This is a genomic window from Microbacterium jejuense (genome assembly GCF_019511665.1).
Lineage (GTDB): Bacteria > Actinomycetota > Actinomycetes > Actinomycetales > Microbacteriaceae > Microbacterium > Microbacterium jejuense_A.
This window is the reverse complement of sequence record NZ_JAEUAW010000003.1, coordinates 1-55,823: the sequence shown is the minus strand read 5'-3', so window position 1 is coordinate 55,823 and position 55,823 is coordinate 1. Positions and strand designations below refer to the sequence as shown.

The following is a 55,823-nucleotide window of genomic DNA, read 5'->3' as shown; positions in this document are numbered from 1 at the left end:
CTCGTCCACCGAGCACTCGGCGTACGGCCCGACCCGCAACCCGTGGGACCTGGAGCGTATCCCAGGAGGCTCGGGCGGTGGTTCGGCCGCCGCCGTCGCGGCGTTCGAGGCACCCCTGGCGCTCGGCTCCGACACGGGCGGCTCGATCCGCCAGCCCGCGCACGTGACGGGCACGGTCGGGCTGAAGCCGACGTACGGCGCGGTGAGCCGCTACGGCGCCATCGCGCTCGCCTCGAGCCTCGACCAGGTCGGCCCGGTCACCCGCACGGTCCTCGACTCGGGCCTGCTGCACGACGTGATCGGCGGCCACGACCCGCACGATTCGACCTCGCTCGCTCACGAGTGGCCGTCGTTCGCCGCGGCGGCCCGCGAGGGCGCGACGGGAGAGGTGCTCAAGGGCCTCAAGGTCGGCGTCATCCGCGAGCTGCCCGACAGCGGGTTCCAGCAGGGTGTGTCGCAGTCGTTCCGCGCCGCGCTGGCCGCGATGGAGGCACAGGGCGCCGAGATCGTCGAGATCAGCGCGCCGCACTTCGAGTACGGGGTGGCGGCGTACTACCTGATCCTCCCGGCCGAGGCATCCAGCAACCTGGCGAAGTTCGACTCGGTCCGCTTCGGCTTGCGGGTCGACGTGCCCGGCGGCACCGTCGAGGACGTGATGGCGCGTACGCGCGACGCCGGATTCGGAGACGAGGTCAAGCGCCGCATCATCCTCGGCACCTACGCCCTGTCGGCCGGCTACTACGACGCGTACTACGGCTCGGCGCAGAAGGTGCGCACGCTCATCCAGCGCGACTTCGCGGAGGCGTTCGCGCAGGTCGACGTCATCGCGACGCCGTCGGCGCCGACCACCGCGTTCAAGCTCGGCGAGAAGATCGACGACCCGCTGCAGATGTACCTCAACGACGTCACGACCATCCCCGCGAACCTCGCGGGCGTTCCTGGCATCTCGATCCCGTCGGGCCTGGCCGCCGAGGACGGCCTGCCCGTCGGCATCCAGTTCCTCGCCCCGGCGTACGAGGACGCGCGGCTGTACCGCGTGGGCGCGGCCCTCGAGGCGCTGCTGGTCGACTCGTGGGGCGGTCCACTGCTCGACAGGGCGCCGACCCTCGGCGCGAACGGAGGTGCCCGCTGATGGCGAAGGACACGCTGATGGACTTCGACAAGGCGCTCGAGCTGTACGAGCCGGTGCTCGGGTTCGAAGTGCATGTCGAGCTCAACACCGAGACCAAGATGTTCTCGTCGGCGCCCAACCCTGCGCACCCGTCCCAGCACGACGCCGAGCCGAACACGCTCGTCGCTCCCGTCGACATGGGTCTTCCGGGCGCGCTGCCCGTGGTCAACGAGCAGGCGGTCCGCTCCTCGATCAGCCTGGGGCTCGCCCTCGGGTGTTCGATCGCGCCGTCCAGCCGCTTCGCGCGCAAGAACTACTTCTACCCGGATCTCGGCAAGAACTATCAGATCTCGCAGTACGACGAGCCGATCGCGTTCGAGGGGCAGGTCGAGATCGAGCTCGAGGACGGCACTCTCGTGCAGATCCCGATCGAGCGTGCGCACATGGAAGAGGATGCCGGCAAGCTGACCCACGTCGGCGGTGCGACCGGTCGCATCCAGGGCGCCGAGTACTCGCTCGTCGACTACAACCGCGCCGGTGTGCCGCTCGTCGAGATCGTCACCAAGCCGATCTTCGGCGCGGAGGCCAACGCCCCCAAGCTTGCGGCGGCGTACGTGCGCGCGATCCGCGACATCGTCATCGGCCTCGGCATCTCGGAGGCGCGGATGGAGCGCGGCAATCTCCGCTGCGATGCGAACGTGTCGCTGCGCCCGCGTGGCCAGGAGAAGCTCGGCACGCGCACCGAGACGAAGAACGTCAACTCGATGCGCTCCGTCGAGCGCGCCGTGCGCTACGAGATCCAGCGGCAGGCCGCGATCCTGGCGTCCGGCGGCACGATCATCCAGGAGACGCGGCACTGGCACGAAGACACCGGGACGACCTCGCCGGGCCGCCCGAAGTCTGACGCCGACGACTACCGCTACTTCCCGGAGCCCGATCTGCTGCCGGTCGCGCCCGCGCCCGAGCTGATCGAAGAGCTTCGTGCCGCCCTGCCCGAGCAGCCCGCGGCGCGGCGCCGCCGGCTCAAGGCCGAGTGGGGCTTCGCCGACATCGACTTCCAGGGCGTCGTCAACGGCGGGGTGCTGAACGAGGTCGAGGCCACGATCGCCGCGGGCGCGTCGCCCGCTGCCGCGCGCAAGTGGTGGACCGGCGAGGTCGCACGCATCGCGAACGCCGACGGACGCGAGCCGGCGGACCTCGTGGCGCCGGCCGATGTCGCCGCCCTCCAGGCGCTCGTCGACGCGGGCACGCTCACCGACAAGCTCGCCCGCCAGGTGCTGGAGGGTGTCATCGCCGGTGAGGGCTCACCGCAGGAGGTCGTGGATGCCCGAGGGCTCGCCGTCGTGTCGGACGACGGCGCCCTGATCGCCGCGATCGACGAGGCCCTCGCGGCTCAGCCGGACGTGCTCGAGAAGATCCGCGACGGCAAGGTGCAGGCCGCCGGCGCCGTGATCGGCGCGGTGATGAAGGCGATGAAGGGCCAGGCGGACGCGGCGCGCGTGCGCGAGCTCGTGCTGGAGCGCGCCGCCACCGCCTGACCGGCGACTCGCGCAGAACGTCGCACAGTGGGGCGGATCCTCCGGGACCGCCCACTGTGCGATGTCGGAGCTCCCTGAGAGGATCGATGCATGGGGCGTGGCGACGGCACCGGGCGGATCGTGTCGCCCGACGACGCCGACGACACCGGGACGGGCATCCTCCACGTCGACATGGACGCGTTCTACGCGTCCGTGGAGCAGCTCGACGATCCGACGCTTCGCGGCAAGGCCATCATCATCGGCGCCCCCGAGAGTCGCTCGGTGGTGTCGAGCGCCTCGTACGAGGCGCGGCGGTTCGGCGTGCGCTCGGCGATGCCGGTGAGTCAGGCGCTGCGGCTGTGCCCGCACGCGATCGTCGTCCCACCGCACTTCGAGCGGTACCTGGAGATGTCGGCGCGTGTGATGCGCATGTTCCGCGACGTGACGCCCCTGGTCGAGCCGCTGTCGATCGATGAGGCGTTCCTCGACGTGCGCGGCGCGCGACGGCTGTGGGGGAGCCCGGGCGCGATCGCCCGCATGCTCCGCGAGCGCGTCCTCGCCGAGACGGGCCTCACGTGCAGCATCGGGGTGGCGGCGACCAAGCACGTCGCCAAGATGGCGTCGACCGTCAGCAAGCCCGACGGACTGCTCATCGTGGCCGAGGCAGACACGGACGCGTTCCTCGCGCCGCGCTCGGTGCGCGCGCTGTGGGGCGTCGGTCCCAAGACCGCCGAATCACTCGAGCGGCGCGGCATCCACACCATCGCCGACGCGCGGGAGGCTCCGCGCGAGGTTCTCGATCGTGCGCTGGGGCCGGCGATGGGCGATCGGATCTGGCATCTCGCGCGCGGCATCGACGCCCGCGAGGTCGACACGTCGCGCGTGGAGAAGAGCATCGGTCACGAAGAGACCTTCCACGAAGACATCGGCGACGACGCGGTGCTGCGCTCCGAGCTGCGCCGGCTGGCAGACCGCGTCGGGGCGCGTCTGCGCAGCAACGGGTGGGAGGCGGCGACCGTGGCGATCAAGGTGCGCTACGCCGACTTCACGACCATCTCGAGGTCGCAGACCCTCGCCGAGCCCACGGCGGTCGGACAGCGGATCGGGGATGCCGCACACGAGCTGTTCGCCTCGATCGATCGCTCGCTTCCGGTCAGGCTCATCGGCGTCCGCGCCGAGAAGCTGCGCCCGTCGGGAACGGCCATGCCCGGGCTGTGGGACGACGACGAGGGCTGGCGGCGGCTGGAGGACGCCCTCGACGACGCGACGGCGCGGTTCGGTCGGGGCGCCGTCACGCGCGCCACCAATCTCGGCTCTCGCGGCGGCGGAACGCTCCCATCCAGTCCGCCCGCACCGCGCCTCGACGCCGGCTGACACGAAGACCGGGCCGCGCGACCGGTCGCCACGTCAACCATCGTCTGTGCCGAAGCACGAACGCCCGCTACGTTGGACGCATGCCCAACATCGCACTCGAACTCGGCAAGCAGTCCGCGGCCTTCGGCGTGAAGAGCGCATACGGCGAGCAGCAGGATGTCGACGGCGTCCGGCTCATCCCGGTCGCCGTGACCTGGTCCGGCTTCGGCGGCGGCTCCGACGAGGCCGGCAACGGCGGAGGCGGAGGAGGCGGTTACGCGATCCCGGTGGGGGCGTACATCCGCCGCGGCGACGACCTGCGCTTCGAGCCGAACATCATCGCCCTGCTCACCGTGGCGATCCCGTTCGTGTTCTTCGCCGGTCGCGCCCTCAGCCGTGTCATCCGCGCCCTCAAGAAGTGACGCCGACCCGGTCGCCGCGTCGCTCGCCCTGGCCGTCGGGCACCTGACGACGGCGATCGAGCAGGTCGCGGCATCCAATCCGGTCGTCCTCATCGACGGCCGCAGCGGAGCAGGCAAGAGCTCCCTCGCGCGGGCGCTGGTGTCGCGCTGGCCGCTGCGCGGGCGCGTGCAGCTCGTGGCGCTGGACTCCCTCTATCCCGGGTGGGACGGGCTCGATGACGGGGTGGAGCTCGCCCGCGAGCTGATCCTCACACCGCACGCGCGGGGCATCGTCGGGGTGTGGCAGCGGTGGGACTGGACGACGGGTGAGCCGGCCGAGGCGCATGCGGTCGATCCGTCGCTCCCGCTCATCGTCGAGGGTGCGGGGCTCCTGACGCCGGCGACGGCGCGGCTGGGCGATGTGCGGGTGTGGCTGGAATCCCCGGCGGCGTCGCGCAAGAACCGGGCGCTCGTCCGTGACGGCGACGCCTATCGCCCGCACTGGGACCGCTGGGCGCGCCAGGAGCAGCGCCACGTGGAGCGCGACGACCCGATGCGCCTGGCGACGCACCTGTTTCCGGTGCCGTGACCCGTCACGCCTGGCCGTCGTCGAACGACGCCACGAGCCCGTCGAGGCGGTAGCCGAGCCAGTCGTAGATGCCGAACCGCGGATTGTCGGGGTCGTGGTCCTCGGGCCGGGTGATGTCCAGGCGCTCTGCCATCACGAGGCGCACCGCCGCCAGGGTCCGCAGCCACGCGCGCACGGTCTCGGGCTCCAGCCGGATCTCGACCTGCTCGAGAAGGGCCGGATTGTCAGGATCATCCGGGATGCCGGCGGCCTCGGCCAGCGAGAACAGCACGATCTCGGCATCCGCCCGTCGGCGTGTGAGCAGATCCGTCTCGGTCAGCGTGCGGAACTCGCGCGCCGCCTCGTCGTCGTCGGGGTACGGTGTCGGCACGAGCCGCGCGAGCGCGGGATCTTCGTGCGCAGGCGTGGATCCGTCCACGAGGTCGGCGAACTGCGCGACGAGCGCCGACAGGTGGGCGGCCTCCAGGCGCGCCACCTCCAGCACGACCGTGCGTCCCGTCACGCCGGCTCCTGCCGCACGGTCGCCCACAGCCCGTAGTCGTGCATGGCCTGGGCATGCAGCTCCATGCGTTCCCGGGCGCCCTGCGAGACGACGGCGTGACCCTCGTTGTGGACCGCGAGCATGAGGCGCTCCGCCTCGGCGCGGGGAAGACCGAAGTACTCGCGGAACACGTGGGTCACGTAGCTCATCAGGTTGACGGGGTCGTCCCACACGACCGTCTGCCACGGTCGATCGGGATCGGGGTGGCGGTCGACGTCCACGTCCTCGTCGACGACCGGCGCGGCGAGCGGACTCATCAGGCCCATCCCAACTCGTGCAGACGGTCGTCGTCGATGCCGTAGAAGTGCGCGATCTCGTGGACGAGCGTCGTGTGGACTTCGTCCCGGAGCTCGTCCTCGTCGTCGCACACCGCGAGGTGCGGTTCCCGGTACACGAGGATCCGATCAGGCAGCTCGCCCGCGCCGTACCGGTCGCGCTCGGTGAGCGCCCAGCCGTCGTACAGCCCGAGCAGGTCGAGGCTCCCGTCCTCAGGGCGGTCCTCGACGACGAACACGACGTTGTCGAGCCCGGCGACCATGTCGTCGGGAAGTGCGTCCAGCTCGTCGATCACGAGGGACTCGAAGGTCGCGGCATCCATCTCCATCATGATGCCTCGCTTCTACGCGAATGGGGCGCGAAATTCGCGCCCCATTCGGTTGACATGGGGTGAGTAACGGGACTTGAACCCGCGACCCCCTGGACCACAACCAGGTGCTCTACCAACTGAGCTATACCCACCATGCTTCCCGCTCGCGCGGGCAACCAGACGATTCTCTCACACCTCAGGGGCAAACGATGACACCGCCGCGGCTGCGGCTGCGCGGGCCCCGTCGCTGGTGGGTCCCGGCTCGGGCACGAACACCGCCTGGCGGTAGTACGCGAGCTCGCGCACCGACTCGATGATGTCGGCGAGGGCGCGGTGTCCGCCGTCCTTCGCAGGCGCGTGGATGTACGCGCGCGGATACCAGCGGCGGGCCAGCTCTTTGATGCTCGACACGTCGACGTTGCGGTAGTGCAGCCAGTGATCCACGCGCGGCATGTACTTCGCGAGGAACATGCGGTCGGTGCCGATCGTGTTGCCCGCGAGCGGCGCCTTGCCCTCGAGCGGCACGAACCGCTGGATGTACTCGAGCACCTGGAACTCGGCGTCGGCGACCGTCACGCCGTGCGGGATCTCGTCGAGCAGCCCCGAGGAACGGTGCATGTTGGTGACGAACTCGTTCATGTGCGCCAGCGCGGACGCGTCCGGCTTGATCACGACGTGGAATCCGGGATCGAGCAGGCGGAGCTCGAAGTCCGTCACGACCACGGCGATCTCGACCAGTTCGTCGACCGCGAGGTCGAGCCCCGTCATCTCGCAGTCGATCCACACCAGGCGATCGTTGTCGGATGCCCCCACCATGTGCTCCATCCTCGTGACGGGGTCCGACATCGCGGACTCCGGATAAGGGGCTCGGCGTCGCCGCCGAGCCCCGGTGCCCCCCCGGGAGGATTCGAACCCCCGACCTGGCGGGTAGAAACCGCTCGCTCTGTCCCCTGAGCTACGGAGGGAAGGGTGCTCCCAGGTTACCCGGTCGCGCCGCGCCGTCGCGGACCCTGGTTTCGTGCGGCGTCGCGGCGTAGCGTCGGCGGCGGAGGCATCGAAAGGAGTTCACGATGAGCACCACGCAGACGCACCACCCGCTGTGGGTCGCCTTCGGCACCGGCGGCGTCGTCGGCAGCATCCGCAAGGGCGACGACGGCTACACGGTGACGATGGCCGGCGCCGATCAGGTCGCGGGCACGTACCCGTCGATGGAGATCGCCAAGAGCGCCCTCCATGCCCGGATGACGCCGGGGAGCGACTGGCCGCGGTTCGAGGAGCACTGACGCTCCGCCATCGCCGCGGCCGGCATGCCTTCAGGGTGCCGGCTCGGCGGTGGCTGCCGTCTGGCCGCCGTGGGACCTGTCCCGCGCGGGCGCGTCGCGTCGTGTGTCGAGCAGCGGCAGCGCGACATGCACCAGCGGACCGATGAGCGCTGCGAACAGCACGGTGCCGATGCCCACGGTGCCGCCCAGAAGCCACCCGACGGCGAGGACCGTGAGCTCGACCAGCGCGCGGCACAGCCAGATCGGCCATCCGAGCCGCGAGTTGAGGCCGGTCATCAGCCCGTCGCGCGGTCCGGGGCCGAAGCACGCGCCGATGTAGAGCCCGGAGGCGACGGCGACGACGAGGATGCCGCCGAGCAGCGTCGCCAGCTGCGCGAAGATCCCGTCGACCGGCGGCACGACGGCGAGCACGAGCTGCATGCTCGTGCCGACGAGCAGGATGTTCGCGATCGTCCCGATCCCCGGCTTCTGTCGGAGCGGGATCCACAGCAGCAGCACGAAGAAGCCGACGATGTTCGTGATCCACCCGATGCCGATGCCGGTGCGCAGCGACAGTCCCTGCGCGAACACGGTCCAGGGATCCACGCCGAGTCCGGCTTCGACCGTCAGCGCGCATCCCGCGCCGTAGAGGAACAGGCCGATCAGCAGCTGGGCGACGCGACGGGGCATAAAGCTATCCAATCTCATGATTGGCCCGTAGTCAGCAGTCCAATACGGCTACGCTGGCCCCATGGACTCCCGCGTCTCGGCTCGCGCGCTCGCTGTCTCACTCGGAGGCTGGCGCACTCGCGAACCGGCCTACGAGGCACTGGCCGACGGCATCCGCCTCCTGTGTCTCGACAACCGGATCGCCCCGCGCACGACACTGCCGGCCGAGCGCGAACTGGCCGCGGCTCTGCACGTCAGCCGCAGCACGGTGGCCGCCGCATACCGCAGCCTGCGCGACACCGGTCACATCGCCAGCCTGCGCGGATCGGGCAGCGTCACCCTGCCGGTCGGGCATCGCGATGTCGGGCGAGCGACCGCAGCCGAGGGCATGATCGACCTGCAGCAGGCCAGTCCGCCGGCCTGGCCGGGCCTCGCCGGCGTGATGGCGGAAGCCGGCGCGAACTCCGCGGCGCTGATCTCACGCGTCGGGTACGACGTGCTCGGCGGTGGCGAGCTGCGCGCGGCGATCGCGCGGCGGTACACCGAGCGGGGGATCCCGACCACGCCCGCCGAAGTGCTCGTGACCACGGGGGCGCAGAGCGCGATCCACCTGGTGTCGTCGGTGCTGCTGGGTCGCGGAGACCGCGTCGTCGTCGAGACGCCGACCTACCCCCACGCCGTCGATGCTCTCCGCCGTGCAGGGGGCCGGCTCGTCGGAGTGCCCGTGACGATCGATGCCGGCTGGGACATCGATCGCGCGGAGCAGGTGTTCGCGCGGACGCTGCCCGTCATGGCGTACCTCATGCCGGACTTCCAGAACCCGACCGGGCGCAGCATGACCGCCGCTGAGCGTGCGGCGATCCTCGCCGCGGGGGAGCGCGCCGGCACCGTGCTGGTGCTCGATGAGACGACGGCCGATCTCGACATCGATCGCGGTCCGCTCGACGCGGGGTTCGTCGACGCCGAGCCGGGCACCGTCGTGCGCATCGGCTCCCTCGGCAAGACCGTGTGGGGCGGGCTGCGCGTCGGATGGGTGCGCGCGGACGGAGACCTGATCCGGCGCCTGGTGGCCGCGCGTCCCGCCCACGACCTGGGCACGCCGGAGTTCGAGCAGGCCATCGCGGCGCGCCTGCTCGGCGACTTCGACGCGATCGTGGCGCAGCGCTCCGGACTGCTGCGGGCAGGCCGCGATGCGGTCGTGGCGGCGTTGCGGGCGCAGCTCCCGTCGTGGCGCATCCCGGACGTGCACGGGGGAGTGGCGCTGTGGATCGGACTCGACGCGCCGCTCAGCTCGGCTCTCGTCATGGAGGCGCGCTCTCGAGGCGTGCTGCTCACGGCGGGCTCGAGGTTCTCGATCGAGGGCGGCCACGATCGGCATCTGCGGGTGCCGTTCACGTCCCCGCCCGACGACATGGTGCGCGCGGCGACGGTCCTCGCGGAGTCGTGGTCCGCGGTCAGAGCCGGCGCGCCCGCCACGGTGGTCGAACACGCCGGTTCGGTCGTCTGATCCCGCGGTCAGCGAGCCCACCGGAGGCACTCGACCGCCTCGTCGGCGCTCCAGAAGTCGCCGAGGTCGCGGAACGCATGGGATGCCGCGTGGAACCGGCGTGCGCGGAAACGGGTGCCGCCGCGCTCGAGCACTGCCTGCAGATGGCCGATGACGACGCCCGCACGATCCCTGACGCGCCAGAGCCCCGGCGCGGCGCGATCGAGCCGGACCTGCGCGCGTGCGGAGAGCGAGGGCTGTTCGAGATCGATGGATTCGAGGATGTCGGTCATTGCTACTCCCTTCACTTAGAAGATATGTTCGACCTCCGACATCGCTCCGGAGTGGTCGACCTTCCTCCCCAGTCGCGGCGGAGCGCGGGTTCTCCCCAGATCGGCAGCGAGAACCTCTGCGCCGACCACGAGCCCGACAGGCTGTTGCCACCGCCGGCGTCCTCGGGCACGGGACGCCGGCGGTGACCAGGGGATCGACCCCGGTCTCGCGAAGAGAGGAACCGACATGAGCGATCTGTACGACAGCATCACCGTCACCGGCAACGTGGCCACCGAACCCGAATTCAAGCGCACGCAGAACGGGCTGGGCATCACCTCGTTCCGCGTCGCGAGCGGCCAGCGGCGGTTCGACCGCCAAACCGAGCGCTGGATTGACGCGGGCACCAACTGGTACACGGTGTCGGTGTTCCGCGGCCTCGCCGACCACGCGTTCGCATCGCTGCACAAGGGCGACCGCGTCATCCTGACCGGACGACTGCGGCAGCGGGAATGGGACAACGGCGAGAAGCGCGGCACCTCACTCGACATCGAGGCCGACGCCCTCGGCCACGACCTGCTGTGGGGCACCACGACCTTCGTCAAGGACGATCGGCGTCACAGCGCGGATCCCATCCCTCCGGATGCGTGGCGGGCCCCGGACGCGACGCGCGCGTGGGCCGCCCCCGGCGTGGAGGCCGAGCCCGCCGCCGATGCGGTCGAGCCGATGGCGCTCGAGCCGACGGGAGGCGAGCTCGTCGGGGCAGGGGCAGGGGCATCTGACGCGCCGTTCTGAGGCCCGATCCGGCCGAATGCTCCGCAGGGTGCCGGGCGCGCGCACGTAGACTTCTCGCGTGGCCCGACACCCTGCATCCGCGAACGGCACACCGAGCCCTCGGGGGCGCGCCGCGCTCACAGCGCTCGCCGCGGTCGTGATCGCGGTCGTCACGGCGTGCGCACCGATGGAGCCCGATCCGACCCCGTCCGCGTCAGGCGGCTCCGTCGGGCCGACGCCGAGCGCCGGCGCCACTGAGGGGGTCGACGCGGCACCGTCCCCCGCGCTCGTCCCCGACGGCACGGCGCAGGACAACCTCCCGTACTTCACGGCCATCACCGACTCGGTGTGGGCGACCGACTCGCGGGTATCGGGCCGTGCCTACATCGACGCCCTCGTCGCGGCCGGCTTCGACAAGTCGGCCATGCAGGTGACGAGCGACACCTCGACCGTGGGCAATCCGGCCGAGAGCATCCAGTTCTCGGTGCGCTGGGGAGATCAATGTCTCGTCGGACAGGTCGGTCCCGCGACCGGCGACCCGGTGACGGTCGTGGTGCCGGTGGTGGCCGAGGGCACGTGCCTCATCGGCCAGACCCGCCCGATCGACTGGTGAAGCGCCGCCCCGAGGCGCCGTCGCGCGCGGCCGGTAGGCTGGGACGCTGACGCCAGATCCAAGGAGAACAGAAACCCGATGGCTGAGTACATCTACTCGATGGTCCGTGCCCGTAAGGCGGTCGGCGAGAAGCTGATCCTCGACGACGTGACCATGGCGTTCCTCCCGGGCGCCAAGATCGGCATGGTCGGCCCGAACGGCGCCGGAAAGTCGACGATCCTCAAGATCATGGCCGGGCTCGACACTCCGTCGAACGGCGAGGCGAAGCTGTCGCCCGGATTCACCGTGGGCATCCTCATGCAGGAGCCGGAGCTCGATGACTCCAAGACCGTGCTCGAGAACATCCAGGAGGGCGTCGCGATCAAGGCGAAGCTCGACCGCTTCAACGAGATCTCGGGCCTGATGGCCGACCCCGACGCGGACTTCGACGCGCTGCTGGCCGAGATGGGCACCCTGCAGGAAGAGATCGACGCCGCGGACGCATGGGACCTGGACTCCCAGCTCGAGCAGGCGATGGACGCCCTGCGCACCCCTCCCGCCGACGCCTCGGTCGCGAACCTGTCGGGTGGTGAGCGCCGCCGCGTCGCCCTCGCGAAGCTGCTGCTGCAGAAGCCCGACCTGCTGCTCCTGGACGAGCCCACCAACCACCTCGACGCCGAGAGCGTCCTGTGGCTCGAACAGCACCTCCAGAAGTACGCGGGTGCCGTCATCGCGATCACGCACGACCGGTACTTCCTCGACAACGTCGCGGAGTGGATCGCAGAGGTCGACCGCGGCCGGCTCATCGGCTACGAGGGCAACTACTCGACCTACCTCGAGAAGAAGGCGGAGCGTCTCGCCATCCAGGGCAAGAAGGACGCGAAGCTGGCCAAGCGTCTCGCCGAGGAGCTCGACTGGGTGCGGTCGAACCAGAAGGGCCGCCAGGCCAAGTCGAAGGCTCGACTCGCCCGCTACGAGGAGATGGCCGCGGAGGCGGATCGCACCCGGAAGCTCGACTTCGAAGAGATCACGATCCCGCCCGGGCCGCGTCTGGGCAACGTCGTCATCGAGGCCAAGAAGCTCAAGAAGGGCTTCGACGGCCGCTCGCTCATCGACGGGCTGAGCTTCACGCTGCCCCCCAACGGCATCGTGGGCGTCATCGGCCCGAACGGCGTCGGCAAGACGACGCTCTTCAAGACGATCGTCGGACTGGAGCCCCTCGACGGCGGAGAGCTCAAGATCGGCGAGACGGTCAAGATCAGCTACGTCGATCAGTCCCGCGCGAACATCGACCCGAACAAGACGCTGTGGGAGGTCGTCTCGGACGGGCTCGACATCATCACCGTCGGCAAGACCGAGATCCCTTCGCGCGCGTACGTGTCGAAGTTCGGCTTCAAGGGCCCCGACCAGCAGAAGAAGGCCGGTGTGCTCTCCGGCGGTGAGCGCAACCGCCTCAACCTCGCGCTGACGCTGAAAGAGGGCGGCAACCTGCTGCTGCTCGACGAGCCGACGAACGACCTGGACGTCGAGACGCTGCAGTCGCTCGAGAACGCCCTGCTCGAGTTCCCCGGCTGCGCAGTCGTGATCACGCACGACCGGTGGTTCCTCGACCGCATCGCGACGCACATCCTCGCGTACGAGGGCACCGACGAGAACCCCGACCAGTGGTACTGGTTCGAGGGCAACTTCGAGGCGTACGAGGCCAACAAGATCGAGCGTCTCGGCGCCGACGCTGCTCGCCCGCACCGCACGACGTATCGCAAGCTCACGCGTGACTGACACGGCACGCGCGGAGGCCGCTCCCGAAGGGGGCGGCCTCCGGCTGCACATCCCCATCCACCTGCGGTGGGGCGACCTCGACGCGTTCAACCACGTCAACAACACGTCGATGCTCAAGCTGCTCGAAGAGGCCCGCGTGCGCGCGTTCTGGGTGCCCGCCCCGGGCGAGGACGCGCCGCCGACGGCCGTGCTCGACTCCAGCATCTTCAGCGGCGTGCTCACGCTGATCGCACGGCAAGAGATCGAGTACCTCGCTCCTGTGCCGTATCAGCGTCATCCCCTCGACGTGCAGATGTGGTTCGGCAAGATGGGCGGCTCGAGCATCGAGGTCTGCTACGAGGTCTACAGCCCCGCCGAGACAGCCGACCTGCAGCGCGTCCTCTACGCGCGCGCCATGACGGTCATCGTGAAGGTGGATGCCGCCACCGGGCGCCCGCTGCGCCTCACGGCCGAAGAGCGCCAGGCCTGGGCGCCCTTCGTCGGCGAGCCCATCGTCTACGCCCACCGGCGCTGAGCGGCCACGCGCCGCGCGTCAGCTCTGCTCAGGCCGGTCCTCCGGTACGCGCACCATGATCTCCTGCGCGACGCTCGCGAGCAGCGCACCGTCGGCGCTGTAGATGCGGCCGGTCGCGAGCCCGCGACCGCCGCGGGCGCTCGGGGACTCCTGGACGTACAGCATCCACTCGTCCACTCGCCCGAACCGATGCCACCACATGGCGTGGTCGAGGCTCGCGACCTTGAGGCCCGGGGTGGTCCAGGCGATGCCGTGCGCGCGCAGGATCGACTCCTGGATCGTGAGGTCCGTGAGGTACGCGAGTGCCGCGCGATGGATCCCCGGATCGTCCGGGATCGCCCGGCGCACCCGCATCCAGACCATCTGATCCGGCCGGCGCGGTCCCTCGACGGCCGTGTAGATCGGCGACGGGATGTGGCGCAGCTCGACCGGGCGGTCGGTGAAGAACCTCTTCGACATGGGGTGCAGGCCGTCCAGCCGCGCCTCGACATCGGGAAGATCGTCGGGATGCGGCACACCCGAGGGCATCGGCGCCTGGTGTTCGACGCCCGGATCCTCGTCCTGGAACGAGGCGATCATCGAGAAGATCGGCACGCCCTCCTGGAACGCCTGCGTCCGGCGGGTCGAGAACGAGCGGCCGTCGTGGATGCGGTCCACCGAGAAGGTGATGCCCTTCGCGGAGTCGCCCGGGCGCAGGAAGTAGCCGTGCATCGAGTGCACCTTGCGGTCCGCGGGGAGCGTGCGGGATGCCGCCACGATCGACTGCGCGAGCACCTGACCGCCGTACACCCGGCCGAGGGGCATCGACTGCGAGCGGCCGGTGAAGATGTCCTCCGTCGTGCGGGCGTCGGAGCCGCTGAGGTCGAGCACCGAGAGCATCGACGCGACCGCGTCGGACGGGGGATCGGTGGGGTGCTCTGCGTTCACGGGTCTCCTCGTCGTCGGTGCGCGGATAGGGGGCGGCGGGCCGCCCGTCGTTTCCGCTTGGTAGCTTAGGGGCGATGTCTCCGCGCCTGCTGTTCGCCGATCCCGCCTCCGCCGCGGATGCGCTCACCTTCGCCGGGCGGGCGGCCCGCTTCACGGACGAGGGTGTGCGACTGCAGGCATCGGGAGGCGTGCTGGCGATGACGGCGGCGCCGCTCGCACCTCGCGGCCTGGGCGACGCGACGCCGACGGTGCTGGCGATGCGTACGCTGGCGGCCGACCCCGAGCTGGTGTGCGACCTCATCGTCGACGCCTCCACGCTGACCGCGGTCGCCGACGATCCGCGGGCGGTGAGCCTGCCAGAGACCGCGCTGTCGGCCGCGTGGGCGGGGATCGCACCGCCGCGCGGCGGGTGGGAGTCGCGCGCCGGCATCGACGCGTCGACGCTGGCGGCGAAGGCGCAGGGCGGCATCGCCCGCGTCTCCGACACGGTGCCCACGGATGCCGGCGAGGATGTGGTCCGGGCGGTGCGCGCCGCCGTGTGGGGCGCACCCGATGACGACCTCGGCGGCCTGCCGCTGGGCGTGGCGTTCGCGGCCCTGAGCATGGGCTTCATCAGCGGCGCCGAGACGTCGCGCGTCTACGCGAACGGCCCGTGGACGCGGATCACGCTCGATCGGGGGCACATCGTGGTGCGGGGACCCCTGGTGTCGGGTCTCACGCCGGTGCGTCGCACGGGTCCCGCCGCGGCCTGACGGCCGACCGAGGCCCGGCCGGCCGCTTCACACGGCGGCCGCGGCAGCCCGGCCGGCGACGCGCCCCGAGAAGAGGCATCCACCCACGAACGTCCCCTCCAGCGCGCGGTAGCCGTGCACGCCGCCGCCGCCGAAGCCGCTCGCCTCGCCCGCCGCATACAGGCCCGGCACGGGCGCGCCGTCGGCGCCCAGGGCACGACCTGACAGGTCGGTCTCGATGCCGCCCAGCGACTTGCGGGTGAGCACGTGCAGCTTGACGGCGATGAGCGGGCCGGAGTCCTTCGCCAGGATGCGGTGCGGCGTCGCCGTGCGGATGATCCGGTCGCCGCGGAACGCGCGCGCCGATCGCAGCATCGCGATCTGCGCGTCCTTCGTGAAGTCGTTGTCGATCTCGCGATCGCGGGCCTCGATCTCGAACCGGACGCGTTCCGGGTCGAGCACCTCGCCGCCGGGAAGGGCCTGCATGCCCGCGATGAGATCGTCGAGCTTCTCTCGCACGACGAAGTCGGCGCCCTTGTCCATGAAGGCCTGGACCGGTCCGGCGGCGCCCTTGCCGAGCCTCGACTTCGCCAGCAGGCGGACGTCCTTGCCGGTGAGGTCGGGGTTCTGCTCGCTGCCCGAGAGCGTGAACTCCTTCTCGATGATCTTCTGCGAGAGCACGAACCACGAGTGGTCGTACCCGGTGGCCCGCAGGTGGGCGAGCGTGCCCAGCGTGTCGAAGCCCGGGAACAGCGGCACCGGCAGACGCGTGCCCGTGGCGTCGAGCCAGACCGAGGACGGACCGGGGAGGATCCGGATGCCGTGATCCGGCCACACCGGATCCCAGTTCTGGATCCCCTCGACGTAGTGCCACATGCGGTCGCCGTTGATCAGACGGGCGCCGGCGGCGGCGCTCACCGGCTGCATGGAGCCGTCGACGTAGGCGGGGACGCCCGTGATCATCGTCTGCGGGGGAGTGCCGAGGCGCTCCGGCCACCACTGGCGCACCAGGTCATGGTTGCCGCCGATGCCGCCCGACGCCACGATGGTCGCGTCGGCGGTGATCGCGAACGTGTCGACGACGTCACGCGAGCTCGCGACGCCGCGGGCGGTGCCGGAGGGTTCGAGCACGTCGCCGGAGGCGCCGGTGACGACGCCGCCCTCGACCGTGAGCGCCGTCACCCGATGCCGGGGCAGGATCGTGACGCGGCCGTCCGCCTCGGCGGCCTCGAGCTCGGCCTGGAAGGGAGCGACGAGGCCGGGACCCGTGCCCCACGTGATGTGGAAGCGCGGCACGGAGTTTCCGGGGCCCGTCGCGGTGTAGCCTCCGCGTTCGGCCCAGCCCACGATGGGGAAGAACCCCACGCCCTTCTCACGCAGCCACGCGCGCTTCTCGTGGTGCGCGAACTGCAGGTACGCCTCGGCCCAGCGACGAGGCCACAGGTCTTCGTCCCGGTCGAATGCCGCGTTGCCGAACCAGTCCTGACGTGCCAGCTCGAACGAGTCGTGGATGCCGAGACGGCGCTGCTCGGGAGAGTCGATGAAGAACAGGCCGCCGAACGACCACCACGCCTGACCGCCGAGGTTGGTCCGCGGCTCCTGGTCGACGATCATGACCTTCTTGCCGGCGGCGGCGGCTTCGGAGGCCGCGACGAGACCGGCCAGCCCCCATCCGATCACGAGCACGTCGGTGCGATGGGTGGCTGCGGGCATGTCGACTCCTTCGTCGGCCGGTCGTGGGGGATTCAGCGGGTGGTGTCGGGTGGCGAGGGCGGTGGCGCCGTGACCGGAAGGGATGCTGCCCCTCGCCCGCCGGCGGAAGGTCCGATGCCCGAGGGCTCGAACGTGTTCACCATGGCATACGCGGCGCGCTGCAGGTAATCCCACAGCGTCGCCTCGTGCAGCGGCGGCAGCTTGAGCTCGTCGACGGCCACGCGCATGTGGGCGAGCCAGCGGTCGCGGGCGTCGGGGTCGACGTGGAACGCGGCGTGGCGCATGCGAAGACGCGGGTGCCCGCGCTGCTCGCCGTACGTCGTGGGGCCGCCCCAGTACTGCTCGAGGAACGTCGTCAGCCGGTGCTTGGCGGGGCCGAGGTCTTCCTCGGGATACATCGGGCGCAGCACCTCGTCGTCGGCGACGCCGCGGTAGAAGCTGTCGACGAGGCGCACGAACGTGTCGTGGCCGCCGACCTCCTCGTAGAACGTGATCGGGGTCGCATCGGTCATGAGGTCGCTCCGGGAGTCGTGCCGGACGCGTCGTCCGGTGAGGTCTTCTTCTTGCTCGTGCGCTTGGGCTTCCACACTGCGCCCTCGGCGGCGGGCGCGACCGGGTTGGGGCGCGTCTTCGGCGGGTTCGCACCGCGCACCCGCTGGGCGCCCTCCAGGCCCGAGGGCATGACGGCCGTGAGGGACGGGAGGGAGATGCCCATCTCGTCGATCGCGTGCTTGAGGCGCATGCGCAGCTCGCGCGCCACGTCGTCCTTGGCGTTCGCGCGGGTCTTCATCACGAGACGGATGACGAGCGCGTCGCCCGAGATCGACTCCAGACCCCACACCTCGGGCTGCTCGATGATGCGCGTGCGCCACTTGGGGTCCTTGGCGAGCCCCTTTGCGGTGTCGAGCATGACCCGCTCGACCTCGTCGATGTCGGAGTCGACCGCGACCGAGAGATCGAGGATGACGCGCGACCATCCCTGCGACAGGTTGCCGATGCGCGTGATCTCACCGTTGCGGACGTACCACAGCGTGCCGTTGACATCGCGGACGTGCGTCACGCGCACGCTGACGTACTCGACGATGCCGGTGGCGAGCCCGAGGTCGACGACGTCGCCGATGCCGACCTGATCCTCGGCGACGATGAAGATGCCGTTGAGGACGTCCTTGACGATGTTCTGGGCGCCGAAGCCGAGGCCGGCGCCGACGGCGGCCGTGAGCAGCGTCAGCGAGCCCAGAGCAGTGGGAGCGAGGACGTTGATGATGAGCAGCAGCGCGATCACGACCACCGTCACGTTCACGATGTTGCTGAGGATCGAGCCCAGCGTGCGGGTGCGCTGCACGAGGCGGACCGAGGCCAGGGGCGAGCGCTCGAGGGCCTGCGTGTCGTCGACGTTCGCCTTGGACTTCGCGCCGTTGACGATGCGGTTCACCACCCGGTGGATCACCGCGCGCAGGATCCACACGAGGAGGAACGCGCCGATGATGATCCCGACGACGGCCAGCACATTCCAACCAGCCGACACGAAGAAGTCACCGACGCTCTGCCAGAACGACGCCGTCGCGATGGCCGGGGGATCTTCGAGGGGCACGGAGTTCATCGCCCCCAGCCTAACGATCGGGGCCTTGGAAAGACCTCAGCGCAGAGGCGGCAACGGGTCGTCGTCGCCGAGCAGCCGCAGGCGGTGGGCGAGGATGACCGCGTGCACGCGGTCGCGTGCCCCGACCTTCGCCAGCACGCGGCTCACGTGCGTCTTGACGGTCGACTCGCTGAGGAACAGCTGCTGCGAGATCTCGGCGTTGGTGTAGCCGCGACCCATCGCCAGGAACACCTCGCGTTCGCGGTCGGTGAGGTCGCCGGTCGGGTCCGGGATCGCCGGGCTCGGCGCCGGCTGCAGGGCCAGCCGGTCCAGCAGCACCCGCGTGACCCGCGGCGAGAGCGGAGTGTCGCCACGGTGGACGGCGCGGATCGCGGAGGTCAGCTCCGCTCGTTGCGCGTCCTTCAGCAGGAATCCGCTCGCGCCGGCCTCCAGAGCGCCGAAGGCGTACTCGTCGAGGTCGAACGTCGTGAGCACGAGCACCCGCGTCTCGGGGGCGGCACGCGCGATGAGGGCGGTCGCCGCGATCCCGTCGAGCACCGGCATCCTGACATCCATCAGCACCACGTCGGGCCGCAGCCGGGCGGCGAGGTCGGCGGCCTCCTGACCGTCGCCGGCCTCGCCCACGACGACCAGATCGTCTTCGGCCTCGAGCACGAGGCGGAAGCCCACGCGGATGAGCGCCTGGTCGTCGGCCAGGAGCACGCGGATGGGGGCGGCGTCGGTCATGGAGCGTCCTCTCTCGGCGGCGCGGCATCGGCTCTCGGCTCGGTGACCGGGATCGTCGCGGTGAGCCGCCAGCCTCCGGCGCCGTCGGGACCCGCCGACAGCGTCCCGCCGATGTGCGTCGTGCGTTCGGCGATGCCGCGGAGGCCGAAGCCGCCCGGGCCGTTGGATGGCTCGGCGCGGTCGTTGTGCACGGTGACGGTCGTGGCATCCGCATCGTGGTCGATGCGCACCTGGATCGCCGTCGCCGAGGGTGCGTGACGCATGGCGTTCGTGACGCCCTCCTGCACGATGCGTCCGATGGCGTACTGAGCGGTGTCGGCGAGCTCGGCGGCGCCCGTCACGACGAGCGTCGCGGGGTATCCGGCCCGCTGGGCCGCCGCGACGACGTCGTACGGCGACACCGGGGCCAGGGGCGCCAGCGGCGCGTCTGCGTCGCCGTCGCGCAGCACACCGAGCATGACGCGCATCTCTCTCAGGGCTTCGCGCGCAGTGGTGGCCGCGGCATCCATCGCTCCCCGCGCTCGATCGATGTCGGGCGTCGCCATCGCGCCCTCGGCGAGAGCGACCACGACGGTGAGCGAGTGCGACACCACGTCGTGCATCTCGCGGGCGATGCGGGCGCGTTCGTCGGCGGCCGCAAGCTGCGCCTGCTGATCGCGCTCCACGATGAGCTGCCGTGATCGGTCGATGACGGCTTCGAGGTAGCGCTTGCGGTTGCCGATGTTGACGCCCACCAGCGCGCCCACGAGAGCCACCACCGCGGCCGACAGCAGCGCGTTGAGCGCCCCGAGGACGTCGACAGTGCCCAGCAGCGCCTCGAAACCTCCGACGACGGCGATGGCGCCCATTCCGACGCCGTAGGCGATCCAGCACAGACGGCTGGAGGCGTACACGGCGACGGCGTACATCGAGAGGATCAGCAGCGGCGATCCCGCCGCCGACGGGTACGCCAGCATGACGAGCTGCAGCAGCACGGCGAGCGCGTACGGCACCAGCGGCCAGCGGCGGCGCAGCATGAGCGCGGCGGCGGCCGCGATCGCGATCACCATCGAGACGATGTGCACCGGCGCCCCGGGGTCGGCGTTGTCGGTGCCGACCGGGCCCGCCGTGGTGACGGCGATGGCGAGGCCGACGATGGCCACGAGGATGTCGGTGAACAGCGGATGCCGCGCCCAGAACCGGCGGATCACACCGGGAGGGCGCGGCAGCAGCAGCTCCGCATCCGCCGGAACGGGTGCGGAGCTGCCGCTGCGAGCCATGCGGTCGACTCTACGCGTCACGCGTGCGCAGGACGCCCCAGCCGATCACCAGGGGGACGACGGTCCAGCCGATGAGGGCGAGCAGCGCCGGCACGATGTCGTCGCCGCCCGGCGAGGTCAGCGTCGATGCCGCGTTCATCGGGAGGTACTGACCGAGGTCGACGATCCAGCGCCAGCCCTCTCCGGCCATGGCGAACATCTGCACCACGATCGGCAGCACGAAGAGCACGCCCACGGTCGCGGCGATCGCGCCGGCGCCGTTGCGGACGATGAACCCGAAGCCGAGTCCGATGAGCGTGAACACGACCATCGACAGCACGCCGTAGGCGAGCGGGACGATCGCGAGCGACGGCTCGGACCAGTCGATGCCCTCGGTCAGCAGGGGAGCGGTGGCCGCGATCGAGATCGCGTACGTGACGGCCGTGACGACCGCCATCAGCACCGCCACCACGGTGGCCTTGGCGGCCAGGACGGCGCCGCGACGGGGCTCCGCCGTGAGGCTCGAGCGGATCATCCCGGTGGAATACTCGCCGGTGATCACGATCGCGCCCAGGATTCCCGCCACGAGCATGGTGAACTGCGTGGGCATCAGGATCGCGCTGACGGCGGGGAAGCCCGGGCCGAAGCTCGACGAAGCGCCCGCGATCATCATCGAGATCGCCACCGAGAGCGCCGCGGCGACGCCGAGCGACCACCACGTCGAGCGGACCGAGGTGATCTTGATCCACTCGCTCCGCAGCAGGTGGCCGAAGCTCAGACGGTAGGGCGAGTCGGCGACGCGGGTGGGCACCGCCGGCACGGGAGCGGGGGTCTGCGTCACGGTGGTCATGCGATCTCCTTGGTCTTGTACTCGACCGCGCTCTCGGTGAGTGCGAGGTACGCCTGCTCGAGGGAGCCTGTCGTGGTCGTCAGTTCGTGGATCGGGATGCCGTGGGCCGCTGCCGTGTCGCCCACGACGTCTGCGGTCAGCCCTTCGATGTCGAGGCGGCCGGGGGTCGTGCTCGTGATGCGGACGTCCGGGCCCGCGACGAGCCCCGCGAGGTCGGCGGCGCGCGGGCTGCGAACGCGGGTGGTGTTGGTCGTCCACGCGCGCACGAGGTCGTCCAGCGCCGCGTCGGCGAGCACACGACCGCGCCCCAGCACCACGATGTGGTCGGCCGTCTGCGCCATCTCGCTCATGAGGTGGCTCGACAGCAGGACGGTGCGGCCCTCGTCCGCGGCGTGGCGCACGAACTCCCGCACCCAGCGCACGCCTTCCGGGTCGAGTCCGTTGACGGGCTCGTCCAGGATGAGCGTGTGCGGGTCGCCCAGCAGCGCCGACGCGATGCCGAGCCGCTGTCCCATCCCGAGCGAGAACTTCCCGGCACGCTTGCCGGCGACGGACTGAAGGCCGGTGATCTCGATCACCTCGTCGACACGGGAGCGCGGGATGCCGTGGGTCGCGGCCATCGCCCGCAGATGGTTGCGGGCGGTGCGGCCGGTGTGCACGGCCTTGGCGTCGAGGAGCACGCCCACCTCGGTCAGCGGCGCGCGCAGCGCGCGGTAGTCCCTGCCGGCGACGGTGGTGCGTCCCGACGTCGGACGGTCGAGTCCGACGATCATCCGCATCGTCGTGGACTTGCCGGCCCCGTTCGGGCCGAGGAAGCCGGTCACCTTGCCCGGCTGGACGGTGAACGAGACGCCGTCGACCGCCGTCTTGTCTCCGAACCTCTTGGTGAGCTGTTCTGCAACGATCATGCATCCGACGCTATGCGGCGGCCCCCGCCGCTCACATCGGCCCCCAGGATGACGCGCCGCTCTCGGCGTGGTACCGCGGTGCCGAATGCGAGGATGCCCCGGCCCTGCGCGTGGGCAGGACCGAGGCATCCCTCGATTCAGGAGTGCGGGCTACTGGGCGTCGCGGTCCTGGACGGCGAGCGCGCGCTCGACGCCGGCGAGGTTCTCGGCGACGAGGCGGCGCAGTGCGGGTGCGGCGTCGGCGTTCGCCTCGAGCCAGGCACGCGTGGCGTCGCGCAGCGCGACGTCGGCCAGCGGCGACGGGTACAGGCCCACGATCAGGTACTGCGCGATCTGGTAGGTGCGCGAGTTCCAGATCGGCAGCAGCGCGTCGAAGTACCGCGCCACGTAGTCGCCCAGCAGGTCGCGGCTGGCCGGGTGCACGAAGCCCGCCGCAGCGGAGCGCACGATGGTGTTGGGCTGGTCGTCGCGCTCGACGAGCGACGCCCATGCGGCGTCCTTCGCCTCGGCCGACGGCAATGCCGCCTTCGCCTGCGCGGCGAACTCGCCGCCCTTCGCGGTGTTGTCGGCTTCGAGCGCCGCGTCGATGTCGGCCGCGGTGACGACGCCGCCGGCGGCGAGCGACACGAGCAGCTGCCACGACAGGTCGGTGTCGACCTCGAGGCCGTCGAAGGTCTCGACGCCGTCGCGGACGGCACGCACCTTGCTCCACTGGTCGGCGGTCGCCGCAGCCGACGCGAACGCCGTCACGAACTGCAGCTGGCTGTCGCTGCCCGCCTCGGCCGACCGGGCGAGGTCCCACAGGGCATCGGCGACCTTGGCCCGCGTCGCGTCGCGCCTGTCGGGGGCGACGTACGAGTTCGCGGCGAGCTGCAGCTGGCCGAGCGTCGTGCGCACCGTGGTCGACTCGGTCTCGGCGCCGATGTTGCGCAGCACGAGGTCGACGTAGTCGGATGCGGATGCCTCGGCGTCGCGGGTCTGGTCCCACGCGGCGCCCCACACCAGCGAGCGCGCGAGCGGGTCGCTGATCTTGCCGAGGTGGTCGATGGCCGTCTGCAGGGACTGCGCGTCGAGCCGGATCTTCGCGTACGCGAGGTCTTCGTCGTTCAGCAGCACGAGCGCGGGCCGGGCGAGACCCTTGAGCTCGGGCACCTCGGTGAGGTCGCCGTCGACATCGAGCTCGACGTGGTGCACGCGCACGAGCGCGTCGCCCTGGAGGTCGTAGAACCCGACGCCGAGGCGGTGCGGACGGATCGTCGGGTAGTCGGCCGGCGCCGTCTGCACGATCGCGAAGCGCGTGATCGTGCCGTCGACGTCGGTGACGATCTCGGGTGCGAGGGTGTTCACGCCCGCGGTCTCGAGCCACTTCTTCGACCACGTCGACAGCTCACGGCCGCTCGTGACCTCCAGCTCCGACAGCAGGTCCGACAGCTCGGTGTTCGACCACTGGTGCTTCTTGAAGTACGCCGCGACGCCGCCGAAGAACGCCTCGATGCCGACCCACGCGGCGAGCTGCTTGAGCACCGAGCCGCCCTTGGCATAGGTGATGCCGTCGAAGTTCACCTGGACGTCTTCGAGGTCGTTGATCTGGGCGACGACCGGGTGGGTCGAGGGAAGCTGGTCCTGGCGGTAGGCCCAGGTCTTCTCCATCGCGTTGAAGGTCGTCCACGCCTCGGTCCACTCGGTGGCCTCGGCCGTGGCGATGGTCGACGCCCACTCGGCGAACGACTCGTTCAGCCACAGGTCGTTCCACCACTTCATGGTGACGAGGTCGCCGAACCACATGTGGGCGAGCTCGTGCAGGATGGTGACGACGCGGCGCTCCTTGACGGCGTCGGTGACCTTGGAGCGGAAGACGTAGGTCTCGGTGAACGTGACCGCGCCCGCGTTCTCCATGGCGCCCGCGTTGAACTCCGGCACGAAGAGCTGGTCGTACTTCGCGAACGGGTACGGGAAGTCGAACTTCTCCTCGAAGTACGCGAAGCCCTGACGCGTCTTGTCGAAGATGTAGTCCGCGTCGAGGAACTGCCACAGGCTCCTGCGGCCGTAGACGCCGAGCGGGATGACGCGACCCGAGGCGCTCGTGAGCTCTGAGAAGGTGGCCTCGTACGGGCCCGCGATGAGCGCGGTGATGTACGACGAGATGCGCGGGGTGGCCTCGAAGGTCCACGTCGCGCTGCCGTCGCCGTGCTTCTTCGGGTCGGGCGTGGGGGAGTTCGAGACGACCTTCCACGGCTCGGGAGCCGTGACGGTGAACTGGAACGTGGCCTTGAGGTCGGGCTGCTCGAACACGGCGAACATGCGGCGCGAGTCGGGCACCTCGAACTGCGAGTACAGGTACACCTCGCCGTCGACGGGGTCGACGAAGCGGTGCAGGCCCTCGCCGGTGTTGGTGTAGAGGCAGTCGGCGTCGATCACGAGCTCGTTGTCTGCGGCGAGGTCGTCCAGCGCGATGCGCGAGTCGGCGAACGCCGAGGCGGGGTCGATCGACCGGCCGTTGAGCGTGATCTCGCGCACTTCGCGGGCGATGAGGTCGATGAACGTCGAGGCGCCGGGCGTCGCGGTGAACCGCACGACCGTCCGGGATCCGAAGACCTCGGCGCCCTTCATCAGGTCGAGTGCGACCTCGTACGACTGCGTGTCGACGATCGCGCGGCGCTCCTGCGCCTCGATGCGGGTGAGGTTCTCTCCAGGCACTGCTGTGGCTCCCATGGGTGAGGATGGCGAACGCGGTCGTCCACGCTGCTGGCGCCGACGACAACCGTCCCAGCCTACGCGAGGCCTTGCGTAACGCCAGATCCGGCGCGAGATCGCGTCGCACACGGCGGCGGCGGGCCGGCTGCGGTGTCAGGATGGAGGGGTGAGCCCTGCCGAACAGCCCCTCGTCCCGTTCGCCTCTCCTGCCGCCGCTGCGGGCGCTCCGTTCGTGGAGCAGCCTGTCGCGTACGACGGCATCCTGCTCGCGGGCTTCGGCGGACCCGAGGGTCAGGACGACGTCATCCCGTTCCTGCGCAATGTCACGCGCGGCCGCGGCATCCCGGACGAGCGGCTCGAAGAGGTAGCGCACCACTACCGCCACTTCGACGGCGTGAGCCCCATCAACGCCCAGAACCGCGCGCTCAAGGCGGCCCTGGAGGGCGAGCTCGCGCGCCGGGGCATCGACCTGCCGGTGTACTGGGGCAACCGCAACTGGTCGCCGTACCTCGACGAGGCGGTGAGGGATGCCGCCGACGCCGGCGACACGAACCTCCTGGCGCTCGCGACCAGCGCCTACTCGTCGTTCTCGAGCTGCCGGCAGTATCGCGAGGACTTCGCCCGGGTGCTCACCGAGACCGGCCTCGCGGGAACCGTGACGATCGACAAGGTGCGCCAGTTCTTCGACCACCCCGGATTCGTGCAGCCCTTCATCGACGGCGTGCGCGAGGCGGTCGCGGGCTTCCTCGCCGATGGCATCGCCCCAGAGAGCGTGCGCGTGCTCTTCTCGACGCACAGCATCCCGACCGCCGACGCCGAGCGCTCGGGTCCGCGCGAGGGCGACGAGCTGCATCGTGACCTCGGCGAGGGCGGCGCCTACGCGGCGCAGCATCTCGCGGTGGCGGAGGTCGTCATGGCGGCCGTCGCGGCCGAGGTCGCGGGCGCCGAGCGCATCGGCTGGGAGCTCGTCTACCAGTCCCGCTCCGGCCCCGCCAGCCAGCCCTGGCTGGAGCCCGACGTCAACGACGTCATCGCCGAGCTCCCGGCCGCCGGCATCCAGGCGATCGCCATCGTGCCCGTGGGCTTCATGAGCGACCACATGGAGGTGCTCTGGGACCTCGACACCGAGGCGATGGAGGCGGCGCAAGAGGTCGGCATCCGCGCGGTCCGCACGCCCACCCCCGGCGTCGACCCGGTGTTCGTCTCGGGCCTGGTCGACCTCGTCGAGGAGCGGCTCAAGGGAACGCCGGCCGCCGAGCGCCCCCACGAGACCGGTCTCGGCCCATGGTTCGACGTGTGCCGCCCGGCCTGCTGCGAGAATGTGCGGGCCGGCTTCAAGCCGGCGGCCGCCGGCATCGCACCCTGATCAGCACGACCCGGCGAGAGTGGATGCCGGCGGCCCGGCATCCGCCGTCCGCCTGCCCGTCCCCTCTCTAGGATTGAGCCCATGCGCATCCATATCGCGACCGACCACGCCGGCCTCGAGTTCTCGACGCAGCTGCAGCACCATCTCGCCGCCGCGGGGCACGAGGTCGTCGACCACGGCCCCCTCGAGTACGACCCGCTCGACGACTACCCGGCCTTCTGCATCCGCGCGGCGCAGGCCGTCGTGCGCGACCAGGCGGCGGGCATCGAGACGCTGGGCGTCGTGTTCGGAGGATCGGGGAACGGCGAGCAGATCGCGGCCAACAAGGTGCAGGGCGCCCGTGCGGCGCTCGTGTGGAGCATCGCGACGGCCGAGCTGGCGCGCGAGCACAACGACGCGAACGTGATCGCCATCGGCGCCCGTCAGCACACCTTCGACGAGGCCGCGAGCTTCATCGACCGGTTCATCGCGACGCCGTTCTCGGGCGAGGAGCGCCACGCGCGCCGCATCGCGCAGCTCGCCGCGTACGAGCAGGACGGATCGCTGCTGCCCGACCCTCGCGCGACGGCGGCGCAGCCGGACGTCCTGGCGGCGGACGACAGCTCGTTCGATCCCGAGGCCGGCTGACCGCATGCCCGAGGGCCACTCCGTCCACCGCATCGCCCGCCAGTTCGACCGCAACTTCGTCGGGCGCGCGGTGACGGCGTCCAGTCCGCAGGGGCGCTTCGCCGAGGGCGCGGCGATGCTGAGCGGGCGGACCGCCACCGCGGTGCGGGCGGTCGGCAAGCAGATGTTCCTCGAGTTCGACGACGACCTCTGGCTGCGCGTGCACCTCGGCATGTACGGGGCGTGGGACTTCGCGGGCGAGATCCTGGTGGACCCCACGATCGCCTCGGCCAACGGGCGCATGGGGCAGACCAACCAGCGCGGCACCGATCTCGGCGAGCCGATCCGGGACGCCGCGGGCGAGAACTCGCTGACCTCGATCGGCGCCCCGCGCCGCGCGCGCGTGCATGTGCGCATGTCGGAGCAGACGACGGGCCTCGCCGACGAAGGTGACGAGTGGCCGCCGCCGGTCGTCGGCCAGGTGCGCCTGCGCCTGCTCACCGAGGCGACGTGCGCCGACCTGCGGGGTCCCACCGCGTGCGAGCTGCAGACGCCGGACGAGGTCGCGGCGACGATCGCCAAGCTCGGTCCCGACCCGCTCGTGGACGACGTGTCCGAGGGCGAGGAGCGCTTCACGGCCGTGGTGCGCCGCAAGCCGACGTCGATCGGCCTGCTCCTCATGGACCAGAACGTCGTGAGCGGCATCGGCAACGTGTACCGCGCGGAGCTGCTGTTCCGGGCCCGTCAGAATCCGCACACCCCTGGCCGCGATGTGCCGGAGGAGGTCGTGCGCGGGCTGTGGCGCGACTGGGTGCGGCTGCTGGCCATCGGCGTCGAGACCGGCCAGATGATGACCATGGACGATCTCGACCCCGAGTCGTACCGCAGGGCGATGGCCAGCCGCGACGACCGGCACTGGGTCTATCACCGCGCCGGTCTGCCGTGCCGCGTGTGCGGCACGACGGTCGTGGTCGAGGAGGCGGCGGGACGCAAGCTCTACTGGTGCCCCTCCTGCCAGGCCTGACGCGTTCGGATCCGCGAGCCCGAATAGGCTGATCGCATGCGCCAGAACCCGAGCTTCGCGATGACCGATGTCGGCGAGATCCGCCGGCTGATCGACCAGAACCCGTGGGTCACGATCGTCAGCGCGACCGACCAGGGGCTGGTCGCCTCGCACTACGCGGTGCTCCTCGACGAGACGCGGGACGATCTCACGATCGTGGGGCACGTGGGCAAGCCCGACGACCTCGTGCACGGGCTCGGCGAGCGCGAGCTGCTGGTGGTGGTGCAGGGGCCCCACGGGTACGTCTCGCCGGGATGGTACGGCGACGTGCAGAGCGTGCCGACCTGGAACTTCGTGTCGGCGCACCTGAGCGGCGTCCCCGAGCTGCTGACCCCCGAAGAGAACCTCGAGGTGCTCGAGCGGCTGGTGGCGCGGTTCGAGAGCGGGATGCCGCAGCCCCGCCTGATGTGGCAGCCGCCCAACGATCCCGACTTCGTGCGCCGCCTCGAGCGCGGCACCGTCGGGTTCCGCCTCACACCCACCAAGGTCGTCGGCAAGCGCAAGCTCAGCCAGAACAAGTCCGACGAGATCGTCGAGACGGTGATCGCCGAGCTCGAGGCCGGCGCCAGTCCGTACGCCGATCCGCGGCTGGCGGGCGAGATGCGCCGCGACTTCGACACCCGCCGGGCTGCCCGGTGACGGCCGCACGCGGCGACGAGCCCGACATCATCGCGAATGCGCGGCTGACCGGCTCGGAGCGCACGGACCCGTTCGCCGACGAGCCCGTCGACGTGCACCTGGCCGACGGAGTCGTCGTCGACATCGCCCCCGCGGGTGCCCTGCCGCACCGCGGTCTCGTCGTCGACGCGGAGGGCGGGCGCGTGATCCCCGGCCTGTGGGACCACCACGTCCACGTCGTGCAGTGGGCGCTGTCGGCGCAGCGCACGCCGCTCGGCGAGGCCGCATCGGCAGCGCAGGCAGCCGCCGTCATGGCCGGTGCACCGGTCCTCGCCGACGGACGCCGCATCGGCAGCGGGTTCCGCGATGCGTTCTGGGCGGACGCGCCCGATCTCGCCGTGCTGGACGCCGCCACCGGCGAGGTGCCCACATATCTCATCAACGCCGACGTGCACAGCGTGTGGCTCAACTCCGCGGCGCTGCGGCGCGAGGGCTTCGAGCCCGACGGCTCGGGCCTGCTGCGCGAAGAGCCCGCGTTCGAGATCTCGCGACGCCTGAACGCCGTGGACGCGACGGTCTCGGATCCGCTCGTGGCCCGGATGGCGCAGGATGCCGCCGCCCGAGGTGTCACCGGGCTCGTCGACTTCGACATGGCGTGGAACGACGAGGCGTGGAGACGCAGGCTCGCCGCCGGGTTCGACGCGCTGCGGGTCTCATACGGCATCTACCCGGAGTTCCTCGAGCGGGCGATCTCGGAGGGGCTGCAGACCGGCGACGCGCTCCATGGAGCCGACGGCGCGGCATCCGACCTCGTCCGCGTGGGGGCGCTCAAGGTGATCACCGACGGATCGCTGGGCACCCGCACCGCCGCCTGCTCGCACCATTACCCGGGCGACGCGCACAATCACGGAATGCTCACCGTCGACCTCGCGACGCTCGTCGAGCTCATGACCCGCGCGACCGGCGCCGGCATCGCCTCCGCGATCCACGCGATCGGCGACGTCGCGAACTCGCACGCGCTGGAGGCGTTCGCGGCGACCGGGGCGTGGGGGACGATCGAGCACGCCCAGCTCGTCGCGCACGCCGACATCCCGCGGTTCGGGCGGCTGGGCGTCGGTGCCAGCGTGCAGCCCGAGCATGCGCTCGACGACCGCGACCTGACCGACACCGTCTGGGGGGAGCAGACCGCGCAGCCCTACCCGCTTCGCACGCTGGCCGACACCGGGGCGAACCTGCTGTTCGGGTCCGACGCTCCCGTCGCGCCTCTCGACCCATGGGCGGCGATGGCGTCCGCGGTCTTCCGCACGCGCGACGGACGCGAGCCGTGGCAGCCGCAGCAGCGGGTGGACGCGGCGACGGCGCTCGCGGCATCCACTCGCGGCGGTTCCGCGGTCGCGGCGCGCGTGCAGCCGGGCGACGTGGCCGACCTCACCGTGTGCGAGCACGACCCGCTGGCGGCGGACGAGTCCACGCTGCGCGGCATGCGCGTGTCGGCGACGTTGGTCGCGGGACGCCTCACCCACGTGGCCTGACCCGAGACCGGCACGGGGGTCTGCCCCCGTAGAGGTTCGGGAGAGCGTCGGATGCCGTCACGCCACGGCCGTCGCGAGGCTGGAGGCATGACTTCTGAAGTGCCCCCACCGCCTCCGCCCCCTCCGGGTGCGATGCCGGCCGTTCCCGCCATGCCCCGCCGCCGCCGGCGCGGACTCGTGGTCGGGCTCATCGTGGCGCCGCTGGCCGTCATCGCGCTGCTCATCGGGGCCGGCGGCGTCTGGTTCGCCACGAATGCCGTGCGGCCGACGCCGCCGGCAGCCGGCAGCGTGCGGTTCGAGAACCCGCTGGCCGTGCCGCCGCTCGCCGAATCCCACCTGGAGGACGGTGTGCGCGTCTTTTCGCTGACGGCCCAGCAGGGCCGCACGTCCTTCGTCCCGGAGGGCGACACGCCGACGCTCGGCTACGACGGCTCGTACCTCGGCCCGACCCTGGTCGCCTCGCGCGGCGAGCGCGTGCGCGTGGATGTGACCAACGACCTCCCCGACACGACGACCGTCCACTGGCACGGCATGCACCTTCCGGCGGCGATGGACGGCGGTCCGCACACCTCCATCGCCGCGGGTGCGCTCTGGCAGCCGCAGTGGACCGTCGATCAGCCCGCCGCGACGCTGTGGTACCACCCGCACCTCCACGGACGCACGCGCGAGCAGGTCGACGCCGGGCTCGCCGGCATGTTCCTCGTGCGCGACGACGAAGAGGGTGCGCTCCCGCTGCCGCGGGACTACGGCGTCGACGACTTCCCGCTCATCGTGCAGGACCGCTCCTTCAACGCCGACGGCTCGTTCGCCGGCGGTCTGGGCATGCAGTTCGACGGCGTGCTGGGCGACACGATCCTCGTGAACGGCACGACCGCGCCGTACCTCGACGTGACGACCGAGAAGGTGCGACTGCGTCTGCTCAACGGCTCGAGCGCGCGCATGTACGACTTCGGGTTCGCCGACGGCCGAGAGTTCGATCTCATCGGCACGGACGGCGGCCTGCTCGAGGCGCCGGTGGCGGCGACCGGCGTTCCGCTCTCTCCGGGCGAGCGTGCCGAGATCGTCGTGTCGCTCGCACCGGGGGAGAGGATCGCGCTGCGCTCCACGGCGCCCGACCCGGCTCTGCACGCCGGCTCTGCCGAGTTCGACGTGCTGGAGCTGAGGGCCGCGGCATCCCTCACCGACTCGCCCGACGTGCCGGCTCATCTGGCCGAAGTCCCGGCGCCGGACGCGACAGGCGCCGTGGCCGAGCGCACCTTCGTGATGTCGGGGCACAACATCAACGACGCGCAGATGGACCTCGGCCGCGCCGACGTCGTCGCCACCGTCGATACGAGCGAGGTGTGGACGGTCCGCAACGACAACCCGCTGCCGCACTCGTTCCACGTGCACGACATGCAGTACCGCATCCTGAGCATCGACGGCTCACCCCCGCCGGCTCGGCTCGCCGGCTACAAGGACACCATCGCACTCGAAGGCGGCCGCGAGTACCGCCTGCTCGTGAGGTTCGACGACTACGCCGATCCGACCACGCCGTACATGTACCACTGCCACCTGCTGTGGCACGAAGACCAGGGCATGATGGGACAGTTCCTGGTCGTCGAGCCGGGCCAGCAGCCCGCGCTGACGCGTCCCGAGGGAGACACCGATGACCACAACGACCACTGACCTGCCCCAGGCGGGTCCCGACACGCGTCCCGCGGGCGCCGCCGGCTTCTGGGCGTCCTACGGACGCGCCTGGGTGCGCACGCCGGGCAGCGCCCTGTATCTGCTCGCCGTCTTCGTCCTCGCGATGATCTCGGTGACGCTGCTGGCCTCACTGTTCTGGACGAGCGTGGGGCTGCTGGTGCTCGTCATCGGTCTGCCGCTCATGGTGCTGACGCTGCTCATCGCGCGCGGCCTCGGCGTCGCCGACCGCTTCATGCTGCAGCTCACGGGTCTGCGCACGATCGACGAGCCCGAGTGGAACCGCGACGCTCCCGACAGCACGGGGTTCTGGGCGACGCTCACGCGGCCGCTGCGCAACGCGCACTACTGGGCCTACCTCGTGCACGGCATGATCGTCACGCCCATCATCAGCACGATCTCGTTCGCCCTCACGACGGTGTGGCTGAGTGTCGGACTCGGCGGTCTCACCTACTGGTTCTGGGGCGTGTTCCTCCCCAGCGGCGCCGACAACGGCGACTGGGGTCAGTACGTCTCCGGCGCCGTGCCGTGGCTGTTCGGAGGCTGGGACGCGTGGGCGGTCGAGGTCGTCCTCTACCTGGTGGCCGGCATCCTGTTCACCTTCACGATGCCGTGGGTGCTGGGTGGGCTCGCGCGCGGTCACCACGCCGTCGCCGAGGCGATGCTCGGTCGCTGGAGCTCCGACGAGCTGGCCGCGGAAGTGCGGGCCGAGGCCGCCGCGCGCGGTGCGGCCGTGCACGCCGAGGACGTCGCCCTGCGCCGCCTCGAGCGCGACATCCACGACGGTCCGCAGCAGCGCCTGGTGCGCCTGCAGATGGATCTCGCCGCCCTCGAGCGCCGCGCCGAAGCCGGCGACGCGGATGCCGCCGCCGAGCTCGCCCGCGAGGCACGCGGTCACGCGAAGGCCGCCCTCGACGAGCTGCGGGCCCTGTCGAGCGGCGTCGCGCCGCCCCTCCTGCAGGACCGCGGCCTCGCGGCAGCGCTGGACGCGCTCGCGACCAGCTCGCCGCTGTGGGTCCAGGTCGAAGTCGACCCCGCCATCGACCGGGCGGTCAGCCAGGAGGTCGCCCGCACGGTGTACTTCGTCGTGGCCGAGCTCATGACGAACGTCGTCAAGCACTCCGGCGCGACCGCGGCGACGCTGCGCGCGACACTGCGCCGTTCGGCGGAGGGCGCGCCCACCCACCTCGACGTGTGGCTCGTCGACAACGGCCGCGGGGGAGCCGTGCTCAGCACGGGGCACGGCCTCGCCGGGCTGCGCGAGCGCGTGGCGGGCCTGCGCGGGCTCCTCGTCATCGAGAGCCCCGTGGGCGGACCGACGTCCGTCGGCGCGCACATCCCGCTGACGGTCGCGCCGTGACGGATCCCTATCCTGAGGGGATGGCCGTCTCGTCCTCGTCAGATCCCTCCGCACTCCGCGTCGTCCTGTTCGAGGACTCCGTCCTCCTCCGCGAGGGGCTCGTGCGGCTGTTCGATGAAGCCGGCTACACGACGGCGGGCGCGTGGGGCGACGCCGAGGACGTCGTCGCGCGCGTGCGCGAGGCGCGGGCGGACGTCGCGATCCTCGACGTCCGGCTGCCCCCCGGCTTCCGCGACGAGGGGATCAAAGCGGCGCTCGCGCTGCGCGCCGAGCTGCCCGGGGTGGGCATCCTGGTGCTGAGCCAGTACGTCGAGGGCGTGTACGCGCGTGAGCTGCTCGCCGGCGGCGAAGGAGGCGTCGGGTACCTCCTCAAGGACCGGGTGACGTCCCTGGAGGAGTTCTCGGATGCCGTCCGGCGCGTGCGCGAGCGCGGCACGGTGCTCGATCCGCTCGTGGTGCAGGGACTCCTGTCCGCCCGGCCCGATCCGCTGTCGACGCTGACCCCCCGCGAGCGCGACGTGCTGACGCTCATGGCCGAAGGCCGCAGCAACGCGAGCATCGCTCAGCGGCTGTTCATCGGCGTCGGCGCGGTCGAGAAGAACATCAGCGCCATCTTCGCGAAGCTCGGCCTGGAGGAGTCGGGCACCGAGCACCGCAGGGTGCTCGCGGTGCTCGCGTTCCTGCAGAGCGCGTGAGGTCGGGCACTGTTCGTTGAGCGAGCGAGGAACGAGCGGCCGACGTCACTCGGCGAGGTGCGCGAAGAGGAACCAGCGGTCCTTCTCGAGCGTCTCCTTGATGCCGATCGCGATGTCCTGGCTGGTGAGGTCGAACTCGTCCAGTCCGTCGATGGCCGCCTGGACGTCCGCGATGACGGCGTCCATGTCGGTGATCACGTTGCGGATGAGCGCGTCCCACTGCGTGAAGCCTGCGGGGACCGCCGTCGCCGGCGTCTTCTCGGCGACCGTCGCCACGCGGGCGTCGATCGGGAGGCCGAGCGCGACGATCCGCTCGGCGGCCTGGTCGGCACCGGCCTGGGCGTTGGCGACCACCGAGTCGAGCAGCTCGTGGATCGCGATGAAGTTCGCTCCGCGCACGTTCCAGTGCGCCTGCTTGCCGTTGACGGCGAGTCCCTGGAGTCCCAGGACCACGGGAGTGAGGAACTGTGCGGTCGCTGCGGCGACGTCGGGGTTCGCGGCGGTTGCGGGAACGGTCTTCGTGTCTGTCATGTCTCTCGCCTCCATCGTGCGGAGTGCCGCCGATCGGGCGGTCGTCCTCCAGTGACTGCAACGCTACTCACGCGCCGTCATTCCGCAAGCAAGAGAAGGCTGGGCTAATCCCGTGTTCCGAGCCGTCGGTGCAGGCCTCGAGGCGCGAAGCGGCTAACGTCGATGCGTGCCTTCCGCAGATCACGACCTCGGACCGCAGCATCTCGGCGTACCCGCCAAGACGGTGACCCGAGAGCCCGACGACCGCTCGCCCGAACACGCCGAGCCCTCGCGCTTCCTCCCGCACGTGCAGGGCCTGCGCGCCATCGCCGTGCTGTGCGTCGTGCTCTACCACTTCTGGCCGGGACGCATCACGGGCGGCTACATCGGCGTCGACATCTTCTTCGTGATCTCGGGCTTCCTCATCACGTCGCACCTCATGCGCGAGGTGACGGCGACGGGAACCGTCAAGCTCGGGCAGTTCTGGGCCCGTCGCGCGCGGCGTCTGCTGCCGGCATCCCTTCTCGTCCTGCTGTTCTGCGCCGTCGTCGTGATGTCGCCGTACCTCATGCCGACCTCCGCTCTGCCCAACGAGGTGCGCGAGATCCTGTCGTCGACGTTCTATGTCGAGAACTGGTACCTCGCCCTCAACTCGGCCGACTACCTCAACCACTCCGGCTCGCCGACGACCGTCCAGCACTACTGGTCGCTGTCTCTGGAAGAGCAGTTCTACGTGATGTGGCCGCTCATCATGCTGCTCGCGGCATGGATCGGCGTGAAGTTCTTCCGCGGCGCGCGCCGCCGCGCCATCCTCGTCGCGCTGGGCATCGTCACGGTGGTGTCGTTCGCGTTCTGCGTCGTCTTCACGATCACGAACCCCGCACCCGCGTACTTCGTCACCTTCGGCCGCATGTGGCAGTTCGGCGTCGGCGCGATGATCGCCCTCGTGCCGATGCTGCGGATCCGCAACGCCATCGGCAGCTTCGTGCTCGGGTGGGCCGGCATCCTGCTGCTCGTGTACGTGACGTTCACGTTCGACGGTCAGACGCCGTTCCCCGGCTACATGGCCGCGCTGCCGACGCTCGGCGCCGCCGCCGTCATCGCCGCGTCCAACAGCGACCGCTGGTGGTACCCCACGCGCATCCTGTCGATCCGCCCCGCGCAGTTCGTCGGCGACATCTCGTACTCGCTCTACCTGTGGCACTGGCCGCTCATCATCATCGCCCCCTCCGTGCCGTTCTGGGGCCTCACGATCTACCACCGCGTGGCGCTGCTGGTGCTGTGCTTCGTGCTGGCGTGGCTCACCAAGCGCTTCGTCGAGGACCCGGTCCGGGGCTGGAAGGTGCTCACGTCCCGGCCCGCGCGCGTGACCCTGTGGTCGTCGCTCGGCGCGATGGTCGTCGTGGTCCTCGTGGCGGGCATGGCGTGGTTCGTCAACGCGCCGCTGTACAACCAGGGCACGCGCGACATCGCCGAGCTGCAGCAGAACCCGCCCGAGTGCTTCGGTGCGGCATCCGTCCTCGATCCATCGTGCGCGGGCGCGGACTTCGGCGACACGATCCTGCCCGCCCCCGGGTTCGCCGGCATCGACCGGCCCGAGCATCCGCAGTGCTTCGTGCAGCTCACCGACTCGCGTCCCGTGTCGTGCCACTTCGGCTCGGACGATCCCGACGCGCCGCAGGTCGCGCTCATCGGCGACAGCCACGCGTACCAGCTCCTGCCGACGTTCCAGCGCATGGCCGACGAGAACGGCTGGCATCTGGTCACGTGGTTCAAGGGCGCCTGCCCGTGGAACACGACGCCGCTGTCGACGCCCGGCGCGTTCGGGGCCGCGTGCTCCGACTGGCGCGAGGGCGTGCAGCGCGCGATCGACGACACCGACCTCGACGTCGTCTTCACCGCGGCCATCGCCAACACGCCGTATTCGTCGGCGGGCTTCGACTCGGCGCACGATGCCGCCGTCGCCGGCTACCGCGACGCGTGGAGCACGGTCACCGACCGCGGCATCCCCGTCATCACGGTCGTCGACAACCCGGTGTGGGAGACCGACCCCAACAAGTGCCTGCGCACGCGCGACGCCTCGGAGTGCGACGGCGCGCGGTCCGACGTGCTCGTCGAGGACGATCCGCTGAGGGATGCCGCGACCGGACTCGACACGGTGACGCTGCTCGACTTCACCGACGTGTTCTGCGGCGACGACACGTGCGCTCCCGTCGTGGGCGGCGCGAACATCTACCGCGACCAGGACCACCTCACGGTGACCTTCGTCGACACCCTCGCCCCCTGGTACACCGAGGCGATCCAGGCCGCCCTCGCCGGTAGGGTCGCACCATGACAGTCGCATCGGGAGCATCGGTCCTCTTCGCCGCGGGCAGGACCCCCGAGCTCGATCCCACGTCCTTCGTCGCGGCCGGCGCGCGGGTGGTCGGGGGAGTGACCCTCGGGCCCGGCGCGAGCGTCTGGTACAACGCCGTGCTGCGCGCGGACGGCGACACCATCACGGTGGGGGCGAACAGCAACCTGCAGGACAACGTGTCGGTCCACGTCGACGCCGGTCGCCCCGTCGTGATCGGCCGGAACGTGTCGGTCGGCCACAACGCCGTCGTCCACGGGTGCACGATCGGCGACGGGTCGCTCATCGGCATGGGGGCCGTGATCCTCAACGGGGCGAAGATCGGCGCCGGCTGCCTCATCGCCGGCGGCGCGGTCGTGCTCGAGGGATCCGACATCCCCGACGGCTCGCTCGTCGCCGGGGTTCCCGGCAAGGTGCGACGCGAGCTCACCGAAGAGGAGCGCGCCGGACTGGTGCGCAACGCGGAGCATTACCTCCAGCACGTCGAGGAGCACCGCAGCGCGATCTCCGTCGCCTGACCCCGCTCTGCGCGGCTACGCCTTCGCGGGCGGGTGGTGCTTGCCGCGGTGCACTTCGTAGAGCCGCACGTGTCCCGGCCACGACGGGTCGTTCTCGATCGGCTGGTCGTCCATGAACGCACGGATGACGTGGGCGAGCTGGCCGGGGTGGCTGTAGTTGATGGCGTGCGCCGCGCCCTCCAGCAGCACCACCAGCACGTGGCTGTCGGTCTGGCTGGCCACCTCGTCGACGCGATGCGCGTGGGGCAGCAGCGGATCGCGCTGGCCCAGCACGACGAGGGTCGGGATGCGCAGCTCGAGCAGACGCTGAAGGGACGGGTACTGGGTGAGCGCGCGGAACATCCGCAGCGTGCTCGGGACGCCGAACCGCACGTAGTCGGGCACCGCCACCGTCGCCATCTTGAAGGGCTCGCGCGGGGCGTCGGCCGACAGCTGGCCGATGGCCCGGCGCAGCGGCTGGTTGTAGAGCCCGCCGGCAGGCGAGACGAGCACGGCGCGGTCGATGCGGTCGGGGAAGTGGTGTGCGAACTCGATGATGACGGGGCATCCCATCGAGTTGCCCACGAGCGTCGCCTTGTCGACGCCCCGGTCGTCGAAGAACCTGAGGGCGGCGTGCGCGAGGTCGGGGATGTCGAGCATCCCCTTGGCCTTTCCGCTGCGCCCGAAGCCCGGGAGGTCCGGGACGTAGGTGTGGAACTCGTCCGACAGTCGCTCGGCCGTCGGCAGCAGGTATCGCCCCGACAGCCCGAACCCGTGCACGTGCGCCATCACGCGCGCGTCGGCGGGCGGGTTCGGCGACTCGCGGTAGAACACGTCCACGCCGTCGATGCGCGTCCACTTCTCGGCGAGCGTGGATGCCGGGCGGCGCGGCAGCTTGCGCGGCTTGGCCGAAGGGTCGATCGGTGACGCGTCCATCGCGGCTCCCCACAGGCTCGAACGGTGCGAAGCCCAGTCTGCCGTGCGAACGCGTCGTTTGGGGAGACCCGCGAGGTGCGTGTCGATCAGAACGTGGAGGGGATGACGGGAATCGAACCCGCACCATCAGTTTGGAAGACTGAGGCTCTACCATTGAGCTACATCCCCGCAGCGGCGAGCCGCGGCATCCATCAGTGTATGGCACATGACCGCGAAGACCCGCATCGCAGGCAGTGCCCGGGCGGGTCGGCTAGACTTCTCGGGGCCACTGCGCTTCTCGGAGCGCAGAAGGGCGCACGCATGCGTGCGAACCCGCCCGGGGCGTAGCTCAGCTTGGTAGAGCGCCCGCTTTGGGAGCGGGAGGCCGCAGGTTCAAATCCTGTCGCCCCGACATCACGGCCCACAGAATTGCGAACCCAGACCTTCATGCCGCGCGTTCGCGCGGTCCGATAGAGGAGAAGTAACAGGCATGGTGAACAGCACCGTCGAGAAGCTCAGCCCGACTCGGGTCAAGCTGCACATCACGGTCAGCCCCGACGAGCTCAAGCCGTCGATCAAGCACGCGTACGAGCACATCGCTCAGGACGTCCAGATCCCCGGCTTCCGCAAGGGCAAGGTGCCCGCGCCCATCATCGACCAGCGCATCGGCCGCGTCGCAGTGCTCGAGCACGCCGTCAGCGAGGGCCTCGACAACTTCTACCGCGAGGCCGTCTCGGCGCACGAGCTGCGCGTCCTCGGCCGCCCGGCCGCCGAGGTCACCGAGTGGCCGAACGAGAAGGACTTCTCGGGCGACCTCGAGGTCGAGGTCGAGGTCGACGTGCGTCCGGAGTTCGACCTTCCCGCGTTCGAGGGCACGACCGTCGAGGTCGAGGCCGTCGAGGTGGACGACGCCGCCGTCGACGAGGAGCTCGACCGCCTGCGCGGCCGCTTCGGCACCCTCGTGACCGTCGACCGTCCCGCCGCGTCGGGCGACTTCGTCGAGCTCGACCTCGTCGCCACGATCGACGGCAACGAGATCGACCGCGCCGAGGGCGTGTCGTACGAGGTCGGCTCGGGCGAGCTGCTCGAGGGCATCGACGAGGCCATCGACTCGCTGACCGCCGGTGAGGACACCACGTTCCGCTCCAAGCTCGTCGGCGGCGACCACGCCGGCGAAGAGGCCGAGGTCTCGGTCACGGTCAAGGCCGTCAAGGAGCGCGAGCTTCCCGAGGCCGACGACGACTTCGCGCAGATCGCGAGCGAGTTCGACACGATCGCCGAGCTGCGCGACAGCCTCAAGGAGCGCGTCGGCCAGCAGGGCGCCTTCACGCAGGGCTCGGCGGCGCGCGACAAGCTCATCGAGGTCCTCCTGGAGCAGGTCGAGATCCCCGTCCCGCCGCAGCTCATCGAGGACGAGGTGCACAACCACCTCGAGAACGAGGGCCGTCTGGAGGACGACGTCCACCGCGCCGAGGTCGCCGAGGCGAGCGAGAAGCAGTTCAAGACGCAGATGCTGCTCGACAAGATCGCCGAGTCGGTGAACGTGCAGGTCTCGCAGGACGAGCTCACGCAGTACCTCGTGCAGTCGGCCGCCCAGTACGGCATGGCCCCGCAGGACTTCGTCAACGCGCTGCAGGAGGGCAACCAGCTCCCCGCCATCATCGGCGAGGTCGCCCGCAACAAGGCTCTGGCCGTCGCACTCGGCAAGGTCACCGTCGTCGACACGAACGGCAAGCCCGTCGACCTGAGCGGCTTCATCGCCGTCGACGACGAGGCCGAGGCCGAGGAAGAGGTCGTCGAAGAGGCGCAGGAGATCGCGGATGCCGCGGCCGACGCCGACGCGATCGTCGAGGCCGAAGAGGCCAAGCCCGCCAAGAAGGCGCCGGCCCGCAAGCCCGCCGCCAAGAAGGCCGCGGCCGACGAGAGCGACGCTGCGGAGAAGGCTCCCGCCAAGAAGCCGGCCGCCAAGAAGGCTCCGGCCAAGAAGGCCGCCGACGCGGAGTGACGCACGGCTGACGGCCGCTGCGACAGCGACCTGAACCGTCGGGAGGGTGGATGCCGCGGCATCCACCCTCTTCGTCGTCCAGGGCGCGCTCTGCCCAGGGCGAACACGGGCGGGTCGCTCGTGGCGCGCCGGTAGATTCGATCTCACCGATACGGAATCAGGAGTACACATGGCCGAACCACTTGTCGCGACGAGCGTCTTCGACAGGCTGTTGAGGGACCGCATCATCTGGCTCGGGTCCGAGGTGCGCGACGAGAACGCCAACGAGATCTGCGCGAAGATCCTGCTGCTCGCCGCTGAGGACTCCGAGAAGGACATCTACCTGTACGTCAACTCGCCGGGCGGCTCGATCACCGCCGGCATGGCGATCTACGACACGATGCAGTTCGTCCCGAACGACATCGTCACCGTCGGAATCGGCATGGCGGCGTCCATGGGCCAGCTGCTGCTGACCGCGGGCACGAAGGGCAAGCGCTACATCACGCCCAACGCCCGCGTGCTGCTGCACCAGCCGCACGGCGGCTTCGGCGGAACGGCGAGCGACATCCAGACGCAGGCGCAGCTCATCCTCGACATGAAGAAGCGTCTCGCCGAGATCACCGCCGCGCAGACCGGCAAGTCGGTCGAGCAAATCAACGCCGACGGCGACCGCGACCGCTGGTTCTCGGCGCAGGAGGCGCTCGAGTACGGCTTCGTGGACCACATCCGCGAGTCGGCTGTCGACGTGATCGGCGGCGGCGGGACCGACGGCGGCGCCCGTTCGGCCGAGTGACGGCTTCGTAGGCGAAAGAGAGAGAACCCGGAATGCAGACCCCCACCTTCGGCGGTGCCCCGATGGCACCCCAGGGACTCCAGATGCCCGGCAGCCGCTACATCCTGCCGCAGTTCGAGGAGCGCACCGCCTACGGCTACAAGCGCCAGGACCCGTACAACAAGCTGTTCGAGGACCGCGTCATCTTCCTGGGCGTCCAGGTCGACGACGCCTCGGCGGACGATGTCATGGCGCAGCTGCTCGTGCTCGAGTCCCAGGATCCCGACCGCGACATCATCATGTACATCAACTCGCCCGGCGGCTCGTTCACGGCGATGACGGCGATCTACGACACCATGCAGTACGTGTCGCCGCAGATCCAGACGGTCGTGCTCGGCCAGGCGGCCTCGGCGGCCGCCGTGCTGCTCGCGGCCGGCGCGCCGGGCAAGCGTCTCGCGCTGCCGAACGCCCGCATCCTGATCCACCAGCCCGCGATGGGCGAGGCCGGTCACGGGCAGGCGTCCGACATCGAGATCCAGGCGCAGGAGATCCTCCGCATGCGCACGTGGCTCGAAGAGACGCTGTCGAAGCACTCGAACAAGACGGTCGCAGAGGTCAACAAGGACATCGACCGCGACAAGATCCTCTCGGCCGAGGAGTCGGTCGCGTACGGTCTCGTCGACCAGGTGCTCACGACCCGCAAGCGCGGTCAGCAGGCGCTGACCAAGTAGAGCGGATGCCGTCACGCCCCGCCGCCCGGATTGTCCGGGCGGCGGGGCGTTTTCGTGCGCAGGGCGGTTCCGCTGAGCGCGAACCGCCGGTCGTCCACAACCTGCGTCGCAATGCCGCCGCATGTCGGCGTCAGCTATTAGGCTCGGAGGACAGCTGGGGGGCTTCCCCCCGACGCGACGAGGAGGAGCCTCATGGCACGCATCGGTGAAAGCGCCGACCTGTTCAAGTGCTCCTTCTGCGGCAAGAGCCAGAAGCAGGTGCAGCAGCTCATCGCCGGCCCCGGCGTGTACATCTGCGACGAGTGCGTCGAGCTGTGCAACGAGATCATCGAAGAGCGCATGGCGGAGTCCTCCTCGGGCGTCGTCGCGGACTTCGACCTTCCCAAGCCGCGTGAGATCTTCGCCTTCCTCGACGAGTACGTGGTCGGCCAGCAGGACGCCAAGCGCGCGCTGTCGGTCGCCGTCTACAACCACTACAAGCGCGTGCGCGCCCACGGCACGATCCAGTCGGCCGAGCAGCGCGCCGAAGAGATCGAGATCGCCAAGAGCAACATCCTGCTGCTCGGCCCGACCGGCTGCGGCAAGACGTATCTCGCGCAGACCCTTGCCAAGCGGCTGAACGTGCCGTTCGCCGTCGCCGACGCCACGGCGCTGACCGAGGCGGGTTACGTGGGGGAGGACGTCGAGAACATCCTGCTGAAGCTGCTGCAGGCCGCGGACTTCGACACCAAGCGCGCCGAGACCGGGATCATCTACATCGACGAGGTCGACAAGATCGCGCGCAAGGCCGAGAACCCCTCCATCACGAGGGACGTGTCGGGCGAGGGCGTGCAGCAGGCGCTCCTCAAGATCCTCGAGGGCACGGTCGCCTCGGTTCCTCCGCAGGGCGGCCGCAAGCACCCGCACCAGGAGTTCATCCAGATCGACACGACGAACGTGCTGTTCATCGTCGCCGGTGCGTTCGCGGGGCTCGAAGACATCATCTCGGCCCGCGTCGGCAAGCACGGCGTCGGCTTCGGCGCCTCGCTGCACCGCAAGGACGAGGATCTCAACCTCTTCGGCGACGTCCAGCCCGAGGACCTTCACAAGTTCGGGCTCATCCCCGAGTTCATCGGCCGACTGCCCGTCGTGGCCTCGGTGTCGCCGCTCGATCGCGAGGCGCTCATGGAGATCCTCACCGAGCCGAAGAACGCGCTGGTCAAGCAGTACCACCGCATGTTCGAGCTCGACGGCGTCACGCTGGAGTTCGACCGCGAAGCGCTCGAGGCGATCGCCGACCTCGCCGTCGCGCGCAAGACGGGCGCTCGCGGTCTGCGTGCGATCCTCGAGGACGTGCTCGGGCCCATCATGTTCGAGATCCCCTCGACAGACGACGTCGACAAGGTGATCGTCACGCGCGCCGCGGTCGAAGAGGGCGCCCCTCCCACGCTCGTGCTGCGCGAGAAGCGCAAGAGCGCCTGACGGACGCCGGTCGCCGGCGATGGCAGGCGCGGCTGCGACCGGGCTCGACCCCGACCTGGACGGCTTCACCGGCGTCATGAGTGTTCGCCGCGGCGACGAGATCCTCGGCGAATGGGCAGTCGGACTCGCCGACCGCACGTGGAGCGTGCCGAACACGGTCGACACGCGGTTCGGGCTCGCGAGCGGCGCGAAGACCTTCACCGCGCTCACGGTGCTCGCGCTCGTCGGCGACGGCGAGCTGTCGCTGCAGACACCCGCACGGCTGATCCTCGGCGAGGACCTGCCGCTGATCGCCGACGACGTCACCGTCGACCACCTCCTCACCCACACGTCGGGCATCGGCGACTACCTGGACGAAGAGATCGATGCGTTCGCGCCGATGACGGCGCCCGTGCAACGGCTCGACTCCACGCCGGCGTACCTGGCTGTGCTCGACGGCTTCCCGACCAAGTTCCCGGCCGGCGAACGGTTCTCGTACTGCAACGGCGGCTACGTCGTGCTGGCGTTGATCGCCGAACGCGTGTCGGGTTCGCCCTTCGCCGAACTGGTGGCGCAGCGGGTCTTCGGTCCCGCCGGCATGACAGCATCCTCCTTCCCGCGGTCCGACATCCTTCCTCCGTCGACGGCGACGGGGTACAAAGCCGACGGGCGGACGAACGTCTTCGAGCTGCCGGTCCTGGGCTCCGGTGACGGTGGCGCGCATTCCACCGTCGCCGACCTGCACCGCTTCTGGCTCGCCCTCATGGACGGACGCATCGTGCCGGCCGAGCTGGTGGCTCTGGCGACGGAGCGCGTCACCTCCGACACCGGCGACGGCCTCGGCTACGGCCGTGGCATCTGGCTCGACGGCGACGAGCTGCTGCTGTCGGGCGGCGACCACGGCGTGACGGCGTCGAGCAGGCACCACCCGCTGACGCGGACGACGACGACCGGGCTCGCCAACATCGAGGTGCCGACGTTCGCCCGGGTGAAGTCGCTCATGGCCGCCGCGCGCAGCGCACAGCGGTAGCGCCGATGTCGGAGGCGGTCCGTAGCCTCGGCAGATGACCAGCCCCCAGCCGTTCACGATCTCCGTTCCCGATGCCGAGCTCGCCGACCTGCGCGACCGGCTGGGGCGCTTCCGTCCCCTTCCCGACTCGCCGCGCCGTCCGGCGTCCGGCATGACGGCCGGCTACCTCGAGCAGCTCGTCACCTCGTGGCGGGAATGGGACTGGCGGGCGCGAGAAGGGTGGCTCAACGCGCACCCGCAGTTCCTCGTCGACATCGACGACACCACTGTGCACTTCGTGCATCTGCGCTCCGGGCGCCCCCACGCGCCGGCGCTGCTCGTGATGCACGGGTGGCCGCACACGTTCGCCCTGCAGCTGGAGTTCGCGGACCTTCTTCCCGACTTCGACGTGGTGGTGCCCAGCTTTCCGGGCTTCGCCTATTCGACGGCCTACACCGGCGGGCCGATCACCGAGAAGCGGCTCGCGGCCACGATGCACGCGCTCATGACCGACGTGCTGGGCTATCGGCGCTTCATCACGTACGGCGAAGACGTGTCGGCCAATGTCAACGACCTTCTCGCCGGCGCCTATCCCGAGTCCGTGGCGGGGATCGTCGCGACCCACTCGCACTTCCCCTCCCGTGCAGAGCGCGAACTGCTCACGGCGCCCGACGAGGTCGCCTTCTTCGAGCGGCTCGACCGGTGGGGCGGCGAGAACGGCGCGTACGGCCACGTGCAGGCGACGCGGCCCGACACGCTCGCCGTCGGGTTGAACGACTCTCCGGCAGGCCTGGTGGCATGGCTCGCCGAGAAGCTGGTCGAGTGGAGCGACACCCCTGCCGGCGACCCGCGGGCCGTCGAAGCGCGCATCTCGCGCGAGCGGATCCTCACCGAGGCGATGATCTACTGGACGACGCAGAGCATCGGCACGTCGTTCCGGCCGTACTACGAGGGCGCCGATCAGCCCGATGAGATGCCGCAGGTCGAAGTGCCGGCATCCGTTCATGTCCAACGGCACGAGGGGGATTATCCCGAGTCGCTCGCGCGGCGGTTCTACCGCGATCTCCGCACGTTCGAGCGGCTCGACGAGGGTGGGCACTTCGCCGTGGCGGAGGTCCCGGCCGCGATGGCAGAGCGCGTGCGCGCGTTCGCCCACGAGATCGGCCTCCTGTGACCGGTGGGTGGGGCGCCGCGGCGCCCCACCCACCGTCGGATCAGCCCGTGAGGCCGCGGCGTTCCAAGAGCGGCTGGATGACGGCATCCCGCCCGCGGAAGTCGCGATACGCCTCGAGCGGGTCCTTCGAGCCGCCGACGCCGAGCAGACGGTCGCGGAAGCGATCGCCGTTCTCTCGCCGCAGGCCGCCGTTCTCGCGGAACCATTCGACGGTGTCGGCGTCGAGCACCTCGCTCCAGATGTATGAGTAGTACCCCGCGCTGTAGCCGCCCGAGAACACGTGGGCGAAGTACGTCGACGAGTAGCGCGTGGGCACGGCGGGGTTGTCGAGGCCGATGTCGGCGAGGGCGGCGGCTTCGAACTCCGCGACGTCGATGTCGGCCGCGGACTCCTCCGCGGTGAGGGAGTGCCACGCCTGATCCAGCCACGCCGCGGCGAGGTACTCGCTCGTCGCGAAGCCCTGGTTGAAGGCTTCGGACGCGTGCAGCTTGTCGACGACCTCGGCCGGCAGCGGCTCGTCGGTGTCGATGTGGCGCGCGTACGACGCGAGGATCTCGGGCCAGTAGATCCACATCTCGTTCACCTGGCTGGGGAACTCCACGAAGTCCCGGAACACGTTCGTCCCCGCGAAGTGCGGGTAGGTGACGGTGGCGAACAGGCCGTGCAGGGCGTGCCCGAACTCGTGGAACAGCGTCGTCACCTCGTCGAGGCTCAGCAGGGTCGGCTGACCGGCCGCAGGCTTCGGCACGTTGAGGTTGTTGACGACGATGGGCGCCGTGCCGCGCAGCCGCGACTGCAGCACGATCGAGTTCATCCACGCGCCGCCGCGCTTGGTGTCGCGCGTGTACAGGTCGAGCACATACAGGCCGAGCGCCGAGCCGTCGGCGTTGTGCACCTCGAACACGCGCGTGTCGGGGTGGTAGCCCTGCAGGTCGTCGCGCTCGGTGAACGTGATGCCGTAGAGGTCCGTGGCGGCGCGGAACACACCGTCCCTGAGCACGCGCTCGGCCTCGAACCACGGACGCAGCGCCGCGCGGTCGAGGTCGTACTCGGCGGCGCGCACCTTCTCGGTGTAGAACGCCCAGTCGTGCGCTGCGACGGCGAAGGGCGACGGCTCGGCATCGACGATCGCCTGCAGCTTGGCCTGCTCGCGGCGGGCGTTGCGGGCGGCGGGCACGGCGAGCTCGCGCAGCAGGCTGTGCACGGCGGCGGGGGATCCGGCCGTCTCGTCCGAGGTGACGTAGGCGGCGTGCGAGTCGTAGCCGAGCAGCGCGGCGCGCTCCGCCCGCAGGCGCACGATCTCGAGCAGGGTGGCGCGGTTGTCGTGGTCGTTGCCGCGCGAGCCGCGCGATCGGGATGCCGCCAGGAGGCGCTCGCGTGAGCTCCGGTCGGTGAGGCTCGACAGGTACGGGTGGCCCGTGAAGAGCGTCAGCGTGACGACCCACTTGCCGTCGAGGCCCCGATCGGCGGCCGCCTGCGCCGCCGCTGACAGCTCGCCGTCGCTGAGGCCGTCGAGCTGGGCGGCGTCGTCGAAGACCACCGCGAGGTCGTTGGTGTCGGCGAGGAGGTTCTTCTCGAACTGCGTGGTCAGGGTCGACAGCCGCTGGTTCAGCTCGGTCAGCCGCGCTTTGGCGGCGTCGTCGAGGCCCGCGCCGGCGTGCGACATCTCGGTGAAGTGCCGTTCGACGAGGTAGCGCTCCTCGGGTTCGAGTCCGAGGTCGTCAAGCTGGTCGTGGAGCGTCTTGATGCGCCAGAAGAGCGCCGAGTCGAGCTGGATCGAGTCCTGATGGGCCGACATGAGCGGGGCGAGCTGCTCTTCGATGGCTTGGATCTCGTCTGTCGCATCGGCCGACGACACCGTGTAGAAGGTGCGGGCGACGTCGCCCAGCAGGCGACCGCTCTCTTCGAGCGGGACCAGGGTGTTCTCGAAGGTCGGCATCGATCGCACGGCGGTGATGCGCGCGACCTCGGCCTTGTGCTCAGCGAACGCCTGCTCGAACGCCGGGAGGTAGTGCTCGGGCCGGATCGCGGCATAGTCGGGGAGCCCGTACGGGAGCGTGCTGGGGGACAGGAGGGGGTTGTCAGCCATGCCCGCCAGCCTAGTGCGCGCGGCTCGGCATGCCGAGATGTCTTTGCAAAACAGTGGTTGCAAAGAAATGCTTGCAAAGGGTTCTTTGCATCGCTATCTTTGAGGACATGGAAGACGAGACCCCTCGCACCCGGCCAGATGCCGCCGAGAACCCGCGTGGCGACCGCGTCCTCGATGCCGGCGCGCTGCGAGCTCTCGCGCACCCGCTGCGGGTCAAGATCTACGACATCCTCAGTCAGTACGGACCGCAGACCGCCAGTTCGCTGGCCGAGCGGCTCGGGGAGTCCTCGGGCTCGACCAGTTACCACCTGCGCGCCCTCGCCAAGCAGGACCTGATCCACGAGGTGGACGGCCGCGGTTCGGGCCGGGAACGCTGGTGGGAGCGGCCGAAGGGCGGCGTGTCGTTCGCCAACCCCGAGGCCATCAAGACACCGTCCGGCCGGGCAGCGACCCAGATCGTCATGGGTGAGTTCTTCAAGCTCCGCCAAGAGCAGCTCATGGAGTTCATCGATCGCGGTCTGGCCGAAGAGGAGGACCAGTGGCAGGAGGGGAGCATGATCTCCACCGCCACGGCGCGCCTCACCCCGGAGCAGTCCGCAGAACTCTCCCGCAAGATCATGGCGCTGATCGACGACGCCGTGGACAACTACCGCAATCAGACCGGCGAGAACGTCCGACCCGTCACCATCCGGGCCGACGTGTTCCCGCTTCCGGAACTCGAAGACTAGGAGCGCTGTCATGACCGCCATCACCGCCCACCACGTCACGTCGTCCCACGCCCAAGCCCGCACGACCGCGTTCGAGCGCACACTGCTGCAGGCGGCATCCACCCTCGACGCGTTCGTCGCCGCACGGCTCGAGCGACGCGCGAGCGTCGCCCGCCGCGAGGCCATCGCGGTTCAGGATGCCGCCACGCGCGCCCGCGGCGCGGCCGAGGCACGAGGCGCCCTGGGTGTTCTTCCGCGATGACCGAGTCCGTCGACATCGCGTCTGAGGCCGAGTCGTCGGCCGGGCGGGCACGCAGAGTCCCGCTCGGCCCCGACTTCGGGAAGCTCTGGACAGCGGCCGCCTTCAGCAATCTGGCCGACGGCATCGGCCGTACGGCGGTGCCTCTCATCGCCACGACCCTGACCCGCGATCCGCTCATGATCTCGGTGCTGGGAGCGCTGGCGTTCCTGCCGTGGCTGCTCTTCGGACTGCCGGCGGGGATGATCGTCGACAGGTTCGACCGCCGCATCGTCATGGCGGTCGCGAACACGGTGCGCGGCGGTGCGGCTCTCGTGCTCGCCGTGCTCACGGTGACCGGCACCCTGTCGATCTGGGCGCTCTTCGCGGGCACGCTGGTGTTCGGCCTCGGCGAGACCCTCTTCGACAACGCCACGAACGCCGTCATCCCCGGCGTCGTGAAGCGCGAGCAGCTCGATCGTGCGAACGGCTGGATGCAGGCCGCGCAGATCACGATCGACAGCTTCATCGCCACGCCGATCGGCGGCGTGCTGTTCGGCATCGCCCTCGCGGTGCCGCTGTGGGTGGGCGGAGCCGCCTACCTCGTGCCCATCGCGCTGGCGCTCATGCTGCCGCTGTCGGCGGCGCGCCCGCTGCGCGAGCCCGCGCCCGAGACGGTGCCCGATCCCACCGCGCCCGACGTGGCGCCCGCCGGCGCGACCTCGGAGCCGGTGCCGGCGCCGCTCCCGCAGACGTCGGTATCGGCCCGTGAGGCGATCCGCTTCCTGTGGCGACACTCCTATCTGCGCTCGATGGTCGTCTTCACGTCGATCGTCGGATGCTGCCTGTCTTTCGCCCAGGCCGTCACGGTGCTGTTCTTCCTCGACGTGCACCATGTCGACCCGGTCGCGATCGGCTTCGTCACCGCAGGCATCGGCATCGGTGCGCTCGTGGGCTCGCTGCTGGCCTCGCGTATGGTCTCCCGGTTCGGACGCGGCCCGGTGATGGTCGCCGCCAACGCCATCGTCGCGGTGTCGTCGGTGCTGATCGGCGTCGCCCCGAACGTCGGGCTCGCGATCGCGGCTTACGCGCTCATGGCGTTCGCGGTGTCGACGTGGAACGTGCCGTGGGGCGCTCTGCGGCAGCAGATCATCCCGCCGCATCTGTTCGGGCGCGTGCTGGGGATCACCCGCATGCTGACGTGGGGCATCTTCCCGATCGCGACGCTGCTGGGCGGCCTCGTCTCACGCATCAGCCTGCAGCTGCCCTTTGTGATCTCGGGGGTGATCGTCGCCATCGCCACCATCGCCGCGCTGCGGCTGCTGATCGTCGGAACCCGCGAGGCTGGCGCGGAGGCAGAGCCCGCACCGGCCACCTGAGCGGGACTCAGGCGAACTCGTCCTCGTCGTCGTGACGCACCACGACGGCTCCGGTCCGGTCGATCGTCACGATCACGCCGGTGTCGAGCTCGGCGACCGGCCGGCCCTCCAGCCATGTGAGCGTCCAGCGGGGCGCCGGCGTCCCGGGAGGCAGGTCGCGCTCGACGGCGGCCAGCTGTTCGTGGAGCTCCTGAGGAACCGCGGCCGGGGGCTGCTCCCCGGCCGTCCAGCGCGTACCGAGCTGCATGTCAGTCCTCCTGCGGGGCGAGTTCGATCGCCGTCACGGCCAGCGTGTCGGCATCCTCGTATTCGACGGCGGCGATGCGGCCCACGGCTCGCAGGTCGCCCTCGGCGAGCTTGATGAGGGACAGGGACTCCGCGGGACCGGCGATCACGGCGCGCGCGACCTCCGCCTTCTGCGACACCTTGGCCTCGGTCTTGGCGCGGCGGACGCCGATGAGCGCCTCACCCACGACGGCCAGCACGGCGGGGTCGCCCCACTCGTCCTCGGGTGCGACCGGCCACGCGGCGGTGTGCACCGAGCCCTCGTTGAACCACGACCAGGCCTCTTCGGTCGCGAACGACAGCACCGGGGCGAGCAGGCGCAGCAGCGCCGACAGCGCCAGCCGCAGCGCGAGCGCGGCCGAGGCCTGCCCGGTGTCGGTCTGGTTGTACGCGCGCTCCTTGACCAACTCGAGGTAGTCGTCGCAGAAGGTCCAGAAGAAGGACTCGGTCAGCTCGAGCGCGCGGGCGTGGTCGTAGTTCTCGTACGCCTTCGTGGCCTCGCGGACGACGCCGTGCAGGGTGGCGAGCATCGACGCGTCCAGCGCGTGCGTCACCTCGGCGCCGTCGGGAACCGGGAACGACAGCACGAACTTGGCGGCGTTGAGCACCTTGATCGCAAGGCGGCGCCCGATCTTGATCTGCGTCGGGTTCTGCGGGTCGAAGGCCGCGTCGTTGCCCAGGCGGCTCGACGCGGCCCAGTAGCGCACCGCGTCCGAGCCGTGCTGCGACAGCACGTCGGCGGGCGTGACGACGTTGCCCTTCGACTTCGACATCTTCTTGCGGTCGGGGTCGACGATGAAGCCCGAGACGGCGGCATCCGTCCACGGCGCGCGGTCGTCCTCGAGGGCGCTGCGCAGCATCGTCGAGAACAGCCAGGTGCGGATGATGTCCTGGCCCTGCGGGCGCACGTCGAACGGAGCCACCAGGCTCCACAGCTCGGGATCGCGCTCCCAGCCGCCGGCGAGCTGCGGTGTCAGCGACGAGGTCGCCCACGTGTCGAAGATGTCGGTCTCGCCGTCGAAGCCGCCGGGGACCCCGCGCTGGTCGGCGGTGTACCCCGGGGGGACGTCGCTCGACGGGTCGACCGGGAGCGAGTTCAGATCGGGGGTGAGCACGCGGGAGTAGTCCCGCTCGCCGTTCTCGTCGAGGCCGTACCAGATCGGGATCGGCACGCCGAAGAACCGCTGGCGCGACACCAGCCAGTCGCCGGTGAGGCCGTTGGTCCAGTTCTCGTAGCGGACGCGCATGAAATCGGGATGCCACGACATCTGCTGGCCGAGCGCGATGAGCTTGTCGCGCAGCTGCTCGTCACGGGCGCCGTTGCGGATGTACCACTGGCGGGTCGAGACGATCTCGAGCGGGCGGTCGCCCTTCTCGAAGAACTTCACGGCGTGGTTGAACGGCTTGCCGACGGCGGTCATGTCGCCGGTCTCCTGCAGCTTCTCGACGAGCGCCTTGCGGGCCGAGAACACCGTCTTGCCGGCCATCTCGGCCTCGTACCAGGCGATCGCCTCGGCGCTCTCGACGATGGCGGGCGCCTTCGGCAGGAAGCGGCCGTCGAGGCCGATCGTCGTCATGTTCGGCAGGTGGCGGCCGTCGGTGGTGCGCAGCTCGCGCCACCACACGATGTCGGTCACGTCGCCGAACGTGCAGACCATCGCGGCGCCCGTTCCCTTGTCGGGCTGAGCGAGATGGTGGCCGTGGATCTCGATGTCGGCGCCGAAGAAGGGGCTGCGCACCTTCGTGCCGATGAGGTGCTTGTGCGGTCCCTCGGGGTGCGTCACGATCGCGACGCAGGCGGGCAGCAGCTCAGGCCGCGTGGTCTCGATCGTGATCGCGCCCGAGCCGTCCGCGAAGGGGAAGTCGATCGTGTGGAACGACGCCTGCTGCTCGCGGTCCTCGAGCTCGGCCTGGGCGACGGCGGTGCGGAAGTCGATGTCCCACATCGTGGGCGCGAGGTCCTGGTACGCCTCGCCGCGCTCGAGGTTGCGCAGGAACGCCAGCTGGCTGGTGCGGATCGTGTCGTCCGAGATCGTCCGGTAGGTCTGAGTCCAGTCGACGCTCAGACCGAGCTGGCGGAACAGCGCCTCGAACTGCTTCTCGTCCTCGACGGTGAGCTTCTCGCACAGTTCGATGAAGTTGCGGCGGCTGATCGGAACCTGGTCGGCGGCGCGGCTGGACTTGTTGTCGCCGCCCTCGAACGGGGGAGTGAAGTCGGGGTCGTACGGCAGCGACGGGTCGCAGCGCACGCCGTAATAGTTCTGCACGCGACGCTCGGTCGGCAGGCCGTTGTCGTCCCAGCCCATCGGGTAGAACACGGTCTTGCCGCGCATGCGCTCGAAGCGCACCTTGAGATCGGTGTGCGTGAACGAGAACACGTGCCCGATGTGCAGCGACCCGGATGCGGTGGGCGGAGGGGTGTCGACGGAGAAGACGCCGCCACGTCCGGCCTGGGCGGCACGCTCGCGATCGAACAGGTAGGTGCCCTGCGCGTTCCACGCCTCATCCCACTTGGTCTCGAGGCCCTCCAGTGCGGGCTTCTCCGGAATCAGCGCGTCGGACATGAGGTCTCCTCGATCGATATGTGCGGCACTGTGTGAGCGTGCCTGAGTGTGGGATGTCGTCCGAGTCTACCGGGGCCGGCAGTACCCCCGGGAACAGTGGATGCCGGCGCCCGAGGCCGCCGGCATCCACTCGTTCCGATCGTCAGGCGGCGACGGTCGCCGTCTCGGGCTCGGTCGCGAGCTCGGGCTCGACCGGCCGGCGGGCGGCCAGCCAGGCGGAGACGAGCGTGATCGCCGACATGATCGCGAGGATCACGCCGGGGTGCCACCAGGCGAACCCGGTCGCCGAGCCCAGCTGCAGGGTGAGATAGGGGACGAAGCCGCTGATCGTCGCCGCCAGGGCGTACGAGAACGACAGAGCCGAGTACCGGAACCTGTCGGGGAACAGGTCGTTCATGAGGCCGCCCAGCGCCGCCCAGGCCATCGTGGGGAGGATGCCGCCGACGATCATGGTCGCCACGAGGATCGGGAAGGTCGCGAACTGCAGCAGGAAGTACATCGGGAACGTGATGACGAGCGTGCCGAGGGCACCCCACAGCACCACGCGCGCCGAGCCGATGCGGCTCGCCCACGCTCCGAAGAGCGGAATGGTCACCAGCTGCAGCAGGCCGCCGATCGTGGTCGCGATCAGCAGGTCCTGGAAGCTGAATCCGAGCTCGGCGACGCCGTAGTTGACGGTGTACGTGTTCATCAGTGAGTACGAGCCGATGCCGAGCAGCGCCGCGCCGATCGCGATCGCCATGGCTCCGGGACGCTTCGCGAACATCGTGACGAACGGCACGCGATCGCGTCGGCCCTCCGTGACCAGACCGGTGAAGACCGGCGTCTCGGTGATGGACCACCGCAGGTAGAGCGAGACCAGCAGCAGCGGGAGGGCGAGGAGGAACGGGATGCGCCAGCCCCACTCCGCCATCTGCTCCGCAGGAAGGACGGCGGTGAGGACGATGAACACGGCGGCCGACAGGATGGACCCGACCGGCGAGCCGAGCTGGGGGATCGCGGCGTAGAACGCGCGCTTGACCGGGCCGGAGTTCTCGGTGGCGATGAGGATCGAACCGCCCCACTCGCCGCCGAGCGACAGGCCCTGCACGATGCGCAGCAGGATGAGCAGCACGGCACCGAGCCAGCCGGCCTGCGCGTAGGTCGGGAGGAGCCCGATGAGCCCGGTGGCGACACCCATCAGCGCGACCGTCCACAGGAGCGTCGCGCGCCGGCCGAGCCGGTCGCCCATGTAGCCGAAGATGAGGGCGCCCACCGGGCGCACCACGAAGGCGAGTGCGATCGTGAGGAACGCGACGCTCGTCGCTCCGACCTCGCCGAGCGGGTCGAAGAAGAGAGGCCCGACGAAGAACGCGGAGAAGTAGGCGTAGAGGTAGAAGTCGAAGGATTCGAGCGACGTGCCGACCATCGAGGCCCACGCGACGCGGCGGGTGGGGGCGCTCTCGGGAGCGATGGCGGCCCGGTGGTTCTCGGGCGAGGTGGGTGCTGCGGTCACGGACGTCAATCTTGGCACGAGTCCAGAAACCCTGGCGCCGCCGTGGGCATTCCCGCCGGTGTCAGTCGCGCGCCACCGCGTTCGCGGCGATGACGTCCGCGAAGAAGCCGGCACTCTTCTTCGGGGTGCGCTCCTGCGTCTCGAAGTCGACCGCGATGATGCCCCAGCGCTGGGTGTACCCCTCGGCCCACTCGAAGTTGTCGAGCAGCGACCACACGTAGTGGCCCTCGAGGGGCACGCCGTCGCCGATCGCGCGGGCGGCCTGCTGGAAGTGCGAACGCAGGAACTCGACACGATCCGGATCGTCGACCGTCAGGTCGGCGGTCGGGTCGGGGATGCCGTTCTCGGTGATGACCAGCGGGATCGCGGGGTACTCGTCCTTCAGCCGCACGAGCAGGTCGTACAGGCCCCGCGGCTCGATCTGCTGCCAGCTCGCCGCCGAGGTCGGCGCTGCCTCCACCGTGTTGCCGATCCCATCCACGCCGGTGACGCCGTAGTACTGGATCGCGAGCAGGTCGCACGGCGTCGAGATCACTTCGAGGTCGCCCGGCTGCTGCAGTGCGCGGAAGGCCTCGGGGTCGGCGGGCAGCTGACCGGGCTGATCGCCGATCGCATCGTCCGGGTAGGAGCCCTTCAGCACGGGGTCGAGGAAGAGCCGGTTCTCGCGCGCGTCGGTGAACGTCGCGGCCTCGGGGTAGTCGGGCTCGGTGGCGATCACCGGGATGAGGTTGAGCGCGGCGCCGATGCGGCCGAGTGCGCCGCTGTCGCGGAAGCGCTGCACCGCGAGGCCGTGCGCGAGCAGCTGATGATGGACGGCCGCGGCTGCCGCGTCAGCCGTGCGCAGGCCGGGTGCATGGGTGCCGTACCAGTGGCCGACGAACGCGTGCGTCTTCGGCTCGTTGAGGGTCAGCCAGTCCGCCTCGGCGTCGCCCAGCGCGTCGAAGCAGATCGCCGCGTAATCGGCGAACCGTTCGGCGGTGTCGCGCGAGCCCCAGCCGCCGGCATCCTGCAGCGCCTGAGGCAGATCCCAGTGGAACAGCGTGATGGCCGGACGGATGCCGGCACCGACGAGCGCGTCGACGAGGCGCCGGTAGTAGTCGAGACCCGCCGGGTTGACCTCGCCCGCGCCGGTCGGCAGCACGCGCGACCACGAGATCGAGAACCGGTAGGCGCCCAGCCCGAGCGAGCTCATGAGCGCGACATCGTCGGCGTAGCGGTGGTACTGGTCGGCAGCAGGATCCCCCGTCGAACGATCGGCGATCTTGCCGGGGAGAGCCGCGAACGTGTCCCACACCGACGGTCCTCGGCCGTCGGCGGTGAGAGCGCCCTCGATCTGGAAGGCGCTCGTCGACGCGCCCCACGTGTAGCCCTCCGGGAACGCCATCGGCTCTGCCGGCGGCGTCCACGGGGCCGGCGTGGGCGTGCCGCTCGGCGACGTGCTCGTCGCACCCGGCGCGCAGGCGGCCAGCGCCGCGGTGAGCGTGATCCCGCCGGTGGCGAGCAGGAAGGTCCGACGGGAGAGGTCGCCGTCGCGGCGCAGGGGAGTGGGCATCGTCGCCTTCGTATGCGGTGGGTCCTGGAGCGCGTGGGAGCGCTCTCACGCGCGGCACAGCCTATCGCACCGACGCCGGGTAGAATCAACCCCAACGACATCGATCCGGCCATCACCGGGGAGTCTTCGGAAGAACGCGGGGCTGTGCTCCGTCACTAGAACCGAACGGGGCAGGCCCGTCACAGCCGCAGTGAGAGGGGATGGATGCCGGGCCACCGGCATCCCTCAATGCAGGGTGGTACCGCGGTCGTCCCGGATTCGGATCCGGGCGGATCGTCCCGGCAGGAAGCACACGAGCGAGCACCTGCGAGAGATGATGACCTACCCCCGCCCCTCCGCCTTCGGCCTGGCTCTTATACACAGCTGACGCTG

General features: G+C 70.4%; 53 protein-coding genes and 4 tRNA genes (1 of these 57 running past the window's edge). 32 read left to right on the top strand and 25 right to left on the bottom strand.

Annotated elements, in window-relative coordinates; all coding sequences use genetic code 11:
- From gatA to JNB62_RS04110, 5 genes are all read left to right on the top strand, one after another.
- Positions 1-1,132 carry the 3' portion of an Asp-tRNA(Asn)/Glu-tRNA(Gln) amidotransferase subunit GatA gene (gene gatA, locus JNB62_RS04130; RefSeq protein ID WP_220299608.1) on the top strand. The gene continues 389 nt to the left of window position 1, outside the view, so only the last 1,132 of its 1,521 coding nucleotides appear in the window; its start codon lies off the left edge, out of view; the stop codon is at positions 1,130-1,132.
- The gene (gene gatB / locus JNB62_RS04125) at positions 1,132-2,649 is read left to right on the top strand and encodes an Asp-tRNA(Asn)/Glu-tRNA(Gln) amidotransferase subunit GatB (RefSeq protein WP_220299607.1); all 1,518 of its coding nucleotides are present in this window, start codon (positions 1,132-1,134) and stop codon (positions 2,647-2,649) included. Before gatA ends, gatB begins: the two co-directional genes overlap by 1 nt.
- A gap of 90 nt (positions 2,650-2,739) precedes the next feature.
- Positions 2,740-4,002 (top strand): DNA polymerase IV, encoded by a 1,263-nt coding sequence (locus JNB62_RS04120; RefSeq protein WP_220299606.1) that lies wholly within the window; start codon positions 2,740-2,742, stop codon positions 4,000-4,002.
- 80 nt (positions 4,003-4,082) lie between these two features.
- On the top strand, positions 4,083-4,403 hold the full coding sequence (locus JNB62_RS04115; protein WP_220299605.1) for a hypothetical protein: 321 nt from the start codon (positions 4,083-4,085) through the stop codon (positions 4,401-4,403).
- Positions 4,378-4,971 carry a hypothetical protein gene (locus tag JNB62_RS04110; RefSeq protein ID WP_308291721.1) on the top strand — a complete coding sequence of 198 codons (594 nt, stop codon included), beginning with the start codon at positions 4,378-4,380 and terminating at the stop codon, positions 4,969-4,971. Before JNB62_RS04115 ends, JNB62_RS04110 begins: the two co-directional genes overlap by 26 nt.
- Before the next feature lie 4 nt (positions 4,972-4,975).
- On the opposite strand, the gene JNB62_RS04105 is transcribed toward JNB62_RS04110, so the two are convergent.
- The 6 genes from JNB62_RS04105 to JNB62_RS04080 all read right to left on the bottom strand — a co-directional run bounded on the left by JNB62_RS04105 (position 4,976) and on the right by JNB62_RS04080 (position 7,063).
- Positions 4,976-5,473: a DUF2017 family protein gene (locus JNB62_RS04105; protein ID WP_308291720.1), complete on the bottom strand. Its 498-nt coding sequence runs from the start codon at positions 5,471-5,473 to the stop codon at positions 4,976-4,978.
- Entirely contained in the window at positions 5,470-5,778 is a 309-nt protein-coding gene (clpS, locus tag JNB62_RS04100) for an ATP-dependent Clp protease adapter ClpS (protein WP_220299603.1), read from the bottom strand. Before clpS ends, JNB62_RS04105 begins: the two co-directional genes overlap by 4 nt.
- Positions 5,769-6,116, bottom strand: a complete 348-nt coding sequence (locus tag JNB62_RS04095) for a metallopeptidase family protein (protein ID WP_374450443.1) — start codon at positions 6,114-6,116, stop codon at positions 5,769-5,771. The genes clpS and JNB62_RS04095 overlap by 10 nt, the downstream gene beginning before the upstream one ends.
- A 58-nt stretch (positions 6,117-6,174) precedes the next feature.
- A tRNA-His gene (locus tag JNB62_RS04090) sits at positions 6,175-6,250 on the bottom strand.
- 37 nt (positions 6,251-6,287) lie between these two features.
- Complete coding sequence (gene orn / locus JNB62_RS04085) at positions 6,288-6,914, bottom strand: oligoribonuclease (RefSeq protein ID WP_220299601.1); 627 nt, start codon at positions 6,912-6,914, stop codon at positions 6,288-6,290.
- 76 nt (positions 6,915-6,990) lie between these two features.
- Positions 6,991-7,063 (bottom strand) — tRNA-Arg (locus tag JNB62_RS04080).
- Positions 7,064-7,168: 105 nt separating this feature from the next.
- On the opposite strand from JNB62_RS04080, the gene JNB62_RS04075 reads away from it, so the two are divergent.
- Positions 7,169-7,381 (top strand): methyltransferase, encoded by a 213-nt coding sequence (locus JNB62_RS04075; RefSeq protein ID WP_220299600.1) that lies wholly within the window; start codon positions 7,169-7,171, stop codon positions 7,379-7,381.
- Positions 7,382-7,411: 30 nt separating this feature from the next.
- On the opposite strand, the gene yczE is transcribed toward JNB62_RS04075, so the two are convergent.
- Entirely contained in the window at positions 7,412-8,050 is a 639-nt protein-coding gene (gene yczE / locus JNB62_RS04070) for a membrane protein YczE (protein WP_220299599.1), read from the bottom strand.
- Between the two features lie 61 nt (positions 8,051-8,111).
- On the opposite strand from yczE, the gene yczR reads away from it, so the two are divergent.
- Complete coding sequence (gene yczR / locus JNB62_RS04065) at positions 8,112-9,536, top strand: MocR-like transcription factor YczR (RefSeq protein WP_220299598.1); 1,425 nt, start codon at positions 8,112-8,114, stop codon at positions 9,534-9,536.
- Between the two features lie 8 nt (positions 9,537-9,544).
- Here the strand turns inward: yczR and JNB62_RS04060 are convergent, their stop codons facing one another.
- Positions 9,545-9,808, bottom strand: coding sequence for a hypothetical protein (locus JNB62_RS04060; RefSeq protein WP_220299597.1), 264 nt, complete (start codon positions 9,806-9,808; stop codon positions 9,545-9,547).
- 226 nt (positions 9,809-10,034) lie between these two features.
- Here JNB62_RS04060 and JNB62_RS04055 point away from each other — a divergent pair, with 226 nt between their 5' ends.
- The 4 genes from JNB62_RS04055 (at position 10,035) to JNB62_RS04040 (ending at position 13,444) form a co-directional block, all read left to right on the top strand.
- Positions 10,035-10,580: a single-stranded DNA-binding protein gene (locus JNB62_RS04055; protein WP_220299596.1), complete on the top strand. Its 546-nt coding sequence runs from the start codon at positions 10,035-10,037 to the stop codon at positions 10,578-10,580.
- 58 nt (positions 10,581-10,638) lie between these two features.
- Entirely contained in the window at positions 10,639-11,172 is a 534-nt protein-coding gene (locus tag JNB62_RS04050) for a DUF6993 domain-containing protein (RefSeq protein WP_308291719.1), read from the top strand.
- Between the two features lie 78 nt (positions 11,173-11,250).
- Positions 11,251-12,930, top strand: a complete 1,680-nt coding sequence (gene ettA, locus JNB62_RS04045; RefSeq protein ID WP_220299595.1) for an energy-dependent translational throttle protein EttA — start codon at positions 11,251-11,253, stop codon at positions 12,928-12,930.
- Positions 12,923-13,444, top strand: coding sequence for an acyl-CoA thioesterase (locus JNB62_RS04040; protein ID WP_220299594.1), 522 nt, complete (start codon positions 12,923-12,925; stop codon positions 13,442-13,444). The genes ettA and JNB62_RS04040 overlap by 8 nt, the downstream gene beginning before the upstream one ends.
- Before the next feature lie 18 nt (positions 13,445-13,462).
- On the opposite strand, the gene JNB62_RS04035 is transcribed toward JNB62_RS04040, so the two are convergent.
- Positions 13,463-14,323, bottom strand: a complete 861-nt coding sequence (locus JNB62_RS04035; RefSeq protein ID WP_220299938.1) for an acyl-CoA thioesterase — start codon at positions 14,321-14,323, stop codon at positions 13,463-13,465.
- Positions 14,324-14,445: 122 nt separating this feature from the next.
- On the opposite strand from JNB62_RS04035, the gene JNB62_RS04030 reads away from it, so the two are divergent.
- On the top strand, positions 14,446-15,123 hold the full coding sequence (locus JNB62_RS04030; RefSeq protein ID WP_220299593.1) for a hypothetical protein: 678 nt from the start codon (positions 14,446-14,448) through the stop codon (positions 15,121-15,123).
- A gap of 27 nt (positions 15,124-15,150) precedes the next feature.
- Here the strand turns inward: JNB62_RS04030 and JNB62_RS04025 are convergent, their stop codons facing one another.
- The 8 genes from JNB62_RS04025 to pepN form a co-directional block, all read right to left on the bottom strand.
- Positions 15,151-16,815, bottom strand: a complete 1,665-nt coding sequence (locus JNB62_RS04025) for an FAD-binding dehydrogenase (RefSeq protein ID WP_220299592.1) — start codon at positions 16,813-16,815, stop codon at positions 15,151-15,153.
- Positions 16,816-16,847: 32 nt separating this feature from the next.
- The gene (locus JNB62_RS04020; protein WP_220299591.1) at positions 16,848-17,327 is read right to left on the bottom strand and encodes a globin; all 480 of its coding nucleotides are present in this window, start codon (positions 17,325-17,327) and stop codon (positions 16,848-16,850) included.
- Positions 17,324-18,415, bottom strand: coding sequence for a mechanosensitive ion channel family protein (locus JNB62_RS04015; protein WP_220299590.1), 1,092 nt, complete (start codon positions 18,413-18,415; stop codon positions 17,324-17,326). Before JNB62_RS04015 ends, JNB62_RS04020 begins: the two co-directional genes overlap by 4 nt.
- Positions 18,416-18,451: 36 nt before the next feature.
- Positions 18,452-19,141 (bottom strand): response regulator, encoded by a 690-nt coding sequence (locus JNB62_RS04010; RefSeq protein WP_220299589.1) that lies wholly within the window; start codon positions 19,139-19,141, stop codon positions 18,452-18,454.
- Positions 19,138-20,400, bottom strand: a complete 1,263-nt coding sequence (locus tag JNB62_RS04005) for a sensor histidine kinase (protein WP_222855713.1) — start codon at positions 20,398-20,400, stop codon at positions 19,138-19,140. The genes JNB62_RS04010 and JNB62_RS04005 overlap by 4 nt, the downstream gene beginning before the upstream one ends.
- Positions 20,401-20,410: 10 nt before the next feature.
- Positions 20,411-21,229 carry an ABC transporter permease gene (locus tag JNB62_RS04000; protein ID WP_220299588.1) on the bottom strand — a complete coding sequence of 273 codons (819 nt, stop codon included), beginning with the start codon at positions 21,227-21,229 and terminating at the stop codon, positions 20,411-20,413.
- The gene (locus tag JNB62_RS03995) at positions 21,226-22,137 is read right to left on the bottom strand and encodes an ABC transporter ATP-binding protein (RefSeq protein WP_220299587.1); all 912 of its coding nucleotides are present in this window, start codon (positions 22,135-22,137) and stop codon (positions 21,226-21,228) included. Before JNB62_RS03995 ends, JNB62_RS04000 begins: the two co-directional genes overlap by 4 nt.
- Before the next feature lie 150 nt (positions 22,138-22,287).
- The gene (gene pepN / locus JNB62_RS03990; RefSeq protein WP_220299936.1) at positions 22,288-24,834 is read right to left on the bottom strand and encodes an aminopeptidase N; all 2,547 of its coding nucleotides are present in this window, start codon (positions 24,832-24,834) and stop codon (positions 22,288-22,290) included.
- A 163-nt stretch (positions 24,835-24,997) separates the two neighbouring features.
- Here pepN and JNB62_RS03985 point away from each other — a divergent pair, with 163 nt between their 5' ends.
- The 8 genes from JNB62_RS03985 to JNB62_RS03950 all read left to right on the top strand — a co-directional run bounded on the left by JNB62_RS03985 (position 24,998) and on the right by JNB62_RS03950 (position 33,757).
- Positions 24,998-26,197 (top strand): ferrochelatase, encoded by a 1,200-nt coding sequence (locus JNB62_RS03985; protein WP_220299586.1) that lies wholly within the window; start codon positions 24,998-25,000, stop codon positions 26,195-26,197.
- 81 nt (positions 26,198-26,278) lie between these two features.
- Positions 26,279-26,824 carry a ribose-5-phosphate isomerase gene (locus JNB62_RS03980; RefSeq protein WP_220299585.1) on the top strand — a complete coding sequence of 182 codons (546 nt, stop codon included), beginning with the start codon at positions 26,279-26,281 and terminating at the stop codon, positions 26,822-26,824.
- Between the two features lie 4 nt (positions 26,825-26,828).
- Entirely contained in the window at positions 26,829-27,827 is a 999-nt protein-coding gene (locus JNB62_RS03975; protein WP_220299584.1) for an Fpg/Nei family DNA glycosylase, read from the top strand.
- A 36-nt stretch (positions 27,828-27,863) separates the two neighbouring features.
- On the top strand, positions 27,864-28,505 hold the full coding sequence (locus tag JNB62_RS03970; protein ID WP_220299583.1) for an FMN-binding negative transcriptional regulator: 642 nt from the start codon (positions 27,864-27,866) through the stop codon (positions 28,503-28,505).
- Positions 28,502-30,016 carry an amidohydrolase gene (locus JNB62_RS03965; RefSeq protein WP_220299582.1) on the top strand — a complete coding sequence of 505 codons (1,515 nt, stop codon included), beginning with the start codon at positions 28,502-28,504 and terminating at the stop codon, positions 30,014-30,016. The genes JNB62_RS03970 and JNB62_RS03965 overlap by 4 nt, the downstream gene beginning before the upstream one ends.
- A gap of 87 nt (positions 30,017-30,103) precedes the next feature.
- Positions 30,104-31,684, top strand: a complete 1,581-nt coding sequence (locus JNB62_RS03960; protein ID WP_223230942.1) for a multicopper oxidase family protein — start codon at positions 30,104-30,106, stop codon at positions 31,682-31,684.
- Positions 31,665-33,062: a sensor histidine kinase gene (locus JNB62_RS03955; protein WP_220299581.1), complete on the top strand. Its 1,398-nt coding sequence runs from the start codon at positions 31,665-31,667 to the stop codon at positions 33,060-33,062. Before JNB62_RS03960 ends, JNB62_RS03955 begins: the two co-directional genes overlap by 20 nt.
- 20 nt (positions 33,063-33,082) lie before the next feature.
- On the top strand, positions 33,083-33,757 hold the full coding sequence (locus JNB62_RS03950; RefSeq protein ID WP_220299580.1) for a response regulator transcription factor: 675 nt from the start codon (positions 33,083-33,085) through the stop codon (positions 33,755-33,757).
- Between the two features lie 45 nt (positions 33,758-33,802).
- On the opposite strand, the gene JNB62_RS03945 is transcribed toward JNB62_RS03950, so the two are convergent.
- A complete protein-coding gene (locus JNB62_RS03945) occupies positions 33,803-34,288 on the bottom strand; it encodes a Dps family protein (protein ID WP_220299579.1) in 486 nt (161 codons plus the stop codon).
- A 166-nt stretch (positions 34,289-34,454) separates the two neighbouring features.
- Here JNB62_RS03945 and JNB62_RS03940 point away from each other — a divergent pair, with 166 nt between their 5' ends.
- The gene (locus tag JNB62_RS03940) at positions 34,455-36,602 is read left to right on the top strand and encodes an acyltransferase family protein (RefSeq protein ID WP_220299578.1); all 2,148 of its coding nucleotides are present in this window, start codon (positions 34,455-34,457) and stop codon (positions 36,600-36,602) included.
- Positions 36,599-37,138 (top strand): gamma carbonic anhydrase family protein, encoded by a 540-nt coding sequence (locus JNB62_RS03935; RefSeq protein ID WP_220299577.1) that lies wholly within the window; start codon positions 36,599-36,601, stop codon positions 37,136-37,138. The genes JNB62_RS03940 and JNB62_RS03935 overlap by 4 nt, the downstream gene beginning before the upstream one ends.
- Positions 37,139-37,153: 15 nt before the next feature.
- Here JNB62_RS03935 and JNB62_RS03930 read toward each other — a convergent pair whose 3' ends face one another.
- The gene (locus JNB62_RS03930; protein WP_220299576.1) at positions 37,154-38,053 is read right to left on the bottom strand and encodes an alpha/beta fold hydrolase; all 900 of its coding nucleotides are present in this window, start codon (positions 38,051-38,053) and stop codon (positions 37,154-37,156) included.
- Positions 38,054-38,147: 94 nt separating this feature from the next.
- Positions 38,148-38,221 (bottom strand) — tRNA-Gly (locus JNB62_RS03925).
- A gap of 149 nt (positions 38,222-38,370) precedes the next feature.
- Here JNB62_RS03925 and JNB62_RS03920 point away from each other — a divergent pair.
- From JNB62_RS03920 to JNB62_RS03890, 7 genes are all read left to right on the top strand, one after another.
- Positions 38,371-38,444: transfer RNA gene (locus tag JNB62_RS03920), tRNA-Pro, on the top strand.
- Between the two features lie 78 nt (positions 38,445-38,522).
- Positions 38,523-40,037, top strand: coding sequence for a trigger factor (gene tig, locus JNB62_RS03915; RefSeq protein WP_220299575.1), 1,515 nt, complete (start codon positions 38,523-38,525; stop codon positions 40,035-40,037).
- A 169-nt stretch (positions 40,038-40,206) separates the two neighbouring features.
- A complete protein-coding gene (locus tag JNB62_RS03910; protein ID WP_220299574.1) occupies positions 40,207-40,809 on the top strand; it encodes an ATP-dependent Clp protease proteolytic subunit in 603 nt (200 codons plus the stop codon).
- A 32-nt stretch (positions 40,810-40,841) separates the two neighbouring features.
- Positions 40,842-41,519 carry an ATP-dependent Clp protease proteolytic subunit gene (locus JNB62_RS03905; RefSeq protein WP_223230940.1) on the top strand — a complete coding sequence of 226 codons (678 nt, stop codon included), beginning with the start codon at positions 40,842-40,844 and terminating at the stop codon, positions 41,517-41,519.
- Between the two features lie 192 nt (positions 41,520-41,711).
- Complete coding sequence (gene clpX / locus JNB62_RS03900; protein ID WP_220299573.1) at positions 41,712-42,980, top strand: ATP-dependent Clp protease ATP-binding subunit ClpX; 1,269 nt, start codon at positions 41,712-41,714, stop codon at positions 42,978-42,980.
- Positions 42,981-42,999: 19 nt separating this feature from the next.
- Complete coding sequence (locus JNB62_RS03895; RefSeq protein WP_220299572.1) at positions 43,000-43,989, top strand: serine hydrolase domain-containing protein; 990 nt, start codon at positions 43,000-43,002, stop codon at positions 43,987-43,989.
- Between the two features lie 34 nt (positions 43,990-44,023).
- Entirely contained in the window at positions 44,024-45,142 is a 1,119-nt protein-coding gene (locus JNB62_RS03890; protein WP_220299571.1) for an epoxide hydrolase family protein, read from the top strand.
- 40 nt (positions 45,143-45,182) lie between these two features.
- On the opposite strand, the gene JNB62_RS03885 is transcribed toward JNB62_RS03890, so the two are convergent.
- Positions 45,183-47,231, bottom strand: coding sequence for a M3 family metallopeptidase (locus JNB62_RS03885; RefSeq protein WP_220299570.1), 2,049 nt, complete (start codon positions 47,229-47,231; stop codon positions 45,183-45,185).
- Positions 47,232-47,338: 107 nt separating this feature from the next.
- On the opposite strand from JNB62_RS03885, the gene JNB62_RS03880 reads away from it, so the two are divergent.
- The 3 genes from JNB62_RS03880 to JNB62_RS03870 are packed head-to-tail and all read left to right on the top strand — an operon-like array spanning position 47,339 to position 49,555.
- Positions 47,339-47,959 (top strand): ArsR/SmtB family transcription factor, encoded by a 621-nt coding sequence (locus JNB62_RS03880; protein ID WP_220299569.1) that lies wholly within the window; start codon positions 47,339-47,341, stop codon positions 47,957-47,959.
- Between the two features lie 10 nt (positions 47,960-47,969).
- Positions 47,970-48,200, top strand: a complete 231-nt coding sequence (locus JNB62_RS03875) for a hypothetical protein (protein WP_220299568.1) — start codon at positions 47,970-47,972, stop codon at positions 48,198-48,200.
- On the top strand, positions 48,197-49,555 hold the full coding sequence (locus tag JNB62_RS03870) for an MFS transporter (protein WP_220299567.1): 1,359 nt from the start codon (positions 48,197-48,199) through the stop codon (positions 49,553-49,555). The genes JNB62_RS03875 and JNB62_RS03870 overlap by 4 nt, the downstream gene beginning before the upstream one ends.
- Before the next feature lie 7 nt (positions 49,556-49,562).
- Here the strand turns inward: JNB62_RS03870 and JNB62_RS03865 are convergent, their stop codons facing one another.
- From JNB62_RS03865 to JNB62_RS03850, 4 genes are all read right to left on the bottom strand, one after another.
- Positions 49,563-49,802, bottom strand: coding sequence for a hypothetical protein (locus JNB62_RS03865; RefSeq protein WP_220299566.1), 240 nt, complete (start codon positions 49,800-49,802; stop codon positions 49,563-49,565).
- Position 49,803: 1 nt separating this feature from the next.
- Entirely contained in the window at positions 49,804-52,404 is a 2,601-nt protein-coding gene (gene valS / locus JNB62_RS03860; RefSeq protein WP_220299565.1) for a valine--tRNA ligase, read from the bottom strand.
- A 142-nt stretch (positions 52,405-52,546) separates the two neighbouring features.
- A complete protein-coding gene (locus tag JNB62_RS03855) occupies positions 52,547-53,899 on the bottom strand; it encodes an MFS transporter (RefSeq protein ID WP_308291718.1) in 1,353 nt (450 codons plus the stop codon).
- Between the two features lie 61 nt (positions 53,900-53,960).
- Positions 53,961-55,451: a GH1 family beta-glucosidase gene (locus tag JNB62_RS03850; protein WP_220299564.1), complete on the bottom strand. Its 1,491-nt coding sequence runs from the start codon at positions 55,449-55,451 to the stop codon at positions 53,961-53,963.
- Between the last annotated feature and the right edge of the window lie 372 nt (positions 55,452-55,823).

Excerpts from the sequence above, each read along its gene's own strand:
- JNB62_RS03890 (WP_220299571.1), top strand. The coding sequence starts at position 44,024 with ATGACCAGCCCCCAGCCGTTCACGATCTCCGTTCCCGATGCCGAGCTC.
- JNB62_RS03875 (WP_220299568.1), top strand. The coding sequence starts at position 47,970 with ATGACCGCCATCACCGCCCACCACGTCACGTCGTCCCACGCCCAAGCC.
- JNB62_RS04075 (WP_220299600.1), top strand. The coding sequence starts at position 7,169 with ATGAGCACCACGCAGACGCACCACCCGCTGTGGGTCGCCTTCGGCACC.
- clpX (WP_220299573.1), top strand. The coding sequence starts at position 41,712 with ATGGCACGCATCGGTGAAAGCGCCGACCTGTTCAAGTGCTCCTTCTGC.
- JNB62_RS03945 (WP_220299579.1), bottom strand. The coding sequence starts at position 34,288 with ATGACAGACACGAAGACCGTTCCCGCAACCGCCGCGAACCCCGACGTC.
- JNB62_RS04005 (WP_222855713.1), bottom strand. The coding sequence starts at position 20,400 with ATGGCTCGCAGCGGCAGCTCCGCACCCGTTCCGGCGGATGCGGAGCTG.
- JNB62_RS03910 (WP_220299574.1), top strand. The coding sequence starts at position 40,207 with ATGGCCGAACCACTTGTCGCGACGAGCGTCTTCGACAGGCTGTTGAGG.
- JNB62_RS04000 (WP_220299588.1), bottom strand. The coding sequence starts at position 21,229 with ATGACCACCGTGACGCAGACCCCCGCTCCCGTGCCGGCGGTGCCCACC.
- JNB62_RS03905 (WP_223230940.1), top strand. The coding sequence starts at position 40,842 with ATGCAGACCCCCACCTTCGGCGGTGCCCCGATGGCACCCCAGGGACTC.
- valS (WP_220299565.1), bottom strand. The coding sequence starts at position 52,404 with ATGTCCGACGCGCTGATTCCGGAGAAGCCCGCACTGGAGGGCCTCGAG.
- JNB62_RS03935 (WP_220299577.1), top strand. The coding sequence starts at position 36,599 with ATGACAGTCGCATCGGGAGCATCGGTCCTCTTCGCCGCGGGCAGGACC.
- tig (WP_220299575.1), top strand. The coding sequence starts at position 38,523 with ATGGTGAACAGCACCGTCGAGAAGCTCAGCCCGACTCGGGTCAAGCTG.
- JNB62_RS04015 (WP_220299590.1), bottom strand. The coding sequence starts at position 18,415 with ATGAACTCCGTGCCCCTCGAAGATCCCCCGGCCATCGCGACGGCGTCG.
- yczE (WP_220299599.1), bottom strand. The coding sequence starts at position 8,050 with ATGCCCCGTCGCGTCGCCCAGCTGCTGATCGGCCTGTTCCTCTACGGC.
- JNB62_RS03970 (WP_220299583.1), top strand. The coding sequence starts at position 27,864 with ATGCGCCAGAACCCGAGCTTCGCGATGACCGATGTCGGCGAGATCCGC.
- JNB62_RS03870 (WP_220299567.1), top strand. The coding sequence starts at position 48,197 with ATGACCGAGTCCGTCGACATCGCGTCTGAGGCCGAGTCGTCGGCCGGG.
- JNB62_RS04115 (WP_220299605.1), top strand. The coding sequence starts at position 4,083 with ATGCCCAACATCGCACTCGAACTCGGCAAGCAGTCCGCGGCCTTCGGC.
- JNB62_RS04055 (WP_220299596.1), top strand. The coding sequence starts at position 10,035 with ATGAGCGATCTGTACGACAGCATCACCGTCACCGGCAACGTGGCCACC.
- JNB62_RS03960 (WP_223230942.1), top strand. The coding sequence starts at position 30,104 with ATGACTTCTGAAGTGCCCCCACCGCCTCCGCCCCCTCCGGGTGCGATG.
- JNB62_RS03865 (WP_220299566.1), bottom strand. The coding sequence starts at position 49,802 with ATGCAGCTCGGTACGCGCTGGACGGCCGGGGAGCAGCCCCCGGCCGCG.
- JNB62_RS04020 (WP_220299591.1), bottom strand. The coding sequence starts at position 17,327 with ATGACCGATGCGACCCCGATCACGTTCTACGAGGAGGTCGGCGGCCAC.
- yczR (WP_220299598.1), top strand. The coding sequence starts at position 8,112 with ATGGACTCCCGCGTCTCGGCTCGCGCGCTCGCTGTCTCACTCGGAGGC.
- JNB62_RS03975 (WP_220299584.1), top strand. The coding sequence starts at position 26,829 with ATGCCCGAGGGCCACTCCGTCCACCGCATCGCCCGCCAGTTCGACCGC.
- JNB62_RS04060 (WP_220299597.1), bottom strand. The coding sequence starts at position 9,808 with ATGACCGACATCCTCGAATCCATCGATCTCGAACAGCCCTCGCTCTCC.
- gatB (WP_220299607.1), top strand. The coding sequence starts at position 1,132 with ATGGCGAAGGACACGCTGATGGACTTCGACAAGGCGCTCGAGCTGTAC.
- JNB62_RS03895 (WP_220299572.1), top strand. The coding sequence starts at position 43,000 with ATGGCAGGCGCGGCTGCGACCGGGCTCGACCCCGACCTGGACGGCTTC.
- JNB62_RS03930 (WP_220299576.1), bottom strand. The coding sequence starts at position 38,053 with ATGGACGCGTCACCGATCGACCCTTCGGCCAAGCCGCGCAAGCTGCCG.
- JNB62_RS03880 (WP_220299569.1), top strand. The coding sequence starts at position 47,339 with ATGGAAGACGAGACCCCTCGCACCCGGCCAGATGCCGCCGAGAACCCG.
- JNB62_RS03995 (WP_220299587.1), bottom strand. The coding sequence starts at position 22,137 with ATGATCGTTGCAGAACAGCTCACCAAGAGGTTCGGAGACAAGACGGCG.
- JNB62_RS03850 (WP_220299564.1), bottom strand. The coding sequence starts at position 55,451 with ATGCCCACTCCCCTGCGCCGCGACGGCGACCTCTCCCGTCGGACCTTC.
- JNB62_RS04025 (WP_220299592.1), bottom strand. The coding sequence starts at position 16,815 with ATGCCCGCAGCCACCCATCGCACCGACGTGCTCGTGATCGGATGGGGG.
- JNB62_RS04030 (WP_220299593.1), top strand. The coding sequence starts at position 14,446 with ATGTCTCCGCGCCTGCTGTTCGCCGATCCCGCCTCCGCCGCGGATGCG.
- JNB62_RS04035 (WP_220299938.1), bottom strand. The coding sequence starts at position 14,323 with ATGCTCTCGGTGCTCGACCTCAGCGGCTCCGACGCCCGCACGACGGAG.
- ettA (WP_220299595.1), top strand. The coding sequence starts at position 11,251 with ATGGCTGAGTACATCTACTCGATGGTCCGTGCCCGTAAGGCGGTCGGC.
- JNB62_RS03980 (WP_220299585.1), top strand. The coding sequence starts at position 26,279 with ATGCGCATCCATATCGCGACCGACCACGCCGGCCTCGAGTTCTCGACG.
- clpS (WP_220299603.1), bottom strand. The coding sequence starts at position 5,778 with ATGGGCCTGATGAGTCCGCTCGCCGCGCCGGTCGTCGACGAGGACGTG.
- JNB62_RS03885 (WP_220299570.1), bottom strand. The coding sequence starts at position 47,231 with ATGGCTGACAACCCCCTCCTGTCCCCCAGCACGCTCCCGTACGGGCTC.
- JNB62_RS04120 (WP_220299606.1), top strand. The coding sequence starts at position 2,740 with ATGGGGCGTGGCGACGGCACCGGGCGGATCGTGTCGCCCGACGACGCC.
- JNB62_RS03950 (WP_220299580.1), top strand. The coding sequence starts at position 33,083 with ATGGCCGTCTCGTCCTCGTCAGATCCCTCCGCACTCCGCGTCGTCCTG.
- orn (WP_220299601.1), bottom strand. The coding sequence starts at position 6,914 with ATGGTGGGGGCATCCGACAACGATCGCCTGGTGTGGATCGACTGCGAG.
- JNB62_RS04095 (WP_374450443.1), bottom strand. The coding sequence starts at position 6,116 with ATGGAGATGGATGCCGCGACCTTCGAGTCCCTCGTGATCGACGAGCTG.
- JNB62_RS03955 (WP_220299581.1), top strand. The coding sequence starts at position 31,665 with ATGACCACAACGACCACTGACCTGCCCCAGGCGGGTCCCGACACGCGT.
- JNB62_RS04010 (WP_220299589.1), bottom strand. The coding sequence starts at position 19,141 with ATGACCGACGCCGCCCCCATCCGCGTGCTCCTGGCCGACGACCAGGCG.